Raw genomic sequence first — 57,671 nt, 5'->3', positions numbered from 1 at the left:
GCCAGTTCGCACCTGGCACGAGGCGCCACTCGCCGGCCCGGCGTCCCTCCGGCATCACGAACACCGCCGACGCGGCCGGGACCGACCGGCCCTGCGCATCGGTGCCGGCACGCTCGGCCACCGTGACGTAGCCGGTGGCGGCAACGAAGCGCGCGAACTGCGCGTTCGTCACGTCGTGGCGATCGATCCAGAAGGGCTCGACGGCGGCCTCCTGCGCGGGCGCCTCTTCCGCATAGTGGCGGTCCGAGCCCATCGTGAATCGGCCGCCCGCCAGGTGCACCATGCCGCCGTGCGGATCACCGGCCGCCGGCAGGCCGCCGTAGCCCTCGCAGAGCACCGGGGCGGCGGACCGGGCGGCGGCGGGCGGGTGGCGTTCGGCCGCCGCGACGACCAGCGAGGCCCCGACGGCGGCCGCAGCCACCGCCACGCCGGCCAGTTCGAGCAGGAAGCGAGGCGTAGGGGCGTTCATGGCGTCACTTCGCGCGCGGCTGCTGCGCCGCCTCGAGCGCCAGGTCGTCGTAGTACTTCGCGCCGTTGCTGTAGCCAGGCCGCGTGGCGAGGCCCGGGATCTCCAGCACGCCGTTCTCGGCGACGTAGCGGCGCCAGTCGGCCAGCAACTCGGCCAGCTTGGCCGGCTGCGTCGCCGCCAGGTCGTTCTGCTCCGTGCGGTCCTCGGCCAGGTTGTAGAGCTCCCAGGCGCCCTTGCCCCACGGCGCATTGGCATACACGATCTTCCAGTCGCCCTTGCGCAGCGCCTTGCGGCCGCCCAGTTCCCAGCCGATGGCCTCGCCGGGCGCATAGGCCGACGACACCTTGCCCTGCAGGTAGGCCAGCAGAGAGCGGCCCTTGACCGGCAGCACGCCGGCCGCGGGGTCCTTCGTCGCCGGATGGCTGGCGCCCGCCAGCTCGTACAGCGTCGGCGCGATGTCCATCACGTGGCCCACCTGCGTCCGGCGCTGCGCCACCACGCCCTGCGCCGGGGCCCAGACGATCGCCGGCACGCTGATGCCGCCCTCGTACATGAAGGACTTGTACAGGTTGAACGGCGTCATGCCGACCTGCGCCCAGCCGGGGCCGTACTCGACGAACGAGCCCGGGCGGCCGACGTTGGCCGTGCTGTTGTCCATGGCCTTGTGCACCCATTCGCGGGTGCGGGCCACGTCGTAGACCGAGTTGCCGTCGGCGCCGTTGTCCGACAGGAACACGACCACGGTGTTGTCGAGCTCGCCGGTGCGTTCCAGGTGCGCCAGCACGCGGCCGATCTGACGGTCCATGTTGTCGACCATCGCGGCATACACCGCCATGCGGCGCGCCTCGGACCGCTGCTGCTCGGGCGTCAGCCGCGACCAGCCGGGCCACTGCGAATGGCCGGCGTAGAGCCTGGAATCGGCCGGGATCACGCCGAGCGACTTCTGGCGCTCGAAGCGTTCGGCACGCAACGCGTCGTAGCCCTTCACGTAGCGGTGCTCGTAGCGCGCGATGTCCTCGTCCTTGGCATGCAGCGGCCAGTGCGGTGCGGTGAACGCCAGGTAGGCGAAGAAAGGCTGGCGGCCGTCGCCGCGCGTCTCGTCCAGGTACTGCACGAGGCGGTCGGCAAACGCCTCGGACGAGTAGAAATGCTGGCGCGGCGTGTCCACCGGCTTGCCGTTCTCGCGGTACAGGGCCTTGGGCGGCTTGTCCGGATCGGTGGCGACGATGCCGGACTGGTCGCCGAAGTGGCTCGCGCCGCCCATCGTCATGGCGTACGAACGGTCGAAGCCGCGCGCCGCCGGGCTCTGCTCCTCGGCATTGCCCAGGTGCCACTTGCCGGCCATCACCGTGCGGTAGCCGTGGGCGCGCAGCACCTCGGGGATCGCGGCCACCCGGGTGCTGAGGTAACCCTCATAGCCCGGCTTGCCGCGCTGCTCGGGCAGCATCAGCTCGGCCATGTCGCCGAAGCCGGCGAGGTGGTTGTCGGTGCCCGACATCAGCATCGCCCGCGTCGGCGAGCAGAACGGCGACGCGTAGAAGCTGGTCAGCGTGGCGCCGTGGCGCGCCAGCCGGTCGAGGTGCGGCGTGGCAATCTCGCCGCCATAGGCGCCGAGGTCGGCATAACCCAGGTCGTCGGCCAGGATCAGCAGGATGTTGGGCCTGGCCGCCGGCCTGGCGGCGGCTTCGCCCACGGGGGGCGGCGTCGCGGAACAGGCGGCGAGCGCGATGGCGGCGAGCAGCGCGGACAGGCGCCGCCCTGCACGGTGGTGCATACGGTTCACGGCAGTCTCCTCAGTGGTTCGGTCAGACGAAGCGCATGCCGACTTGCCCCAAGTCCTGGAAGCGCGCCGACACGTGGTCGCCGGCCGCCACGGCGATGGCTTCGGTCATGCCGCCGGTCATCACGAAGCTGCCGGCCGGAAGCTCCTGGCCGCGGGCGCCGAGGTGGTTGGCGAGCATCGCCACCGCGGTCAGCGGATGGCCCAGCACCGCGGCGCCGGCGGCCATCGCGACGATCTGGCCGTTCTTCTCGAGCACGACGCCGAGCGTGCGCAGGTCGAGCCCGTCGACCGCGCGCAAACGCGATCCGACGACGAAGCGCGAGGCCGAGGTGTTGTCGGCGATCACGCTCTTCAGGTCGAACTTGAAGTCGCGGTAGCGGCTGTCGATGATCTCGACCGCGGGCACGACGAAATCGATCGCCGCCAGCACCGCGCCGACATGGCAGCCGGGTCCGCGCAGTGGCGCCTTGGTGACGACGCAGATCTCGGCCTCGACCTTCGGGTGGATCAGTTCGCTCGTGCGGATCTCGCCGCCGTCGGGCCGAGCCATGTAGTCGCTGACGAAGCCGAAGACCGGCGTGTCCACGCCCATCTGCTTCATCTTCGCGAACGAGGTCAGCCCGGCCTTCAGGCCGACGGTGCGCTGGCCGCGCGCTTCCTTGCGGCGGCGGATCTCGTCCTGGATCGCGTAGGCGTCGTCCCAGTCCATGCCGGGGTGTTCGTCGGTGATCTTGGTGACGTCGCGCGCCTGCAGTTCGGCGCTTTCGAGGTGCTCGGCGAGGCCGGCGATGGTCTGGGCATTCAGGTTCATGGGTCGTCCTTGCCGGTCAGATGAAGCGCACCCGGGCATCGCCCAGGCCGCCGACGCTGCAGTGCAGGCTGTCGCCGGCCTTGACCGGCACCAGCGGCGATTGCGAGCCGGACAGGATCACCTCGCCGGCCTTCAGCGCCATGCCGAGCCGGCCGAGCGTGTTCGCGAGCCAGGCCACGGCGTTGACCGGCGAGCCCTGCACGGCCGCGCCGGTGGAGGTGCTGACGATCTCGCCGTTCTTCTCGAGCACCATGCCGGCGAGCGCCAGGTCGAGCTCGCGCGGGTCGCGGCGAGTGCCGCCGAGCACCAGCACGCCACACGAGGCGTTGTCGGCCACGGTGTCCTGGATCCTGATCTTCCAGTCGCGGATGCGCGAGTCGACGATCTCGAAGCACGGCATCACGAAGGCGGTGGCGCGCAGCACGTCGGCCGCCGTCACGCCCGGGCCCACGAGGTCACTCTTCAGCACGAAGGCGACCTCGGCCTCGGCCTTGGGCGCGATCATCGAATCGACGCGGATCGGCTCGCCCTCCTGCACCACCATGCCCGAGAGCAGCTGGCCGAAGTCGGGCTGGTCGACGCCGAGCATGTCCATCACGACCTGGCTCGTCACGCCGATCTTCTTGCCGACCACCGTCTCGCCGGCGTCGAGACGGCGCTGGATCATGCGCAGCTGGATGCGGTAGGCGTCGTCGAGGGTGATCGTCGGCTCGCGTTCGGTCAGCGGCGGAACCGGCGTGCGGGTGAGCAGCGCGTCGTACAGCTCGTCGCCGTACTGCTGGATCTGGGTGTCGTTCATCGATGTCGTCCTCAAAGCTTCACCATGACGTTGCGGAGCTCGGTGTAGAACTCCAGCGAATGCACGCCGCCCTCGCGGCCGATGCCGCTGGCCTTCGATCCGCCGAAGGCGGTGCGCAGGTCGCGCAGGAACCAGCTGTTGATCCAGCACAGCCCGACCTCGACCTCGCGCGCCATGCGGTGCGCGGTGCCGAGGTCCTGTGTCCACACGGTTGTCGCCAGGCCGTAGTCGGTGTCGTTCGCCAGCGCGATGGCCTCGTCGACGGTGTCGAAGGGGGCGATGTGGCAGCAGGGGCCGAAGATCTCCTCGCGCACGACGCTGGCGGTCTCGGGCAGGCCGGTCCAGATCGTCGGCTGCACCCAGCAGCCTTCGGCCAGCGCGCCGGTCATCGCCGGCACGCCGCCGCCGGTGACCACCGTCGCGCCCTCGGCCACGGCTTTTGCGTAGTAGCCCAGCACCTTCTGCTGGTGCTCGCGCGAGATCAGCGGGCCGAGGCCCACGCCGGGCTCTTCCGACGGGCCGATCTTCAGCGACTCGGCCCGGGCCTTCAGCGCCGCGACGAAGCGCTCGAAGATCGGCCGCTGCACGTAGACCCGCTCGGTGCCCAGGCAGACCTGGCCGCAGTTCTCGAACGCGCTGCGCGTGATGCCGGCGACGGCCTTGTCGAAGTCCGCATCGGCGAACACGATGCCGGCGTTCTTGCCGCCGAGCTCGAAGCTGACCGGCCGCACGCCCTTCGCGGCCGCGGCCATGATGGCCTCGCCGGTGCGCGTCTCGCCGGTGAAGGTGATGGCGTCCACATCCGGGTGCTGCGTCAGGAAGGCGCCGGCGGAGTCCGGGCCGAAGCCATGCACGACGTTGTAGACGCCGTCGGGAACGCCGACCGCCTTCATCACCTCGCCGAGCAGCGTGGCGGTGGCGGGCGTCTCTTCCGAGGGCTTCACGACCACGGTGTTGCCGCAGGCCAGCGCCGGGCCCACCTTCCAGGTCATCAGCAGCAGCGGCAGGTTCCACGGGCAGACCACGCCGACCACACCCACCGGCGAGCGCAGCGCGTAGCTCAGCGCGGTGCCGCCGTCGGGCGTCGTCATCTCGAAGCTCTCGGTCGGCACGTTCTTGACGATGTCGGCGAAGACCTTGAAGTTCGCCGCGCCGCGCGGGATGTCGATGTGCGAGGCCAGCGACTTCGGCTTGCCGGTGTCGGCCATCTCGGCGGCGAGGAAGTCGTCGAAGCGGCGGTTGATCTCGTCGGCCACCGCGTGCAGCAGCTCGACGCGGCGGGCCACGCTCATGCGGCCCCACTCGCCCGTCAGCGCCGCGCGGGCGGCGCGCACCGCGGCATTCACCTCGTCGCGGCCGGCCTCGTGCACCAGGCCGATCAGCCGGTTGTCGACCGGCGCGCGGTTCTCGAAGGTCTTGGCCGTGGCGACGAACTCGCCGCCGATGAAGTTGAGGAACTGTTTCATGTCGATCACTTGGGAGAGGAAGACGCCGCCGCCGCGTCGGCCTCGGCGACGAAGTCGCCGACCAGCCGGTTGAAGCGCGCCGCATGCTCGATCTGCGTCCAGTGGCCGCAGTGGCCGAAGACGTGCAGCTGGCTGTTCGGAATCCAGTTCGCCAGGGTCAGCGAATTGGCGAGCGGGATCACGCGGTCCTCGCGGCCGTGCAGCACCAGCGTCTCGTGCGGCAGCGCGCGGATGTCGGCTTCGGCGCTGCACATCGCGTCGACCCATCGCTGGCGCGGCGCGGGGAACATGGCCGAGAACGACTCGTGGAAGCCGGGGCGCACGCTGGCTTCATAGCGCAAGCGCGCGAGCTCGTCGGTGGCCAGCGTCGCGTCGTGCGCGAAGATGTCCAGCAGCGAGCGCATCGCCGCCAGCGACGGCTCGTAGCCCCACACCGCGTCCAGGCCGGGCGTGATCGTGAACGGCACCCCCACCGAGCCCATCAGCACCAGCCGGCGCACGCGTTGCGGATGGCGGATCGCCAGTGCCAGCGCCAGCGCGCCGCCGAAGGAGTTGCCGACCAGGTCGGCGCGCTCGACGTCGAGCGCATCGAGCACGCCCACCGCCTGCGCGACCCAGTGGTCCATCGCGTAGCGATGGCCCGCCGGGCGCTCGCTGAAGCCGAAGCCGGCCATGTCGGGCGCGATGACCCGGGCGCGCTGCGCCAGCACCGGCAGGCTGAGCCGCCAGTTGGCCCAGGCCGAGACGCCGGGGCCCGAGCCGTGGATCATCAGGATCGGCGAGCCCTGGCCGACGTCGTGCAGGTTGGTGCGGATGCCGGCGGCCATCACCGGCCGGCCGATCTCGGGGTTGCTCATGGTCATGCCTTCAGCTTGCTGTCGTGGCCGCGTACTTCAGGTGTAAACCTCGGTGAACGAGGGCACCAGGTCGCCGGTGTGGAAGAAGATCGCGCTGCCCAGGCGCTCTTCGCTCCACGTGGTCACCGGGCGATCGCGCTGTGCCAGGTAGCCCAGGCCGGCGAAGGTCTCGTTGCGGTTGCCGCTGGGGTCGAAGAAGTAGATCGTCTCGCCGCGCGTGATGCCGTGGCGCGTGGGCGCGACGTCGATGCGCGTCTTGGTCTTGGCCATCACGTCGGCGGCCTTCAGCACGTCGTGCCACGAGTCCAGGAAGAACGCGATGTGGTGCAGCCCGCTGGTGGGCCCGCCGACGAAGGCGATGTCGTGCGGCGTGGTCGTGCGCGACATCCAGGTCGCGGCCTGGATGCTGCCGTCGGGGCCGACCATCACCTGCTCGGTGAGGAAGAAGTCCAGCGCCTCGGACATGAAGCGGGTGTTGTCCGCCACCGTGTTGACGCCCTCAGCCGGGTTCATCTCGCACATCAGCAGCAGGTGGTCCAGCCAGTGCGCGCCGGCGCCCTTCAGGCCGTCCGGCCACGGGTCGGGGCAGTGCGTGCCGACCTCGGTGCCGACGTACTCCTTCATCGCGTACAGCCGCATCTCGTGGCCGCTGGGCAGCTTGAACTGCAGCATGCGGCCGGTGGCGGGCAGCGTGCCCTCGGACAGCGTCGTGGTCGGGATGCCCCAGGCCTCGATCTTCTGCTTCAGCGCGTCGAGGTCGGCTTCCTTCTCGACCTTGTAGGCCACGTGGTTCAGCCCGGCGCGGTCCGACGGCGTCAGGATCAGCGAGTACTTGTCCCACTCGTCCCAGCACTTCAGGTAGACGTTGCCGGCCTTGTCGACCATCGTGGTCTTCAGGCCCAGCACGTTCTCGTAGTGCCGCACCGCGGCGTCGATGTCCATCACCCGCAGGCTGGCATGCCCGATTCGCATCACACCCATCATTGGTCTCCTGGTTGGTTCACTGCGTGGATCGGGCGCTCGACCGTGGCGGCGGGCTCCCGTGAAAAAGGTCGTTGAAGACGGCCGGTCACTTCGAGCGTTATCGCGCAGTCCGGCGCGACGCGGCAGGCCAGCGTGACGCCGGCGGCTTCCTCGTCAGCGCTGACGTGCGCGCGGCTCACCGGGCCGAGCGCATGCACCCGGCCCTCGACGATGCGCACCTTGCAGACGCCGCAGCCGCCGTTGACGCAGCCCGCCGGGATGCCGCGCCGGCCCAGCCGCAACATGCCGCGCAGCAGGCTCTCGTCGCTGCCGCAGGCGTAGGTCTCGCCGGTCTGCGCGACGTGCACGCTGACGGTGGGCTTGGTGCCGAAGATCATGGCCGCGGTCCGCTCACAGGCGCTGGAACAACGGGCTGCGCGCGCCCTGCGCATCAGCGGCCGAGAGGAACTTCTCGGTGAAGATGTCGCGTTCGAAGAGCCGCCCCTGCATCAGCGTGGCGATGCAGGCCTCCACCATCGGCGGTGGGCCGCACAGGTAGGCCTGGTGGCCGGCGAACGTGCCGCCGAAGTGGGCCTTGGCCGCCTCGTGCACGAAGCCGCGCGCGCCGTCCCAGTCGCTGCCCTCGGGCTCGTTCGACAGCGCCGGCACGTAGTGGAAGTTGGCATGCCGCGCGGCCAGCGCCCGGAACTCGGCGTGGTAGTACAGCTCGTCGCGCGTGCGCTGCCCGTAGACCAGCGTGATCGGCAGCGTGCAGCCGCCGTCGAGCAGGTCGAGGATCATCGAGCGTGGGCTCGACAGCCCCGAGCCACCAGCCATGAAGACCATCGGCCGCGCGGCCGAAGCGCGCACGAAGAAACGGCCGTAGGGGCCGGCCAGGCGCAGCCGGTCGCCGACCTTCAGCTGCCGGTGCAGGTAGCCAGTGCCCTGGCCGCCTTGCACGATGCGCACGTTGAGCTCGATCTCGCCGCTGCGCTCGACGTCGGCCGGCGCATTGGCGATCGAGAAGGCCCGGCTCTGGCCGAGGCCCGGAATCTCCAGCTGCACGTACTGGCCGGCCTGGAAGCCGATCGGCTTGTCCAGTGCCAGGTGCAGCGCCTTGATCGTCGGCGTCAGGTCGACGATGCGGCGCACGGTGGCGGCGAAGTCGCGCACCGGGATCACCTGCGCGTCGGGCTCGTCCTCGATGTCGGCCTCGATGGTCGCGTCGCACTGCAGCGTCGCGCAGCAGGCCAGCGTCTTGCCCTCGTCGCGCTCGACGTCCATCAGCGCGAAGGGGTTGGCGTGGCCATGGTCCACCTCGCCGTCGCAGACCTGCACCTTGCACGTGCCGCACAGGCCGTGGCCGCAGGCATGCGGGATGTAGATGCCCTGCCGCAGCGCGGCGTCGAGCACGCTCTGGCCTTCTTCCACCTCGATGGTGGCGCCCAGCGGTTCGATGGTCAGTTGGTAGCTCATGGCGCGGCCTGCGGCGGTTCAGCTGAACGAGCCCCGGATGCCGGTGAGGCCCGGCGTGCGGAAGCGGATCACGTCCTTGTGCGTCAGGCCGTTGTCGGCCAGCGACTTCGCCGGGTCCGGCGTCCACGGCCGGCCCGACTTGAACCACTGCACCGTGGCCCAGTCGATACGCGCGAAGTCCGGGTGGGCGCCGTAGACGCCCGGCAGCACCGCGGTGGGCAGCGCGCCGAAGGGCATGTCCGGCGGCAGCGGCAGGCACACCGGCGCGCAGACCATCAGGTGGTCTTCCCAGCCGATGTACAGCAGCGGCGCGGGGAAGTTCTCGCGCACGTCGCGCGCGGGCATCTCGTAGCGGTCGAGGGCGATCACGCTCATGCCTGTTCTCCTTGCGGCGTCTCGCCGCGCCACGCGGCGAAGTTCTTCTGGTCTTCCGAGCCTTCGAAGTCGAAGTTGTCGCGGCCGACCTCGAGCTGGTAGTGCTTCAGCACCGCGAGCAGCGGGTCGAAGCCCTCGGCGGTGGGGTCGGTGCCGGGGTCGAAGCAGTGGCCCTGGTAGATCTGGTGCACCGGCAGCCAGCTCTGCACGAACTTCTCCGGCTCGTCGTCGAAGATGGCCTTGCAGTGGTCGCTGCAGAAGTGGTGCTTGTTGCCGCGCCAGTCGCTCTCGCGGTAGCAGATCTTGGTGGCGTCGCCCGGCTCGGTGAAGAGCATCGGGATCTGGCAGGTGTTGCACAGCATCGGCAGCGTCTTGTTGTAGAAGCGCTGGCCGGCGCGCTGCTGCTCGCGGTAGTGCTCCAGGCGCGGGCGATAGAGCTGGTCGAAGGTCGTCGGGTACTTCTCGGACAGCCAGTCCATCTCCTCGTCGGTGGGCACCCAGGTGTGGAACGGCGCGGCGGCGCTGTAGTTGTAGAAGGTGTTCCAGGCCTGGTGGCTGATGTGGTCCTTGCCTTCGCAGGCGTCCTTCCAGCCCTTGGGCTCGCGGATGCCGTAGCGCGCCAGGTCCTTGAACAGCGCGCCGCCGTTCTGCTCGGCGTACATCTCCCAGGCTTCCTTCCAGCTCATCACGCGCTTGGGCAGCATGTAGTCCTGCATCATGGCCACCAGCGTCAGCAGCCGGTAGCCGCGCCAGAACCACTTGTCGATCCACTTCTGCACGATGGGCACGTTGGCCGGGTCCTGCTCGAGCAGGAACTTGATGCACTCGATGCCCAGCGTCATGTGCCGGCTCTCGTCGCTCTGGGCGCTGAAGCCGAAGGTGACGGTGGACATGTCGCCGTTGTGCGCCGCGCCGCTCATGAAAGGCACGAACAGCAGGTTCGTCAGCACGTACTCGAACGAGAAGCTGACCGCGACCAGGAACTCGAACGGCCCGCCGGTGATCGCGTCCTCGAAGAAGGACTTCGGCACCGACAGGTACCACACGCGGTCGAACCAGTGGCTCGCGTGGTGCATGCCGTTGAAGTACTTGTTGTAGTGCGAGATCGCGTGCGTCTCGGTCTGGTAGTGGCGCAGCTCGTCGATCGACTGCATCTGCGCGGCCACGCGCGCGCCCTCGCCGGTGAACTGGCGGCCCACGTGCGCGAAGCCGCGGTGCGCGTAGTACTCCAGCGGCGTGACGCCCTGGATGAACAGCTTCAGCGCGTTGACGTAGCGGGCATCGCTGATGCCGAGCTGGCCGTTGTTCTGCGCGAAGGCCTCGATCACCGCGTAGAGCTTGCGTTCCTTCTCGCCCTGGTACTTCCAGTAGGCGTCCATCGTCAGGCGGAACGGGTCCTGCCACTGGTCCCAGTCATGGACCTTGATGCCCTCGTACTTGTCGTACGGGAACACCTTGTCCATCGGCTGATAGCTGGTCTCCCAGCCGAGGCCGCGGGTCATCGCGGCATAGCGGTCCTTCAGACCGAGCTTCTTCTTGACGACACGGGTGTCCATGCGTTCGTCTCCTGGTGGGGGATGGGGCTCAGTGCGTCCAGCTCAGCGTGAGCTGGTCGTCGTCTTCGTCGATGTGGCCGCTGAGGGTCACGAGGTTGACGTGCAGCTGCTGCAGGTCGTACGGGCGGCCGGTCTGCGCTTCGATCGTTTCGCGGCGGATCTGCAGGCGGTTCGGCACGTCGATCTTCACGAGGCCGGGCGACAGCGTGACCACGGCCGCGGGGTTGTCGGCGACGATGGCGTCGACCACCGGGCGCGACTCCTCGTTGTGCTGGAAGGCGATGAACACGTTGGACATGGTTGGCTCCTGTGTCTTTGCACGTTGGGCGATCGGTCGACCGGTCAGGCGCTCGCGGCGGGCACACCGGCCTTGCGGCAGCGGTCGGCCAGCAGCGCGGTGGCATCGTCGAGCGCGACCTCGCCGGCATCCCCCAGCGCCAGGCGGGCCACCGGTGCCAGCGCAGCGCGTGCGCGTTCGGTCCAGTCGCGCACCCAGCCGGCGATCAGCGCCTGGTTGGCGGCGCTCTCGGCCGCGGCGGTCTTGACCACCGCGTCGATCCAGCGCGCGCTCTCGTCGTGCCACTCGGGCATGAAGGCCGTCAGCAGGGCCACCGCGGTGCCGCCCTCGGCCGCGATGCGGTCGTCGACGAAGCTGCCGTAGAGCAGCGGGTACAGCAGGCCGTCGAGCACGAGGTTCTGCGCGACGAACAGCTCGAACGGGTCCTGCACCACCAGCAGGTCCTCGACGCAGCGGCGCAGCACCTGCCAGTGCGCATCGCCGAGCCAGTCGGCCTTGCCCTCGTCGAGCACCGCCGGTTCGCCCAGCGCCAGCCCCAGGCGCGTCAGGTACTGCGCGACGCCCAGGTTGTCCATCGCGTGGAACATCGCCGGCGCGGTGAACGGCGTGCCGTAGCCGTAGGCGCAGATCGACGCGTTGTTCATGTTCGCGCCCCAGGCGACGTGGCGCAGCGGCATCAGCACCTGCAGGGCCTTGTGGCGCAGCGGATCGGGGATCTTGTCGGCCATGCCGCGCGACTCGACGAACTGGAAGTTCGCTTCCATCGCCTCCTGCTGGCGGGCGCGGGCCATGGTCCAGCTGGCGTAGTAGTACTGGCGCGGATCCTTCAGCACCGCCCAGTCGGCCAGCACGATGCGGCTGCGCGAGGCGTCGAAGATCTCGTGCGCCGGGTCCCAGGTCGGTCGGTAGTGGAAGTTGGCCGTCGGCTGCGCGCCGAAGGTCGCTTCCTGGTAACGCGAGGCCGGCTTGTCGTCGCCGACGATGCGCGCCACGTGCGCGTAGGTCTGGCGCAGCGGCTGGATCTCGCGGGCCTGCAGGTCGATGTTCATGGGCGTGTCTCCTGGGCGGGTTGTCGTGCGGGGAATTCAGGCGTCGAGCCGCTGCACCCGGTTGGCGGCGCAGAACGCGGCGAAGGCCGGCTCGGGCAGCAGAAGTTCCACCGCGAGCTCGGGCCAGCCGATCGAGAACTCGAAGGCCACGAGGCCGTTGCCGAAGCGCCCGGTGACGCGCACGAAGCGCTGCGTGGTGTCCACGCCGGGCAGCGTGACGGGGGCTGGCGACGGATCGGGGTTGTGGTCGGCTTGCATGGCGATCCACAACGCAGCGTCCGTGCCAGCTTCGGCCGACGACTCCGAAAATCTCGATAAAACTAGGGTAAGCCCTGAGGTTTGGGGCTCGCGACGGCCGTCGCCGCGGGGCGTCGGCCCCCAGTCCCATCAACGCCATGCAGCTGAAGGTGAGGTTTTCATCACTGTGCAGCGGCGCGAATTGATGATTTGATCAACTGCCTGCGCTCGACGAGCGCCAACCATTTATCGATAATCGAATCAAATGGCCGCCACCCCTCCGCCGCCGCTCCCACCCGACGCCGACCTGCGCCGCATGGTCCATTTCTCGGCCGGCGACGGGCGCATCTGGCTCGCCGGCCAGCGCATGCTGCTGGTCCATGCCGCCGCGCTCGGCGCGCTGCGCCGCGAGCTGATGAGCACCATCGGCCGCGAGCAGACGCGCCGGCTGCTGATGCGGGCCGGCTACGCGTCGGGCGAGCGCGATGCGGTGCTGGCGCGCCAGGCGCGGCCCGAGGCCTCGGTGCTGGACATGTTCGCGGTCGGCCCGCAGCTGCACATGCTGGAGGGCGCGGTGCAGGTCACGCCCGAGTCCTGCGAGATCGACGTGCCGGCCGGGCGCTTCCACGGCACCTTCCGCTGGGACCATTCCTGGGAAGTCGAGACGCACGTGCGCGACTTCGGCCCGCAGGACGAGCCGGTGTGCTGGATGCTGCTCGGTTACGCCTCCGGCTATACCAGCGCCTTCATGGGCCGGCCCACGCTGTTCAAGGAGCTGGCCTGCACCGCATGCGGCCAGCCGCACTGCCGCATCGAGGGCCGCGTGCTGGCCGACTGGCCGGATGCCGACGCGCTGGCGCGCGACTACACCACCGACTCGATGATCGTGCGCCTGGAAGACCTGCAGTCGCAGGTCGACACGCTGCGCTCGACGCTGCAGCCGGCCGACGAGCTGGGCCCGCTGGTCGGGCGCTCCAAGGCCTTCGACGCGGCGGCGCGACTGCTGCGCAAGGCCGCGGCCACGCAGGTGACCGTGCTGCTGACCGGCGAGACCGGCGTCGGCAAGGAGCGCTTCGCGCGCGCGCTGCACACGATGAGCCCGCGCGCCGGCAAGCCCTTCGTCGCGGTCAACTGCGCCGCCCTGCCCGCCGACCTGATCGAGAGCGAGCTGTTCGGTGCCGAGAAAGGCGCCTACACCGGCGCGGGTGCGGCGCGCATCGGCCGCTTCGAGCGGGCGGACGGCGGCACGCTGCTGCTCGACGAGCTGGGCGAGCTGCCGCTGCCGGCGCAGGCCAAGCTGCTGCGCGTGCTGCAGCAGGGCGAGATCGAGCGCCTGGGCGGCACGCAGACGCGCAAGGTCGACGTGCGCGTGATCGCCGCGACCAACGTCGACCTGCAGGCGGCGGTGGCGAGCGGCCGCTTCCGCAGCGACCTGATGTACCGGCTCAACGTCTACCCGATCCGCATCCCGCCGCTGCGCGAGCGCGCCGACGACATCGAACCGCTGGCGGTGCACATGCTGGCGCGCTTCTGCGCGCTGCACGGCAAGCGCGTGCCGGGCTTCACCGACCGCGCGCTCGACGCGATGCGCGCGTATCCGTGGCCGGGCAACGTGCGCGAGCTCGAGAACCTGATCGAGCGCGGCGTGATCCTCGCGAGTCCCGACGAGCCGGTCGACGTGCACGAGCTCTTCCCCACGCTGCCCGGCCAGCCGCCGGTGACGCTGAACGCCGCCGGCCAGCTGCAGCGCGGCGCGCCCGACGGCGCGCCGGCCCTCTACGACGAGCTGCTCGCGCGCGGCCTGAGCCTGGATGCGCTGGAAGACGCGCTGATCCAGGAGGCGGTCGAGCGCGCCGGCGGCAACCTGGCCGCGGCGGCGCGCGCGCTGGGCCTGACGCGGCCGCAGCTGAGCTACCGGCTGCAGCGCGTGCGCGAACGCGCGCGGGAGTGAATGGATGGCCAAGCGCGCCTTCCTGCCCCTGCCCGGCCGCGACGACGACGGCGACACCGCTGAAAACGGTTCGCGCACGCTGATCGAGCGCAGCTACGAGCGGCTGCGCGACGACATCGTCGAAGGCCGGCTCGCGCCCGGCGAGAAGCTGCGCGTCGAGCACCTGAAGTCGCGCTACGGCGTCGGCGCCGGCACGCTGCGCGAGGCGATCACCCGGCTGGTCAGCGACGCGCTGGTGGTCGCCGAAGGCCAGCGCGGCTTCCGCGTCGCGCCGATGACGCTGGCCGACCTGGAAGACCTGACGCAGCTGCGCCTGCACATCGAGATCGAGGCGCTGCGCCAATCGATCCGCCATGGCGACGCGGCCTGGCGCGCGGCGCTGCAGCAGGCCTACGACGAGCTGTCGGCCTTCGAGCAGCCGGTGCGGCCCGAGCAGCGCGTGGCCTGGGAGCAGCGCAACGCGCGCTTCCACGAGGCGCTGATCGGCGCCTGCCAGTCCCCGTGGACGGTGAAGGTGCTGCAGATGCTGGGCCGCCACAGCGAACGCTACCGGCGCCAGGCGATCGGGCTGTCGACCAGCGGCCGCGACGTGCACGAGGAGCATCGGCAGATCTTCGAGATGGCGATGTCCGGCCAGGAGGCCCGGGCCGCGCTGGCGCTCGAGGCGCACATCCGCGCGACGCCGGACCACCTGGCCCGGGCGAGCGCACTGGGCGCGGATGGGCTAAGGTAAGGCGCTCACCGCGGCTCGGCGCGGGGCATCGCGCGAGGACCGACCTTGACGCTCACCTTGATCGTCATCTCCTTCAACGGGCAGCCGGCGCAGGCGCCGGCCAGCATGCACTTCGGCGCCGGCGTCGGCACGATCGGCCGCCACCCGGGCAATACGCTGGTGCTGCCGGACCCGGAGCGCAACATCTCGCGCATCCAGGCCGAGGTGATCGGCACGCCGTCCGGCCAGTTCGTCATCCGCAACGTCAGCGCCGCGGTGCAGATGGCCGTCGGCAACGCGATGCTGACCCAGGGCGACAGCGCGGTGCTCGCGCACGACGACCTGATCCGCATCGGGCTGTACGTGCTGCGCGTGGTGCTGATCGACACCGCGGACGGCGAGGCGACGGGCATCGTCGCACCGTCGTCCAGGTCGCCGGACCCCACGCTGGCCGACTGGTTGCCGCCGGTCGAGTCGCCCCCCTGGCCTTCTCCGGACACGCGCCTCGGCACCCTGGACGCCGACGATCCGTTTGCGGACCTGCTGGCACGGCCGCCGGTCGTGCGAGCGCCAGACCCGCTGGACCCGCCTTCGATGGACGACCTCTTCGCTCCGGCGCCCGCCGCGCAGCCCGTTCCGGCAGACCTGCCCCCCGCCGGCCTGACGCGCCTGCCGGACGACTGGGACCCGTTCGGCCTGCCTTCGGCCGCGGCCCCGCCAGCCGCGCCGCAGCCGACCGCGCCGGGCCCGACCGACCCGGGCCCGACGGCGTCAGGCCCGGCCCCCGAACGCGCGGAGATCTCCGCGCTGGTGCCCACCGCCGTCCGGCCCGCGCAGCCCTTGCGCATCGAGGTCTTCCTCGGCCCCGCCGGCACGCTGCTGGCCTTGCTGGACGAACGGGCGGCCGCGCATCCCGATCGCGAAGCCGCCGACGTGCGGCCGCTGTTCACGCCGCTGGCCGCCGGCACGCGCATCGAGCTGACGCTGGAATGCCCGGACGCCCAGCGCATCGCGCCGACCTCGCTGGCGCTGATCTGGCAGGGCCAGACGCTCAGCGTCAACTTCCAGGTCCTGCCGCCGAAGCAGCCCGAGGGGCCGGCGCTGCTGGTCGACGTCAACGTCTTCGTCGAGGGCGTCTGCATCGGCCACCTGCCGATCACGCTGCCGTACGTTCAGGGGGCGCAGGCCGTGCCGGCGGCGGCGCCGGCGAACGGCGTCGCGCAGGTCGGCTTGATGCCGCACCGCCGCGTCTTCATGTCCTATTCCAGCGACGACCGCGCTGCGGTGATCGAAGCCACCCGCGTGCTGCGCCGCTTCGGCATCGAGGCCTTCATGGACCGCCTGTCGCTCGAAGGCGGCGAGGACTGGGAGCCGCGGCTGTACCGCGAGCTCGAGGCCTGCGACGCCTTCATGCTGTTCTGGTCGGCCGCGGCGGCCGAATCGGCCTGGGTGCTGAAGGAGACGCAGTGCGCGCTGTCGCGGCAGCGCACGTCCGCGGACCGGCGGCCGAAGATCGTCACCCACCTGCTGGGTCCGCCGCCGCCGGCCTCGCCGCCGCGTGGACTCGAGGCCCTGCATTTCAACGACCCGATGTACGCGCTGTGGGAGGCCTCCCGGTCCGACGGCCGGCGCGACGTCCGGTGAACGACGCGCGCATGCCCACTGCCCCGCCCGGCCGCCATCCGGCCATCATCCCGAGGAGAACCCGATGCGAATCCGTTCCTGGCTGGTCGGCCTGTCGCTCGTGGCCGGCGCCGTCGGCGCGCTGGCGCAGGACCTCGTGGTCTACCACATCGACGACGCGGCCGCGCAGGGCCTGAAGGGCCTGCGCAACATCCGCAACCACCTCGACACCGACCCGACGGCGAAGATCACCGTCGTCACGCACGCGATGGGCGTCGACCTGCTGTTCGAAAGCGCGAAGGATGCCAACGGCGGCGCCTTCGCCGCGCCGATCTCGGCCCTGGCGGCACGCGGCGTGAAGTTCGAGGTCTGCGAGATCACGCTGAAGAACCGCAATCTCAAGCGCGAGCAGTTCATCCAGGAAGCCGAGTTCACGCCCTCGGGCGTCGTGCGCCTGGCCAAGCTGCAGAAGCAGGGCGCCGCGTACATCAAGCCCTAGCGCCCGGCGCCGCGCAAGCCTCAGCGGCCGGCGTCGGCGGTGCGCGCCGACTGCGCCGCACCCAGGTGCATGCCGCCGTCGAGCAGCAGCAGCTCGCCGGTGGTCGAGCGTGCGCCGGTCAGCAGCCACACCACCGCGTCGGCCACGTCCTCGGCGCTGCTGGCGCGGGCCAGCGGTGCGCTCTGCTCGTAGCGGGCCTTGATCGCATCGAAGCCCTGCTGGCCGAGCCCCTCGACGAACCAGCGCGTCGTGACGAAGCCGGGGCAGACTGCGTTGACGCGTACTTCGGGTGCCAGCGCGCGGGCGAAGTGCAAGGTCATCGCATTGACCGCGCCCTTGGACGCGATGTAGGGCACCGACGAGCCGATGCCCAGCGCGCCGGCGATCGACGAGACGTTGACGATCGCGCCGCGCGCGGCCTTCAGCGCCGGCGCGCAGGCCCGGATCATCTGGAAGCTGCCCATCGCGTTGACGCCGACGATGCGCTGGAAGGTCTCGGCATCGATCGCGTCCCAGTTCGTCGGTCCGGCGAAGCTGGTGATGCCGGCGTTGTTGACCAGGCCGTCGATGCGGCCCCAGCGGTCGAGCGCCGCCTGCGCCAGTGCCCGGCAGTCGGCATCGTCGGCCACGTCGCCGCGCTGCAGCAGCACGTCGGCGCCGGCGGCGCGGCAGGCCGCCGCGCAGGCTTCGGCCTGCTGCACGCTCTTCGAGTAGTTGACGACGACGTCGTGGCCACGCTGCGCGAGCTGCAGCGCGACGGCGGCGCCGACGCCGGTGGCGGCGCCGGTGATCAGGGCGACGGGGCGGCTCATGAGGGTTCTCCGGGTGGTGAAGCCTGCGATCGTGCCAGCGCGCGGCGCGGCGCGCCGATGCCCGGCCGGGATGCGGCTCGCGGGCGACGGGCACATCGCTTGCCCAAGCCGCGACCATGCTGCCGCCTTCTTCCGACGCCTCGGCGTCGGCCATCAGCATCCTGGTGGTCGACGACCTCGAGGATGCCCTCTTCTCGACGAAGGTGCTGCTGGAGCGACCCGGCCTGCAGGTGCTGACCGCCACCTCGGCGTCGACCGCGCTGGCGCTGCTGAAGTGCAACGACGTCGCGCTGGCGCTGGTGGACGTGCAGATGCCCGGTGTCAGCGGCTTCGCGCTGGCCGAGGCGATGCGCGCCGACCCGCCGCTGCGCACGGTGCCCATCATCTTCATGACCGGCAGCGTGTTCGATGCCGGCCGTGCCTTCAGCGGCTACGAAGCCGGGGCCGTCGATTTCCTGGTCAAGCCGGTGGAGCCGCGGGTGCTCGAGAGCAAGGTGGGCGTCTTCGTGGAACTGCACCGCCATCGCCGCGAGCTGCGCGAGCGCAACGCCGAGCTGGAGCGGCTGCTGCGCATCAACGAGAAGATGGCCGCCGAGCTGCGCCAGGCCCACGGCAAGGCCGTGCAGACGGCCTTGACCGACGAGCTGACCGGCGTTCCGAACCGCCGCCACATCCTGCAGCTCGCCGAGAGCGCGCTGACCGATCACCGCCGGCAGTCGCAGCCGGTCACGCTGGGCATCCTCGATCTCGACCACTTCAAGCGCATCAACGACACCTACGGGCACAGCACCGGCGATGCGGTGCTGCGCCGCTTCAGCCAGCACTGCACCGAGCAACTGCGCGCGGAGCATGCGCTGGGCCGGCTCGGCGGCGAGGAGTTCCTGCTGCTGATGCCGGCGACGACCGTCGACGAGGCCCGCCAGGCGGTCGAGCGCGTGCGGCGCACCCTGCCGCCGCACGAAGGCGTGCGCTTCACGTTCTCGGCCGGCCTGGTCGAGGCCCGGCCGGGCGAGGCCGTCGCCGAGGCCATCGAGCGCGCCGACCAGGCGCTGTACCACGCGAAGAACCTGGGCCGCGACCGCACCGCGATCAACCCGTCCTGAGCGCGGGCGGGGCCCCGCGGGCGGCCGAACAGGGCCCGGCGAGCCCCTCGAACGAGGGGGCTTGCGCCCGCTGCGCAGGTCGAAATGAGGAAAACTGCCTCTGCCCGGTCATGCTTCTGACGGATAGTCCGCTCCGCCTCGATACGAACAACGGGAGAAGCGGCTTGAACAGGATCGAAACGCTGGCCAACGGCGACGTGCAGCTGGTGACGAAGCTCGACAACGGGCATCTGCAGTCGCGCCGCTTCCGCATGCACTTCGGCCATGTGGTCGAGGTGCAGGCCGACGACAAGGTCCGCCGCGTCGGTCCGGAGCTGACGTTCCGCGGTCCGTCGCTGATGGTGCGGCACTCGCTGCTCGAAACCATCGCCGATGCCTCCGGCGCGATGACGCGGCCGCCGCGCGCCGCCGCCCCCGACCGCGAACGCGCCGGCGAACGGCAGCTCGACGCCGTGCACTGACACCGCCGCGCCGGTCCACCCCGGCAGCCCGCGCGCCTTCGGCCGCGCCGCCTTTCACGGCGGCGCGGCCGTTTTGCGTGCGGCGCCCCCTTGGCGCAACAAGCGAAGTCGGCAAAAATGGCAAGTCAATCGCCGATTGTTCCCGCCCTCGCGAAACCGGTGGCGCCGGCACACTGGCGTACCGTCCCGCCGGTGCGCCCGCGTCGACCGGCCCGTAGCGGCCTCGCCGCGGCCCGCGCTGTCACGACGACGACGCACAGGAGACCCCCGCAGTCATGGAGAAAGTCCGCCCCTCGGCAGCGCAGTGTGCGGGCCTGCTGGCCGTCGCGCTGGGCCTGGTCGGCGGGCTGCCCTGGGTGTTGCCGCCGGCCGCCTTCGGCTGGTGGCCGCTGGGCTCGACGGAAGACCGGCCGCTCACCGCCGCGCTGTTCGTGATCGCCGGCCTCGGCCTGCTGGCCGCGGCCCGCGGGGCCGATGGCCACACGACGCGCACCATGCGCCGCGGCCAGACCGTCGCCATCGCGCTGCTGCTGCTGCTGCCGGCCGCTTCGCTCGCCGCGTCCGTCGCCTGCGCGCTGCTCGGCATCGACCTGACACTGGCCGGCGCCGCCGCGACACCCCAGCGGGCCTTCGCCGGCTGGCTGCCGATCACCGCCGGCCTGGCCTTCGCCGCCACCGGCGCCGGCTTCGCGGCGCTGCGCAGCCGGCGCTTCGAGCGTCATCGCCGCGCCTTCCTGGTCCTGCTCGCCGCGGTGGCGCTGATCGCCCTCACCGGCGTGCTCGGCCACTTCCTGGGCATCGAGCAGCTCTACGACATCGGCTGGCTGATCCGCCTGTCGCCGGCGACGGCGCTCGGCCTCGGCGCGCTGGCGATCGGGCTGTGGACGCTGTACGAGCGCACGCTGCGCCTGGACGCCGAAGCCCTGGACATCGGCGAGCGCCGCATCCACCGGCGCGCGCTGGTGGTCGTCAGCCTGGTCGCGCTGCTCGGCGGCGCCGCCGGCTTCACCGCGATGCGCGCGACCTTCGAGCAGTCGGTGGCGCAGAACCAGCAACTGCTGGCGTCGACGACGGCGACCTCGCTGGCCAACGCACTCGACCTGCAGCTGTGGCTGTCCCGCACGGTGGCCACGCGCCCGACCGTGCAGCTGACGATGGCGACGCTGAACGCCCAGCCCGACGATCCGGTCGCGCAGCGCACGCTGCAGCGCATCGCCGACAGCTTCCGCACCGACGAGCTCAGCAGCGCGCAGTTCGTCAGCGTCGACGGCCGCCTGCTGGCCAGCGCGGGCGCCAGCGTGAAGGCCGGCGTCGAGCTGAACCATGCCTTGCGCCGCGTCGGACAGCCGCCCGCGGTGCTGGCCTTCCACCGCGGCTACCTGCTGCTGGCCGAATACGACGTGGTCCACGACGGCCGCAAGGTCGGCCGCGTGCTGACGGAGCAGCGCCTGCCGCTGTTCGACCGCCTGCTCGAGGAGCTGCGTGCGTCGAGCCCGACCTCCGACGCCGTGATCTGCAGCCGGCTCGACAAGACAGTGCGCTGCGGTGCGACGAAGTTCCGCAAGCAGCCCTTCGAGCGTCCGTTGTTCGACAGCGCGGGTCAGCCGACCTTGCCGGTGGTGCGCGCGCTGCTCGGCACACAGGGCGTGGTGTTCGCGAAGGACCCGCGCGGCGTCGACTCGATCTCCGCCTACGCGCCGATCAGGGACTACGGCCTCGGCCTGGGCGTGCGCAACGACGTGCGCACGCTGATGCTGCCGATGAAGGACCGGCTGAACCTGCTGCTGATCGCCCTGGCGGCGCTGGTCGGGCTGGCGGTGGTGGCGCTGCGCACGCAGGTGCGGCCGCTGGTGCACCGGCTGGCGCGCAGCGAGCGCCACGTCCAGGCGGTCGTCGAGCAACAGTCGACGCTGATCGAGCAGAGCCGTGCCGAGGTCGCCGAGCGCCAGCTCGCCGAAGTGGCGCTGGCGCGCCACCGGGCGCTGCTGGAGAGCACCGGCAGCCTGGCCGGCGTCGGCGGCTGGGCGCTGGACCTGGCGACGCAGCGGCTGGAATGGACCGCGCAGCTGCGCCGCATCCACGAGGTCGACGAGGCCTACCAGCCGACGCTGCAGGGCGCCTTGCAGTTCTACGAGCCGCAGGCGCAGCTGGTGGTGCTGACGGCCATCGACAACGCGATCGCCACCGGTGCGCCCTGGAACCTGGAGCTGGCGTTCGTCACCGCGCGCGGGCGCCGGCTATGGGTGCGCACGCAGGGCCAGGCCGAGCTCGACGGTGAACGCGTGGTGCGGCTGGTCGGTGCGCTGCAGGACATCACCGAGCGCAAGACCTTGCAGATCCGCCTCGCCGAGAGCGAGCGCTTCGTGCGCAAGATCACCGACAACGTGCCGGTGCGCCTGGCCTACGGCGACCGCGAGGGCCGCTACCGCTTCGTCAACCAGGCGCACTGCCAGCGCTTCGGCCTGCGCCGTGACCAGATCATCGGCCACACGCGCGACGAGCTGATGGTCGGCCGCACCAGCGAGAACGTCGATGGCCGCGTCGCCGCGGTGCTCGCGGGCACCGAGCAGCGCTTCGAGTTCGAGGAGATGGTCGACGGCCGCCTGGTGCGCATCGAGAGCCGGCTGCTGCCGGACATCGACGAGACCGGCGATGTGCGCGGCTTCTACGCGATCGGCGTCGACGTCACCGAGCGCAGCGCGGCCGAACTCGAGCAGCGCCGCCAGGCCGCGACGCTGCGCTCGGTCACCGAGGCCATCCCGGCGCTGGTGGCGGTGGTCGGCGCCGACGGCCGCTACCGCTTCGTCAACAGCGCGTTCGAGCGCTGGAGCGGCCGCCCGCGCGAGGCGCTGATCGGCTGCACGATGGCGCAGGTGCTGGGCCCGCGCGAGCATGAGCGCAGCCTGCCGTGGATCGAACGCGCGCTGGCCGGCGAGACGGTGAGCTTCGAGAAGGAGTTCGGTCCGCACGACGCGGTGCAGCACCTGTCGATCAGCTACATCCCGCTGATCGTCGAGAACGGCGAGGTCGACGGCTTCGTCGCGGTGGCCTTCGACATCACCCAGCACAAGCAGGAGGAAGGCCGCCTGCTCGAGCTGGCCGAGCGCGATCCGCTGACCGGGCTGATGAACCGCGCCGGTTTCGAGCGCTTCACCGAGACGCGCCTGGCGCAGGCCCGGCCGGGCCACATGCTGGCGCTGATCTACGTCGACCTCGACCACTTCAAGCCGGTCAACGACCGGCACGGCCACGCGGTGGGCGACGTGCTGCTGCAGCAGTTCGCGCAGCGCATGAGCGCCGTGGTGCGGCCCAGCGACGCGGTGGCGCGGCTCGGCGGCGACGAGTTCGCGATCGCGCTGATCGGCGTGCGCGAGCGCCGCCATGCTGAAGCGGTGGCCGCCAAGCTGATCGCCGCGGCGAGCGCGCCGTTCGAGGTCGACGGCCTGCAGCTGCGCATCGGCGCCAGCGCCGGCGTGGCCTTCGCCGGCGATGCCGGATTCGACCTGCGCCAGCTGATCGCCGAAGCGGACGCGCGGCTGTACGAGGCCAAGGCCGCGGGACGGGGCCGGCACGTCGGCGCCACCTGAACTGCCGCGACGAGCCGGCCGCGGCGCAGTCAGGACGAAGCGCGGTCGAGCAGCGCGCGCAGCCCGCTGTGGCGCCGCGTCAGGCGCTGCACCGCGGCATCGACCAGCGCCGGCTGCGGCGCGGCCAGCGTGAAAGCCTCGCGCGCGCGCGTGATCGCGGTGTACAGCAGCTCGCGCGTCAGCACCGGCGAATCGTCGGCCGGCAGCACCAGCAGCACGTGCGCGAACTCCGAGCCCTGGCTCTTGTGCACCGTCAGCGCGAAGGCCGTCTCCACATCGGGCAGCCGGCCGGCCGACACCGAGCGCAGCACCTCGCCGTCGAGCAGGTACACGCGCAGCGCGGCGCCCTCGCCGGCGCCGCTGCCCGGCGGCCGCAACACGAGGCCGATGTCGCCGTTGAAGATGCCGAGCGCGGCATCGTTGCGCGTGACCATCACCGGCCGGCCTTCGTACCACTCGCCGCGGCGGGTCTTCAACAGCCCGGCCTCCACCAGCGCCTGCTCGATCGCCGCGTTGACGGCCTGCACGCCCTGCGGTCCTTCGCGCACGGCGCAGAGCACGCGGAAGGATACGAAGGTGCGAAGCAGGTTGCGGGCCCAGTCGTCGAACGCGGCCGGATCGTCGGGCCGGTCCGCCAACAGGCGAAAGCAGCGGCCATAGCCGTCGTGGCGGTCGCGCCCGGCGAGGGCCAGGTGCTGCACGCGACGCAGGTCGGGCGCCTCCGCCAGTGTGGCCACCACCCGGCCGGCATCGTCGGCCAGCAGCCGGCGCGCGGCCGCCGCATCGCCGCGGTTCACCGCCTGGGCCAGCGCGCCGATCGCTCCGCCGAAACGGCGGCTGGTGCGCAGCATCGCCGTCTGCTGCGCCAGCGGCGCGCCGGCGCCGCGAAACTCCGGCGGCAACGTCAGCCCGCCGACCGCCGACAGCCACTGCACGCTGGCGTCGTCGTAGCCGCCCGCGTCGGCGCCCTCGCAGAGGTCGCCCAGCACCGCGCCGGTCTCCACCGACTCCAGCTGGTCCTTGTCGCCCAGCAGCACCAGGCGGGCCCGCGGCGGCAGCGCATCGAGCAGCAGCGCCATCATCTCCAGGTTCACCATCGACGCCTCGTCGACGAACAGCAGGTCGACGTCCAGCGGGCGCGCGGCATCGTGCTGCGGGCGGCGCGCGTCCGGCCGCACGCCGAGCAGCGCATGCAGCGTGCGCGCGGGGCCCGGCGCGGCGAGCGGATCGTGGCCGAAGACCTCGCGGTCGATCGCCGTGCGCAGCGTCTGCAGCGCGGCGTCGATCGACTGCCGCAGGCGCGCCGCCGCCTTGCCGGTCGGCGCCGCCAGCGCCACGCGCAGCGGCTGCGGGCCGCGGTGCAGCGCCTGCAGCAGCACCAGCAGGCGGGCCGCGGTGAAGGTCTTGCCGGTGCCCGGGCCGCCGGTGACCAGCAGCAGCCGGCCGCGCAGCGCCAGCACGCAGGCGAGCTTCTGCCAGTCGAACGGCGCATCGGCGGCCGCGGCCTTCGCCGCGCGGCCGCGCGGCGCCGCCGGGGGCGGGAACAGGCGGTCGAGCCACAGCCGGGCGGCGGCGGCATCGACATCGTCGGCCGGCGCCGGCGCGGTGCGCGCGCGCACCTGCGCGGCGACCGCCGATTCGCAGTGCCAGTAGCGCCGCAGGTAGAGCCGGCCGTCGCACCACACCAGCGGCGTGCTGCCCGCGGTGTGCGATGGCGCGATCTCGATCAGCGGACTGGCCGACCAGGCGGTCGCGGCCTCGGCGGTGGGCGGCAGCAGGCCGCGTACTTCATCCGTCATCTCGGGCGGCCAGCCGGACAGGACCGGCAGCTCGTCGAGCAGTTCGTCCAGCTTCACGCAGCTGTGGCGTCGGCCTTCGAAATGGGCGGCCAGCGCGCCGGCCAGCAGCAGGCTCGCCGGCGCCGCCGGGTCCAGCGTGTGCAGCAGCCGCGCGAAGGCCAGGTCAAGCGCGCGCAGGTGGCCGGCTTCGCGCCACGCCCGCAAGCGCTGCAGGAGCAGGGCGTGTTCAGACATCGGCGCCCTCCCCGGCCGGCGCGGCAAGCAGCGCCTGCAAGGCCTGCAGCAGCGCGAGCGGCGGCGACACAAGGTGGCAGCCCGCCGCCGGGCCACCGATGCCGCGCAGGAACAGGTACAGCGCGCCGCCGAGCTGCCGCGCCGGGTCGTAGCGCGCCCCGAGCCGCCGCTGCAGCAGCCGGTGCAGCGCCAGCAGGTACAGCACCGCCTGCACGTCGTAGCGGTGCTGCAGCATCGCGGCCTGCATCGCCGCGTCGGTGTAGTCGGCATCGCGTCCGCCGAGCGCATTGGACTTGTAGTCCAGTACCCAGTAGCGGCCGGCGTGTTCGAACACCAGGTCGGCGAAGCCCATCAGCAGGCCGTGCAGGCGGCGCGGCGTCAGCGCCGGACGCGCCAGGCCGGGCGCGACGTGCTCGCGGCAGAGCCGGTCCAGCTGCTGCGCGTCGAGGCCGTCGCCGGGCAGCCAGAACTCCATCTCTGGCAGCACGCGGCCATCGAGCGCGCGCAGCGCCGCGCCGTCCGGCGGCGCCAGCGGCGGCAGCGGCGTGGCGACCACGCGTTGCAGCCACGCCACCACGTCGTCGGCCCGGTGGCGCCAGCCCTGGCGTTCGCAGCGGCGATGTAGCGCTTGCTGCAGCGCGGGCGAATCGAGCGCGAAGCCTTCGCCGGCCAGCCATTCGAGCTGCGTGTGCAGGAAGTTGCCGGCGAAGGCGCCGCGCGGAAAGCGGTGCCAGGGGCGATCGGCCCGCACGAGGGCCGTTGCCGCCCCATCGCCGGGCACTCCGCCGGATGCTACGCCGGGCGCTCCACCGGGCGGTCCCCCGGCCGCTTCGTCCTCGTCGTCATCGTCGCGCCACGTGCGCGCCTGCAGGTCGTCCAGCACCGCGGTGGCGCCGCGCGCGGCCTGGCGCACCAGCGTCGTGTAGCTGCTGATCGACCAGCTGCGTTCGAAGCGACCGTCGTAGCCGCGCGGCGGCGGCAGTTCGGCCGCCGGCGCGTCGCCCGCCCACGGCGTGCGCGGCACGCGGGTGTCGCTGTCGACGGTCGTGACCACGATGCCCTCGCCGCCCGCGGCCAGCGCCTGCAGCGCGGCCACCGCGTCCTCGGGATTCACCGCCCGGTCGCCGGACAGCAGGTAGCCCAGCGCGCTGCGCGGCCACAGCAGCGTGCTGCTGCCCTTGCGCTCGACCAGCATCGCCGCGCCCACCCACAGCGCATGGCGCGCCCGCGTCAACGCGACGTAGAGCAAGCGCAGGTCCTCCTGCAGCCGTTCGCGCTCCTGCTGACGCTCGTCGTCCTCGTCCGGCGCCAGCTCGAGGCGGCGGGCGCCGGTATCGACGTCGCGCCGCACCACCCAGTCCGGCCTGGCGAACGGGCGGCCGGCGACCGCAGTGGCAAAGGGCAGGAACACCAGCGGGTACTCCAGCCCCTTGGACTTGTGCACGGTGACCACCTGCACCAGGTCGGCATCGCTCTCCAGCCGCAGCACCTGGTCCTCCGCTGGCGTGCGGTCGCCGCGCGCGGCCTCGATCTGGCCGGCGAGCCAGCGCACCAGCGCCGGTTCGCCGTCGACCTGCATGCTGGCCGCCTGCAGCAGCTCGGCCAGGTGCAGCAGGTTGGTCATGCGCCGTTCGCCCTCGTCGTCACCGGAGGCCAGCAGGCGCTGCGGCAGTTCGAACAGGTGCAGCGCGCGGCGCAGCATCGCCAGCACGCCCTGGCCCTGCCACACGGCATGCAGCTCGCGCAGGTGCTCGGCCTGTTCGTCGAACGCCGCGTCGTCGTTCGCCAGCGCCAGCAGCTCGGGCAGCGAGCGCGCGAGCAGCCGCGTCGCGAGTGCCGCGCGCGCCAGCCGCACGTTGCGCGGCGCGGCGACAGCCTGCAGCAGCCGCAGCAGGTCGGCTGCTTCGGCGCGCTGGTAGACGCTGTCCTTGTCCGACAGGTAGACCGACGCCACGCGGCGCCGGCGCAGCGCACGCTGCACGCATTCGGCCTCGACGCCGGTGCGCACCAGCACCGCGATGTCGCCGGGGCGCAGGCGCTCGAACTCCCTATCGGCGCACGCGAAGCCGGCGCCGGCATCGCCGAGCAGCTGCACGATGCGTTCGGCGCACAGCGCCGCGAAGTGGTCGCGGCTGTCGCTCGCGGTGGCCGGCGCCGGGGCGACGACGAACTGCAGCGCGTCGATCGTCGTCCTGGTCGGCCGGCCGCCCCGCTGCAGCACCTCGGCGCGGCCGGCCGCATCGACCGGGATGAACGGCAGCTCGGTCGGCTCGTTCGCCGCGCCGTGCTCGCGAAAGCCGAAGGCGCCGGCGCCGGGTCGCGCCTCGGCCTGCATGAACAGCCGGTTGACCGCGGCCACCAGCGCCCGGGTCGAGCGGCGGTTGGTGTCCAGCACATGGTGGCGCGGCGCGGTCGCGCGGCGCGCCTTCAGGTAGCTGTGGATGTCGGCGCCGCGAAAGCCGTAGATCGACTGCTTCGGGTCGCCGATCAGCAGCAGCACGCGCGAGGGCTCGTTGTCGGCGATGCGGTAGACGCGGTCGAAGATGCTGAGCTGGCGCGGCGACGTGTCCTGGAACTCGTCGATCAGCGCCGCCGGGTACTGCGCGACGATGCGCTCGCGCAGCTGGCGCGCGCGTTCGCCGCGGCGCGGCTCGTCGAGCGCATCGTCCAGGCGCTGCAGCATGTCGGCATAGCCGAAGCGCCCGGCCTGGGCCTTCAGCTGCTGCAGGCGCGCGCGCACGCCGGCGATCGCATGGCCGCGCAACGCGGCCCGGGCGTCGGGCAGCGCGCCGAGGTCGGCCTTCAGCCGCTCGAGGCGATCGAAGCCTTCGGGCAGGTCGTTCAAGCGCGTGCCGGCGATCTCCTCCAGCGCCGGGCGCGTCAGCCGCTCCCAGCCCTTGCCGAGCTCCGGCGGCGCCGTCTCGTCGCTAACGGACCATGTACGCAGCAGGTCGAGCCAGCGCCTGCCGTGCGCCGTGCTCAAGCGACCCGGCGGAATGACCTTGCTGGACCACCGCGGTTCGAGCCAGTCGCGCATCTGGTCGGCGCGCGCCGCCCAGCCGGCCTTCAGCGCGGCGAGTTGCGCACGCCGGCCCGCGGCAGCTGCTTCGCGGCACTGCGCCAGCGTGCCCTCGCCCACCGCCGGGTCCAACGGCAGCTCCAGCAGCGGCCGCACCGCTTCGACCAGCCGGTCCACGGAGGGCCACAGGGCCAGCACGTCGTCGAGCGCCTCTTCGTCCAGCGGGTAGACCTGCTGCCGCCACCAGTCGCGCGCGGCCTCGGCGAGCATCATGGTCTCGTTGGGCTGCAGCTCCTCGTCGAACAGGCAGCCGCTGTCGAAGGCGTGTTCGCGCAGCATGCGCTGGCACCACGCGTCGATGGTGTGCACCGCCGCGTCGTCCATCGCCTCGGCCGCCTGCGCGAGCCGCCACGCGGCCTGCGTGCGGGCTTCGCCGTCGGGATGGTCGGCCAGCAGCCGCGGCAGGAAGCGATCGTCCGGATGCGGGTTCCGTTCGCCGCGGAAGCAGGCGGCGGCCTCGACCAGGCGCGCACGGATGCGGTCGGACAGCTCGCGCGTCGCGGCCTTGGTGAAGGTCATCACCAGGATCTGCCCCGGGTCCAGCGGGCGGCCGAGACCCGCCTCGCCGGCGCCATGGCCGAGCACCAGCCGCAGGTACAGCGCGGCGATGGTCCAGGTCTTGCCCGTGCCGGCGCTCGCCTCGACGAGGCGGCTACCGCGCAAAGGCAGCGTCAGCGGGTCGAGCGCCGCGGGGGCGATCGGCTCAGTCGTCGCCATCGTCGTCCTCGCCGTCGAGTGCATCCGGCAGCACCGTCAGCTGCACGCCATCACCGGCGAGCCAGTCGCGGAACGCGTCGTACAGCCGGTGCGTCGCGGCCTCGAAGCCCGGATCGCCTGCCAGCGATTCGTAGTCGGGGTAGAGGCGCGCCAGGCAGTCCTCGGCGCCTTCGCCGCGAGCGCCGCGGGCGCTCTGGTAGGCGGCCTTCGCTTTCGTCGGATCGTCCAGCCACCGCAAGCCGGTGAGCACCGCGGTCGGCAGCGGTGCGTCGGCCTGCTGCTGGTCGCGCCAGGCCGCCATCAGCCCGAGCAGGGTCGCTCGCGCGCTGTCCGCAGCGTCGGCCAGCCGCAGCTGCAGGCGCACGTCGCTGCCGATCAGCACGATGCGGATCGGCTCGCCGTCCGCCGCAGCGGCCAGCAGCAGCAGCCAGGGCTGCACCAGCTTGTCGGCCCGCGGTTTCGGGGGCGCCTTGGCGGTGGACTTGCCGGCCAGCTTGCCCGCGCGCAGATCGAGCCAGGTGGCGGGTTCGTCATTCGCGGCGGCCGCTCGCAGGCCGTCCAGCCACTGCTCCAGGCGCAGGTTCGGCAGCGTGCGATCCGCGAGGCGCAACGGCCGCTTGTCGACCGGCCGCGGCAGCGCCTGCAGCGCCTCATGCCACTGCACCAGCATCGGCTGCAGCGTGCGCCGCAGGCGCTCGTTCGCCGCGCGGCCAGGTGCGGCCAGCGGCAGCCGACCCTCGCGCGCCAGCCGCGCCACCTGGGCCGCGACCCGCGCATCGAGCGGCGACGCATCGCCGTCGCCGGCGCGACGGGCCTCGTGCAGCACGTCGTCGATCTGCTGCCAGCGTTCGAGCCCGCCGGACTCGAAGGGCTCGTCGTCCTCGGCACTCGCCTCGGGCTCGTCGAACACCACCTGCAGCCGGCGGCGGAAGAAGGCCTTTACCGGGTTGCGCAGGAAGCGCGCAAGCTCGTCGATCGTTAGCACCTGTTCGTCGCCGGCGTCGTTGGCCGACGGTGGTGCCGCCATCGCCCGGTCGGAAGCGGCCGGCGCCGCGTGCGCGGCGCGCCACTCGCTCGCATAGGTGAACAAGCCGCGCCCGCCGTCGGCGTCGAAGTACGCCCGGCTGAAGGGCTGCAGCGGATGTTCGGTGGTGCGCGCGTCGAGCACGCCCGGGCCCCAGCCGGCGACGAGGTAGTCGCGCAGCTGCGCGACCAGCACCGACGGCGGCTGCGGCTGGTTGTCGCGCTGGCTGCGCCCGGCCCAGCTGAGGTACAGCACGCGGCGCGCCGACAGCAGCGCATCGAGCATCAGCTGGCGGTCGTCGTCGCGGCGCGAGCGGTCGCCGGGTCGCGCCAGTCGCGGCAGGCCCATCAGGTCGAAGTCGCTGCGCGGGCTGCGGCGCGGGTAGTCGCCGTCGTTCATGCCGAGCAGGCACACCACCTCGAAGGGGATCGCGCGCAGCGGCAGCAGCGTGCAGAAGGTGACGCCGCCGCTGCGGAAGCGCTGCGACAGGCCGGGCTCGTCGACCGCCTCCAGCCACGCCTCGCGCACCACCGCCAGGCCGACCGGCTCGTCGAAGGCGGCGGCCTCGCAGGCCTGCAGCCAGCCGGCGAGCGCGTCGTCGAGCGCGGCGAGCGTCGCGCGCTCGACGTCGTCGGCCGCCTCGAACAGCCGCGGCAGCAGCGCGCGCAGGCGCTCGCCCCAGTCGGCGGGCGTGCGCGGCGACGCGGCGTCGCGCCACCAGTCCTGCAGCGTCTCGAGCAGCTCGGCCAGCATGCCGACGAGGTCCGCCGACAGCCCCGACACCACGCCGCAGGGCTCGATGCCGGCGAAGCCGCCGCGCTCGGCTGGCAGGTCGCCGGTCGCGTAGCCCAGCAGCATGCGCCGCAGCCCGAAGGCCCAGCTGTTGGTGTCGCCGCAGGCCTCGAGCCCGAGCGCCGCGCGCTGCGCCTCGTCCAGTCCCCAGCGCACGCCGGCGTGCGCGATCCAGCCGGACAGCAAGGGCAGGTCGTCGTCGTGCAGCCGGTGGCGGCGCGCCACCGCCGGCACTTCGAGCAGCCCGAGCAACTCGGTGGCGGTGAAGCGCTGCGACGGCGCGCGCAGCAACGACTCCAGCGTGACCAGCAGCGGGTTGTGGCGGCGCTCGCGCAGGTCGGCGATGCCCCACGGGATGTACCGCGCATCGCCACGTCCGTGCTGGCCGAAGACCGAGCGGATCGCCGGCGCGAAGGCATCGATGTCCGGCACCATCACGACGATCTCGCGCGGCGCGACGGCTAAGCCGCCGGGCGGCCGGGCCAGCAGCTCGAGCAACTGGTCGTGCAGGATCTCGACCTCGCGCTGCGCGCTGTGCGCGAGGTGGAAGACGATGGAGCGGTCGTCGGCCGCCGGCGTCACCGGCGCGAGCTCGGCGTGTTCCGACAGCGGCACGAGATCGCGGATGCGGGCCTGCACCTGCTGCAGCAGCGGGGCCGGCGGTTCATCGCCGGCGCCGGTGCCGCCTTCGTCGAACAGGTCGATGCGCGGCAGCGCGAAGCGTGACCGCGCGGCTTCGGCATCGTCGAAGGCATCGAGCTGGCGCACGAAGTCGCGGCTCTGCCGGCCCCACGCCGCGAGCAGCGGATGGCCCTGCGCGTGCAGCTGCGCCAGTGGCAGCGCCGCCAGGTCGCGGCCGCCGCGCCAGGCATGGCGGTGGCGCGCGGCACGCAGCAGCTCGCGGCCTTCGATCAGGTCGGCCCAGTGGTAGCGGCAAGGATTGGGCACGGCCAGCAGCACCTGGCTGTGGCGGGCCAGCGCGGACAGCGCCTGCAGCATCGGCTGCGGCACGTGCGTGGTGCCGAACAGCACGAGCCGGCGCGGCACGCGCTGCGCGAAGCGGGCGTCGGGGGCTTCGAGCGCGGCGAGGTAGCGCCGGTGCAGCAGCGGCCGCGCGGCCGCGCGGCCGGCGTCGTCGAGGGTGGCGAGCAGCGCGCGCCACAGCGCCGGCTGCCAGGCCTGGTCCTCGGGCACCGGCAGTGCCGGTCCGACCGCCGGGCGCAGCACGTCGTCGCCGCGCGCCCAGTCGTCCAGCCAGTCGCTGCGGTAGACCTGGTACTGGTCGAAGAGGTCCGCCAGCCGCGTCGCCAGCTGCAGCCGGCGCGCGGCGTCGGCGCCCGCGTCGTGACCGAGGAAGGCCGCCACCGGCGCGAAGACCGGCTCGTGCTGCAGCTGCGGCAGCAGGCTCATCAGGCGCCAGACCAGCGGCTGCTTGTCCAGCGGCGACTGCGGCGGCACCGCGTCGCGCCCCAGCACCGCCCGGTAGCTGCGCCACAGGAAGCGCGCCGGCAGCTCGACGCGCGAGGCCGCGCAGATGCCGTGCGCGCCGGCCAGCGTCATCTTGAGCCACTCGGCCATGCCGTTGCTCTGCACGAGCAGCGTCTCTTCCTCGAGCGGCGCCAGCGGATGCCGGCCGAGCCAGCCGGTCACCGCGGCCGCGAGATCCTCCAGCCGGTTGCCGTGCAGCACCAGCAGGCCCGTCTGCAGCGGTTCGTCATCGGCCCCAGCGGCCGGCACCATCGTCTCTGTCACCGGCATAGCATGACAGAAACGCCGGCGCGCCCGCCCGCGCTGCCACCCACCCGGCGGCAGCGCTGGCGAGGGCGCGCGGCCTCAGCCGAGCTGCTTCAGCGCCGGGCTGCGCAGCACGCTGGCCATCGGCGGCAGCTCGGCCACCAGGCGCAGCAGGTCTTCCATGCGCCGCACGCCGAGCTTCGCGCGCAGCGAAGCCACCTGCGTGCGCAGGGTCGAGATCTTCACGCCGCGCTCGCGGGCGACACCGCCGACGCCGCGCCCGTTGAGCAGCCCGACCAGCACGCCGCGCTCGGCATGCGTCAGCGCATGCAGCTTGCCGAGCATTTCGACGGCCAGCTCCGGCGCCGGCTGCCGCCGCCCCAGCAGCACCAGCGCCCAGGCCTGCGAGCCGGCACCCAGCGGCATCACCGACACCATCAGCGTCTGTTCGCGGTCGCGCAGCGGCACCAGCTGGCGGCGATGGGCGTGGATCGCCGCGCGCAGCGCCGCGTGCCACTGCGCCAGCGCGGCGCTGCCGGGCAGCGACACCTGCCCGTTCGGATCCAGTGCCAGCAGGCCGCCGCGGGCCAGCTCACGGCGCGCGCAGTCGTTCGCCAGCGAGACGTGGCCGGTTTCGTCGCAGACGATGATCCCGGTGTCGAGCTCCTCCAGCAGGTCGGCGATCAGGCCGCCGTCGAGCCGCGCCGGCCGGTTCGTGGCGCGCACCGGCGCCGCATCGACCAGGGCCGCCAGCCCGGCCGCGAAATGCAGTCCTCCGCCCGACCGGTCCACGGACGTGTCGGCATGCAGTGCAGTCATCGTGATCTCTCCTTCAAGTTGTGCATGCACTGTCTGCCGATCCCGGGCCATAGTCCTTGGCGCGGCGCTAAGCCGCTCTAAATGTTGCTAAGGCAGCCAGCTTCAGGAGGGATGCGGATGGCCACGGCCTCGAAGCCCTGGGGGAACGTCGCGGCCCCGCCGCCGCGCCACGCTTTCCACGTCGAATGGGTGATCGATCCGTTCACCGGTGAACCGGCAATCGGCATGGTCCGCCACCCTCCGGTGCGCTACCGGCCGACACCGGCGCAGCGCGCAGCCCTGAGGCCACGCTCGAACGCGCTGTGGCAGGACATCGGCCGGCGCTACCTGCGCGAGTTGGCCGCCGCGTTGGATCTGAAGGCGGGCGACGCCGGCTGGCTGCACCCGGACGTCTGGAAGGCCCTCCAGGCCCGCACCCCGCACCGGCGGCCGCCGGGTTTCGGCTGGCTGGACATCCTGTGGACGCGACCGGTCTCGACCCGGCGCACGACGCTGCCTGCCAACGCCAGCCCGCTGGCTTCCTTCTGGGTCGACATGCCGGCGCAGCACCCGCGCTCCGGCGTGCTGGTGCTGCTGGCCGGCAGTGCCTGCCAGCCTCATAGGCTGCAGCTCGGAAGCGACATCGGCCTGCGCATCGCGATCGACGTGCGCGCGGACGAACTGCTGATCCGCGGCGTGACGCTGTCGGGCCTGAGCGGGCCGCGTGCGGTGCAGGCGATCCCGGCGTGGGCGCAGTCGGAGGACGCCTTGTTCGCGCAGGTGGAAGCGATGCGCCAGCCGATCGAGCGCGCGCTGGACTGCGGACAGGCGCGCATCAACAACCTCGAGCTGACCCGCGAGGGCCCCGCGTCCGGCCGCCTGCGCGCGACCGGACATGCGCTGCGCTGGCGCCAGACCGGAGCCCCGCCCGGCGCCGGCCCGAACCGCGCAGCGGTGCACGACTTCTGCGTCGACCTCGAAGCCCATCCGGCCGCGCCGGGCTGGCGCGTCGTGCAGGTCGGCCGCAATGACTTCATCGGCAGCGCGGCCCGGGCGACCTGGTTCGAGCAGCCCGTCTTCGTGGCCGACCCGGCCTCGCTCGGACCGGCCCGTTCGCTGCGCGACCGCCGGCCCACCCGGTCCGAGGCGGCCCTGGACCAGCATCGCCGCCGGGTCCGCTTCGATCTTCAGCAGGGCGCCGCGCTGCAGTTCATCGATGGCGATCCCGTGTTCGAGACGCGGGGTGCCCGGCCGCGTCCCGGCGGCGCGCCGACGGTGGACGTCAACCCGCGCGGCGTGGTCAGGATCGCACGCCAGGGTCCGCCCGATCCGGGCCAGGGGCCGGTGCTGATGTCGGACACCGCCGGCTCCGTCGAGACGCATGCGCGCGCGTCGGAGCTGTTCGCCCGCCTGATGGCCTACGGGATGGCACCCGGGTTCTACTTCCGCTTCGCGCGGCTGCCGCTGGTGCAGCGCGCGCGACCGGCGATGCGCTGGGCGCCCCAGGGCGAGTTGCCGAACGCCGAGGTCCGCCCCTTCGTCGGCGACGCCACCGCCGACGCCGGCAAGGCAGGGCCGAAGGACCGCATCCAGCTGCTGGTGAAGTACGGCTCGGCGGACCCGCTGCACCGGCGCCGCCTGCCCTCGCCGGCCGACAAGCGCCGCAGCAGCGCGCAGTTCCTCAGCGTGGCCAGCGATCCGCGCTGGGCCTGGCACGAGTTCGGCCACGTGCTGAACTTCGCCAGCACCGGCGAACTGGAGTTTCCCTTTGCGCACAGTGCCGGCGATGCATTGGCGGCCATCGCGGGCGACCCGTTGTCGCTGCTCGCGGCCGACGACCCCGAGGCGCCCGTGCGTTTCGCGACCTTCCCGTGGATCCAGGTCCCCGGCCGCAACCACGGCCGCTCCGCTGCCGGCGGCTACTGCTGGTGCGGCCGGCGCAACCGCCTGCGGCTGGCCTTCGACGGGCCGCTGGAGCGTTATCGCCATGGCTACTACCAGGAGCAACTGCTGTCCTCGTCGCTGTTCCGGCTCTACCGTTGCCTGGGCGGCGATACGCGCCAGGCGCACGGTGGCGATGACCTGGCCGATGCGCTGATGCGGCTGGAGGCGTCCGACTACTGCATCTACCTGGTGATGCGCGCAATCTCGATGCTGGGTCCGGACAGCATCGCGCCGGCGCGCAGCGCGGACCAGTTCGTCAGCGCGTTGATCGACGCCGACGCCAGCACCGGCGACTGGCAGGTCGAGGCCGCGTGGCCCTTCGACCTCGACCAGCTGATCGCGTCCGGCCGGTTCTCCCGCTCGGCCGGAGCGGCCGGCGACCGCTCGATGCGCCGGCGCGGCGGACGCGTGCACAAGGTGATCCGCTGGGCCTTCGAGCGGCAGGGGTTGTACGCGACCGACGATCCGCGCGAGATCGCCGACCGGCCGGGCGACCCGCCGCCGGTCGACGTGTACATCGCCGATCGACGGCAGGCCGGCCCGGACGCTCACGAAGGCGGTTATTCACCGGTGCCGCTTCGCGTCGACGCGGACGCCGACGACGGCGCGGCCCTCGCCATGCACTGGCTGGCCGATCCCGCGGCCTGCGAACGGGACAGTCGGCACCTGAAGGTCCGGATCGCCAACCGCGGCCACGAGAGCGCCGAAGGCATCACCGTGCGTGCCTGGTGGTGCGCGCGCGGTCCGGCATTCGCATGGCGTGCGCTGCCGCTGTCCGGCGCGTCGGTCGAAACGCTCGCGGGCCGGGCCGCCGCGTGGGCCAGCCTGCAGCTCGACGAGGCGCTGGCGCCGGAGGGCTGGCTGTTGATCGCTGCCGATGCGCCGGCCGATCCGGCGAACCTGGATGCCGAACCACCGACCGAGCCGGCGGCGCTGCTCGAACTGGTGGCCCACGACAACAACCTGGCGCTCTTCCGGCTGTAGCCGCCGACCCGCCGGCGCGCTCGCCGCGCCGGGGCGGGTCGGGGCCACAGGCTCAGGCCTTCGCCGGGGCCTTGCGGGCTGCCCCGTTGCGCGGTACGCCACCGGCGGCGAGGGGCGCGACCGGCGCATTCACCGCTGTCGTCGGCGCACCTTCGAACACCGGCCACTCGGCCCGGGCATGATGCAGCACCTTGCGCAGGCTAGGCAGCACGATGGGGTTCGCGCTGTCGTCGTTGATGCAGGCATCCCACACCAGTGCCGCCAGCACCCGGCCGGCCGCGCTGTCGCTGCGGTAGTGCAGGCCCAGCCGCTCGCGGCCGCGCGCGATGCGCCAGGCCAGCCACAGCAGCGGCGAGCGCTGGTCGTCGCCATACCCCTTGGCGGCCGGCGTGGCGCCGGCCTTTGCGCCGGCATGGCGCGGCGCGCTGTCGAGGAAGTCACCCAGGCAGGGCCGACGCCCCTTGCCGGCGTCCGGCTCGAAGATCCCGAACCGGTCGGCGATGCCGTCCACCGACAGCAGGAACAGCGTGGTCAGGTGCATCACCGTCGAGTGCCCGCTCGGGAAGGCCGGGTGCTGCGGCGGACCCCAGGGCGGCAGCAGGCCGGGGCACAGGAAGGACGGCCGCACGCGCCGGTAGCTGGCCTTGTATTGCATCTTCACCAGGTTGCCGATGGCCGACGCGCAGTTCATCAGCTCCATCGTCCATGGCCGGGCCGCCGGATCGAAGCCCATCAGGTGCACGAAGTACGGCGTGGCCTGTCCCGACTGCACGCGGGCCTCCTCGAGGTAGCGTGCGCGGTCGTCGCACATCAGGTCGACGAGTTCGTTCAGCTCGGTGGCCACCACGCCCGGATCGTTCGTCCAGTCGAGCAGGTGCGGCTGGCCCGCGAAGCGCGCGTGCAGCGGGCTGCCGCCGGCGAGGCCGAGGTCCGGCCGCGGCGCCAGCCACTGCGGGTGCTGCGCGGCGAACTCGCGCGCCGCCATCACCGCCGGGGCGGCCAGGTTGAGGTCCTGCAGCCACTCGGTCAGCCGCGGATCGAAGGGCAGTGCCCAGAATCGCAGCCCGGGATCCCAGTCGCCCGGCTGCCACTCGAGGCGCGTCGCCAGGTCCTGCTGGCGCAGCCGCAGCTCGGTCGGAAACGGCGGCCACCCGTCCCCATGCGCGAAGTCGAGGATCCAGGGCAGCGGCCCGAGCGCCGCCGGTGTCGCGTACTCGAAGCGCGCGACCGGGCCGTAGCCGCCGAGGAAGCCCGTTCCGCTGGCGCCGCCGGCACCGGTGCCGTTGCCGGCGAGCACGACGCCCGGCGCCATCGGCGCCACCGCGCCGCCGCCCGGCATCGCCGCGTAGTTCGGGCTGCCCTGGGCAGCGTAGTTGGGCGCAGCATAGGCGGCGTAGTTCGGCGCCGACGTGGCCGCGTAGTTCGGCGCCGAGTACGCCGCGTAGTTCGGCCCGCCGTACGCCGCGTAGTTGGGCGCACCGTAGGCGGCGTAGTTCGGGCCGGCATAGGCGGTGTAGTTCGGCGACGAGTACGCCGAGTAGTTGGGCCCGCCGATGAACGACAGGTTGTCCGCGTTCCAGACCATGGCACTCCTCCTTGAAGATGGGCGTGGGACGGGTCCTGGCCGCGGGCTGCGCGCCGTCCCTTCTAGTCGGGCAGCCCGGCGTGGCGCAGGCCCTGAAGCAGGTCGTCGAGGTAGGGCTGCTGCATGGGGGACCAGCGGCCGAACGCAGCGACGGAAAAGTCCGGTGTCTCGGCCAGCAGGGCCTGCGCGAGCTCGCGCGCCTCGGCCAGTTCGCCGATGCGCACGAGCGCCGCGATCTGCACCCGGCGCGCGCCGTTGAACCGCGGGTTCAGCCGCAGCGCCTTGCCCAGCCAGCCGGCCGCCTCGTCGTAGCGGCGGCCGACGAAGCAGGCGCCGCCGCAGATCGTCAGGTGCCAGAACATGTGCTGGTCGAACGGGCTCAGGCGCATCGCGCGCTGCACGCGCTCCATCGATTCGTCGCAGCGCCCCATGTAGGACAGCGTCGCGGCGCTGCGCGCCCACGCGGCCGCGCAGCTCGGGTTGATGGCCAGCGCCTGCTCGTACATCTCGAGCGCCTGCTGGTAGCGCCGCTCCTGCAGCGTCGTCACGTAGCCGGCGACCGACAGCGCCCAGGCGTCCCGGCCGTCGAGGCGCACCGCGCGCATCGCATGCTCGAGCGCCAGCGCACCTTCGCTGCGATCGCTGGTCAGGCCCTCGCCGACACGCAGCGTGTACCACCACGCCAGATGGGCGTGCGCCTGCGCATAGCCGGGATCGAGCGCGATCGCGTGCTTGAGCATGTCGCCGGCGGTGTCGAACTCGGCGCTGCCAAGCTGGTACAGGCCGGCGAGCGCGCGCAGCACGCAGTCATAGGCGCCATAGTGCTCGGTGGGGCGGTGGCGCACGCGCGCGACCTCCTCGTCCTGGACCTGCGGCGCCACCGCCGCCGCAACGCTGGCCGCGATCTCCGCCTGGAATCCGAAGAGATCGTCGGTGCTGCCATCGAATCGTTCGTGCCACAGCACGCGCTGGTCCGGCGCGTAGACCAGGCTGACGTTGAGGCGCACCTGGGCCCCGGAGCGGCGCAGGCCGCCGATCACGAGGTAGCGCACGCCGAGCTCGTCGGCCACCGCGGTGAGGTCGACCTCGTTGCCGCGGAAGCGCAGCGTCGAGCTGTGGGCGATGACGAACAGCGCCCGGTTGAGCGACAGCGTGGCGATGATCTCCTCGGTGAAGCCGTCGCCGAAATAGGCCTCGCCGACGGCGCCGCTGGCATCGAAGGGCAGCACGGCGATCGACGCGACACGCGCCAGCGGCGCGCGCGGCGCGTCGCCCCGCACCGCCGCGCGGCTGCCGGCGTCGATGCGGAACACCTGCACCGGCCGCTGCAGGCGCGGCATCAGGCGCTCGCCGCGCGGGTCGAACACCGCGTCGAGCTTGTGCATGACGAAGTCGCGCACCTTCTGCGTCGTCAGGACTTCGTCGTGTGCGGCGATGTGCTGGAGGTCGGCTGCCACATTGACACCATCGCCGACGAGTTTGCCGTCGTCGACGATCACGTCATCCACAGCGATGCCGATGCGCATGTGCACCGAAGCGCTTTCGGCGGCATCGGGCGTGGCGCGCCATTCGGTCAGCAGGACCTGCAGCTGCAGCGACCACGCGACGGCCTCGACCACGCTGCCGAACTCGATCTGCACGCGTTCGGCCGTCAGCTCGATCAGCCGGCCGCCGAAGCGCGGCACGCTGCGCTCGATCAGATCCTGGCGGATGCGCCGCCAGGTGTTCGCCGCGCGCATCGGGTCGCGGGCCACCAGGCGGGGCCAGCCGACCACGTCGGCCTGCACAATGGCCGCCAGCCGTCGTTCCAGGCGGCCGGCGGCCACGTCCGGCGCCGGGACCGGCGGCGGCCGCTGCAGATCGGTGCGTGCGGCGCCGGTGCCTGCGAGCGCCAGCCGATAACCGCGCCCGGTGACGGTGACGATGGCATCGTGGCCGAGCAGCCGGCGCAGCGTCGAGATCTGCACCGTGAGGTTGTTTTCCTCGACGACGATGCCGGGCCAGCCGAGGTCCAGCAGTTCGGCCTTGCTGACCACGCGGTCGGACCGTTCGGCCAATGCCAGCAACACGTCGAAGGCCCGTGCCCCCAGCGCGACCGGCGTGCCGTCGACGATCAGCTTGCGCTCGGCCACGCGGATCTCGACGCTGCCCAACGTCATCACCTGGGTCACGGTGCGGCTTCCTCCCTTGCAACGATCGGCGCTGACCGTTGTGGCCATGTGTAGCACTTTTCAATTCTTCTTCCTACCGCTTGAGGATGCCGACGGGGCTCGTCGGGCCCTACGGTGTTGCAAGGACGACACCACGCGCCGCGACGGCGGCCGAGCGGAGACGGAGGCGGGCGGATGACTCAGGAGACTTCGATGCGCGCGGCCCCGGCGGCGACCCTGACCACGCTGACCGAGGTGCTGGCGCTGGGACGATTGCTGAGCCTGTACGGCCGGCGCATCTCCGACGTCGCGCCGCGCGGCGACCTCGGCCTCGGGCTCGATCCCGAGGGACCGGTGGGCTTCGCGCTGATCCGCGCCTATCGGCGCCATGCCGGTGTCGTGGTGCTGCCGGAGCCGCTGGTGCTCAGCGTGTTCGGGGACGGGCAGCCGCCCGACGGCGACGATGCCGACGCGCAGCCCGGGGAGCGCATCTGGACCGCGGCGGCCGCCGACCGCGCGATGCGGCTGCAGCTGCAGCAAGGCTCGCTGGCGGCCTTGCTCGGAATCTGAGCGTCGTCATCCACCGGGCTGTTGACCTGCACCCCGGTCCATCGGGTGCGCCCCCCGCGAGCATGGGGGATGTGGCAGCCGGGCGCGTGCTAGCCTCGCGCGACATCAAACGAGGGAAGCGGTCGCCGGCACGGCGGCCGCCAGGGGAGGAACGGCGATGGTGCCAGCCAGCCGTGACGCGACGCTGCACGCCTGGCTGCGGCAGGGCGACTGGGCGCGACTGCAGTCGCATTTCGATGGACATGCACCGGCCACGGCGGCCGAACACGCCGCGCACGCGCTGCTGCTGACGCGCAGCGAACGCACGCGCGAGCGCGACGCCCGCATCGTCGCCGACTGGCGCCAGGCCTGCCGGCTGCAGCCCGACAACCTGCTGCACACGGTCAACCTGACACAGGCGCTGCTCGACGCCGGCCAGGTGGACGAGGCCGCCGCGCTGGCCGCGCGTATCGCGCGGCAGGCGCCGCAGTCGCTGCCCGCCGTCGAGAAGCTGTGCCTCGCGCTGCATGCGCAGAGCCGGTGGACCGATGCCGGGCGGGCCGCCGAACACGCCACCTCGCTGGCCGAGGCGCGCCAGCTGCCGCTGCCCGACGCCGTGCGCAGCGTGTGCGAAGCGCTTGCCGGCCGCTGGTGGGAACCGATCACCATCGGCGGCGCCCTGCTGCGGCTGCCGCAGGCCACCGACCTGCCCTTCCTGCGCGCGGCCTTCAACGATGCCGCGTTCATGCCGCGCTTCCACCGCTACCAGCGCGGCGACGAACCCGCCCTGCATGAGTTCATCGGCCGCGCCCAGCGCCCACCGCGCGAGACGCGGCGGCGCGACTGGATCGTGGTCGATCGCGCCGGGCGTGCGGCCGGCCTGGTCTCGATCGTCGACATCGACGCGATCAACCGCCGCGGCGAGCTGCTGGTCGGCGTGCCCGGCGGCGAGCGTCGCGAAGGCGGGGAAGCGCTGGCGCTGAAGGCCTCGCTGGCCGCGGTGGCCTTCGCCTTCGAGCGGCTGCGGCTCGACAAGCTGGTGAGCTACGTCTACGGCGACAACCCGGTCGCGCAGGCCAACACGCTGCACCTGGGCTTCGCCAGCGAAGGCCTGCTGCGCGGCCACATCGCCGACGGCGACCGGCGCCTCGACCTGCACGTCAACGGCCTGCTGCGGCCCGAATTCGAGGCCGACGCCCGGCTGCAGCGCCTGCGGCGGCGCTGGCAGGCGCACGCCCGCTGAGGCCGGCCCTGTCGCCACACGTTTCGAACACATCACTGGAGGGAGATCATGCAGACAACGAACACCACGAACGCGGCCACCGCGACCACCACGCCCGAGGACGACTTCCCGTGGTCGACACGCACCCAGGCCGTCGTGGCGGTCGACGGCGCGGCGACGACCGGCACCATCGAGACGGCCGGCGACGGCGACATGTTCCAGGTGCAGCTGCAGGCCGGGGTGACCTATGCATTCACGCTGTCGCGCAGCGACGGCACGCTCGATCCCCTGCTGACGCTGTTCAACCCCTCGGGCAACCCCTTGGCCAGCGACGAGGACGGCGGCTCGAAGAACGGCGGTGCCCGGCTGGTCTACACGCCGACGGCGGGCGGCACCTACTTCCTCGGTGCCGCCGACGAGGGCAGCGCGACCGGTGGGTACACGCTCGCGGCGCACGCGCTACCGGCGCCGGTGCTCGTGCAGGCCGTGCCGGCCGACGACAGCACCGACGTGGCGGTGTCGAGCAACCTGCAACTCCACTTCTCCGACAACGTGCAGGCCGGCACCGGCTCGATCGTGCTGCACAAGGCCGATGGCAGCGTGGTCCACAGCTTCGCGGTGGGCAGCGATCCGGGTGTGACGTTCGCGGGCAGCACCGTCACGATCGATCCACCGAGTGACCTCGCGCTGTCGCAGGACTACTACCTCACGATCGACGCGGGTGCGCTGGTCGGGAGCAACGGCGTGGCGTATGCCGGGCTGAGCACGGCAACTGCGCTCAACTTCAGGACCACGTCTTCGCAGGACGACGACTACCCGACTTCTGCGCCCGGCGCCGTGGCGACGGACGGCACACCCAGCACCGGCCGCATCGAGGTCCCCGGCGACAGCGACGCGTTCGCCGTGCAGCTGCAGGCGGGCCATGCCTACAGCTTCGCGCTGGCCCGCACGTCGGGCGCCCTCGACGTGATGCTAAGCGTTGTCGGCCCGGGTGGCGCGGTCGAAGCCAGCGACCACGACAGCGGCGGCTCGAAAACCGGAGACGCCCGCATCCTCAATTTCATCCCATCGTCGACCGGCACCTATTACGTGAAGGCCGCGGACGAATCCTCCGCCACGGGCACTTACGCGCTGGCTGCGCTCCACCACGGCATCCCGACGCCGGACGACCACAGCAACGGCTTCGAAGGCGCGACCGGCCTCGCCGTCGGCGGTCAGGCGGTGGCCGGCCGCATCGAGCTGGCGGAAGACAACGACATGTTCAAGGTCGCGCTCATCGCCGGCACGACCTACAACTTCACCCTGGTGCGCAACGACGACGGCGGCCTGAGCTCGCCCTACCTGAACCTCTACCAGCCCGATGGCACCTGGGGCGGGTACAGCTACGCACGCGACGAACCGACGATCACGCTGAACTACACCGCGACGGTCAGCGGCGAACACTACCTGAACGCGTCCGGCCTCGACCTCAGCACCGGCGGTTACGAGGTCAGCGTCGCGATCGACGGTACGCCGCTGGTAGCGCCGACCCTGACTTCCGCCTCGCCGAGCGACGACGCCAGCTATGTGTCGCTCGACTCGGCGTTCCATCTGACGTTCTCCCATCCCGTGAAGCCGGGCCAGGGGTCGATCGTGATCCGCCATGCCGACGGCACGGTCGATCAGACGATTGATGTCGCCGACTTCACGCAGGTCCAGTTCGACAACCGGACGATGGTGCTGAACCCGGCCGGCGACCTGGCCAGGGGCCGCGGCTACTACATCGAGATCGACGCCGGCGCCATCCTCAGCACGCAAGGCCTCGCGTTCGCCGGCCTCAGCGGTCCGACGGCCTACAACTTCACCACCGTGCCGCCGCCCGATGACTACCCCTGGTCCACCGACACGACCGGCGTCGTGACCGTCGGCGGCGTCGCCAGCTCCGGCCAGATCGAGACGAGCCATGACGGCGACATGTTCGCCGTCCAGTTGGAGGCCGGCCACAGCTATGTCTTCCGTCTCGACAGCGACGGCAGCCCCGGCGGCCTCGATCCGAGCCTGACGCTGTTGAACCCCTCCGGCAAGGCCATCCTCACCGACGACGACTCGGGCAGTTCCGCGGGCAGCGCCCGCATCGCCTTCAACGCATCGACAACCGCCACCTACTACCTCGGCGTGCAGGACGAAGCCTGGGGCATCGGTGGCTACAAGCTGACGGCCATCGACGCACCGCCGCCGACGCTTGCTGGCACCAGCCCCGCCGACAACGCGACTGGCGTGGCGGTCGATGCCAACCTGCAGCTGCAGTTCTCGCAGCCGGTGGCCGCCGGCCAGGGCGACATCCTGATCCGCGATGCCGGCAACGGCATGGTGCGCGTGATTCCGGTCGCCGACACGACCCAGGTGCACTTCGACGGCAACACCGTCACCATCGATCCACAGATCGATCTCGAGCCCGGACGACCCTACTTCGTCGAGATCTACGCCGGCACGATCGTCGGCAGCAACGGGGCGCCGTTCGCCGGCGTGACTGGCGGCAGCGCGTTCAACTTCGTGACCGCCAGCCCGCCGGATGACTTCCCGTGGTCGACCAGCACGGCGGGTCATGTCACCGTCGGCGGCCCGGCCACGCACGGCCGCATCGAAGCGGCGGACGATGCGGATATGTTCGGGATCGAGCTGCAGGCGGGGGTGGCCTACAGCATCGCCGCGCAACGCGACGCGAGCCAGCCCGGCGCTCTTGAGCCCCGGCTCGTGCTGCTGACCTCCACCGGCGAGGTGCTGCGCGACGTGCATGGCTGGGGCGGCGTCGACGATCCGGACGCGCAGCTGTACTTCACGCCGGCGACGAGCGGCACCTACTACGTCGGGGTTATGGACGAAGGCCGCGGTACCGGCTCGTACCAGGTATCTGCGACCACCGACGTGCCGCTCGTCTACGGCCACTACCCGGAGAACGGCGCGATCGACGTTAACCCCTCCACGCCCATCAGCTTCAGCGTCACCAAGCCGTTCAGTCTCGGCCAGGGCACGGTACTCATCCGCGACAGCAGCGGCGCCGTCCGCTTCTCCATCCCTACCGGCGACTGGAACCAGATTTCCGCCAACGGCTACGCCCTCTACATCAATCCCAGCTTCGACTTCGAGCTGGGGCAGACGTATACCGTTGACCTGCCGCCCGGCTTGCTGCTGGATGCCAACGGCCAACCGCATCCCGGCCTGGAGGCTCCCGTCGAGCTGACATTCACGACGCAGCCGCTGCAGCCGGACGACTGGCCGAACTCGCCGGGCGGGGCCGCGCAGATCGCCATCGGCGGCACGCGCTCGGGACAGTTCGATTACTACGGCGACCACGACATGTTCCGCGCCGACTTGGTTGCCGGCCGCACCTACGAATTCGCGTTGAAGGCAGTCGATCCGACGAGCGGGCTGCTCACCTACCTGGCGCTGCTCGACGCCAGCGGCCATGCGTTGCCCGTGCACGCCGACACGATTCCTGGAACAGCCGCGACTTTCCGCATCGGCTTCACGGCGCCGTCCAGCGGCACCTACTACCTCGACGCGATGCTGTCCGGCAACCTCGGCGCCTACCAGCTGTCCGCAGCGGCTGTAACCGACGACTTCCTCGCCGCCACCGGCACCAGCGGCAGACTGACCATGAACGGCGCGGCCACGAGCGGCCAGGTCCAATCGTCCGCCGACGTCGACTGGTTCAAGGTGTCGCTCACCGCGGGACGCATGGTCCACGTCGACCTGTCCGGCGCCGACGGCCCGCTCGATACGAACCTGTTTCTGTTCAACGACGCCGGCGCGCAGATCACCGGCACGTATCAGACGTCGGGCCTGGCGGGAGGCGCGACGCGCCTGACCTTCATCGCACCGACGACCGGCACTTACTACGTGCAAGCCGGCACCGACAACGGCGAGACGGGGCGCTACCAGGTGCGCGCGAGTTTCGCGACCGACTCGGTCCCGGCGTCGACGACCACCAATGCCGTCGTCAACGTCCCCGACGGCCCGCGCCTGGGCACCCTCGAGTTCGCCGGGGATGTCGACTACTACAAGGTCGACCTCGCCGCCGGCGTTAGCTACGACTTCAAGCTGACGACCACCGAAGGACTCTGGCTGAGCAATCTGCACCTCGGGCTCTACAGCCCGACCAAGGCGCAGCTGGTGGCAACCGACGGCGGCTCGAAGGCCGACCCGCAGTTCAGCTACACGCCGACCGTGAGCGGGACGTACTACCTGCGTGCCAGCGACGCCGGTGGCAACCTGGGCAGCTACCTGATCGATGTCGGTCACACCGACGTCGCGCCCCCCGCGCTGGTCTCGCTCTATCCGCAGAGCGGCGCAACGGTGTCCCGCACCGGTGCCTTCGTCCTGCGCTTCGACGAACCAGTGTTCGCCGGCAGCGGCAGCATCGTGCTGCGCAATTCGGCGGGCGCGATCATCGGGAGCTTCGAAACGTCCGACTACCCGCACCTTTCATTCGTCGGAAGCACGCTGTACATCACCCCCGGCCTCGAGCTCGCAGCCGCCACCGAGTACTTCATCGACATCCCGGCCGGTGCCGTGCGCGACGCCGCCGGACAGGCCTTTGCCGGCCTGACCGGTGCCACCGCCTACCGCTTCACCACGGCTTCCGACGACTTCGATGAACGCGGCCCGAACATCGGCACCTTGGTGCTCGGTGCCGCCCCGCTGCAGGGCCACCTCGAAGTCGGCGACGACCGGGATCGCTTCGGGCTCGAAGTCACCGCCGGCCAGTCGATCCGATTGCGCGTGCCCGGCACAGCGCCCGGGGTCTACTTCGAGCTGTTCGCGCCAGACGGCACGACCGCATTCGGCGGCGGTGGATGGGCGACGTTCAAGGCCGCGACGAGCGGGACCTACCACGTCGTTGTGTTTGGTGACAACCCGGCGGACTACACGATCGCCGCCGAGATCGACTACACCGAATGGGCGGCCACCGCATCGTTGGCGGGCGGCGAGCGCGACAACGAGGTCGCGCTCACCGGCCAGCCCGCCCTCGACTTCACGGGCTACGACGCCCCCTGACCGCCCCAACCGGGGAAGCTTCACGGCTTCCCCGGGTACCCTGCTCACCCTCAGGACCATTCAGCCGATAACGAGATCCAGGGCGGTCCGTCCGCCTCGAACACGACCCCGGGAGAACTCTCACCCATGGCAATCGCCAACTGGACGCTGGCCCAGGTGCTGGCCCAGCTGAACACCGGCTACAAGTGGTCGGGCAGCACCATCACCTACTCGTTCCCCACCAGCGCGAGCGGCATGTTCTCGCAGGGCGAAGGCGCGGGCTTCCGCGCCGTCAACAGCTCGCAGCAGCAGATGCTGGCGCTGGCGCTGACGACCTGGGACGAGCTGATCGCGCCGACGATCGCGCAGGGCAGCGGCTCGACCAACATCGAGTTCGGCTACACCAGCACCGACATCGGCTACGCGCACGCCTACTTCCCGACGATCGGCAGCGTCTGGTTCAACGTCACCGAGCCCGACCTCGTCGCGCCCGTGCTCGGCGGCTACGGCTTCGACACCTTCCTGCACGAGATCGGCCACGCGCTCGGGCTCGACCACATGGGCGACTACAACGGCGAGGGCAACTGGTCGCCGTCGTCGTACCAGGACAGCGAGGTGCTGTCGGTGATGTCGTACTTCGGTCCGCGCAACGTCTCGCCGCTGTATTCGCCCGACGTGATGCAGGCCGACTGGACCGACGCCAACAACCAGGCCTGGTCGCCGCAGACGCCGATGCTCAACGACATCATGGCGATCCAGGCGATCTACGGTGCGTCGACGACGACGCGCACCGGCGCCACCGTCTACGGCTTCAACAGCAACATCACCGGCACGCTGGGCGCGATCTACGACTTCACGCGCAACGCCCACCCCGTGCTGACGATCTTCGACTCGGGCGGCCAGGACACGCTGAACTTCAGCGGCTGGAGCACGCCCAGCGTGATCGACCTGCGCGGCGGCGGCTTCTCGTCGGCCAACAACATGACGAACAACGTCGCGATCGCCTACGACACGGTGATCGAGGACGGCGTCGGCGGCGGCGGCAACGACACCATCACCGGCAACGCGGCGTCGAACCAGCTGACCGGTGGTGCCGGCAACGACACGATCAACGGTCTCGGCGGCGACGACGTGCTCATCGGCGGGCCCGGCAACGACACTCTCGACGGCGGCGACGGCAGCGCGGACACCGCGGTGTTCGACGGCGTCGCCTCGGCCTACGCCATCACGGTGGCCGGGGGCATCGTCACGCTGGTCGGTCCCAGCGGCACCGACCGCGTGAGCAATGTCGAGCGCTTCCGCTTCGCCGACATCACGCGCACCTTGACCGACCTGATGCCCAACGCGGACACGACAGCGCCGCAGCTGCAGTCGCTGAGCCCGGCCGATGGCGCCGCGTCGGTGACCGTCGGCGCCAACCTCGTGCTCGGCTTCAACGAGGCGGTGCGTGCCGGCAGCGGCACGATCAACGTCTACGAGGCCGACGGCACGCTGTGGCGCAGCATCGCCGCCAGCGACACGCTGCAGCTGCGGTTCAACGGCAGCACCGTGACGATCGATCCGGCCGCCAACCTGCCGGCGTCGCGCAGCTTCTACGTCACCGTGTCGGCCGGCGCGCTGGCCGACCTTGCGGGCAACCCGTTCGCCGGCTGGAGCGACGCCACGCGCTGGAACTTCGGCACCTCGTCGGTCGACGCCAGCGCACCGCGCATCGTCGCGACCAGCCCGGACGACGAAGGTAGCAAGGTGGCGGTCAATGCCACGCTGGTGATCGACTTCGACGAGCCCGTGCTCGCCGGCACCGGCAACATCGTGATCCAGCGCGGCAGCGAGGCCCCGATCACGATCGCGGTGAACGATGCCACGCAGGTGAGCATCGACGGCAGCCGGGTGAGCATCGACCCGAAGACCGCGTTCGCCGCAGGTGCGGCCTACACGGTGGCGATCGATGCCGGCGCCTTCAAGGACGCGGCCGGCAATGCCTTCGCCGGCCTCACGGCCGCCAGCGGCGCCTGGAACTTCAGCACCGCGGCACCGATCGCCGGCGACGACTTCCCGATGAGCGTCGACACCAGCGGCGTGCTGCGCACCAGCGGCAACTTCGTCGGCGCCCGCATCGATGCGTCCGACGACGCCGACATGTTCAAGGTCGAACTGGTCGCCGGCACCCTGTACCGCTTCGACATGCTGGCCGGCAGCGCGGCGCTAGATCCCTACCTCGTGCTCTACGGCCCGCAGCCCGAGCTTGACCTGCTGGCCTACGACAACGACGGCGGCAGCGGCGACGACGCGCAGCTGTTCTACACGCCCAGCGTGAGCGGCACCTACTACGTCGCCGCGTCGGACAACGGCGGCATCACCGGCAGCTACAGCATCTCCGCCAGCAAGCCGGTCGACGACTATCCGGCCTCGACCGCCACCAACGGCCTGCTGTCGACCAGCGGCGCCTACAGCTTCGGCGTCATCACCGCGCCGACCGACAGCGACATGTTCGCGGTGCAGCTGTCGTCGAACGCGCACTACACCATCCGGCTCGAGCGCATCACCAACGGCCTCGTCGATCCCTACCTCGTGCTGTTCGACGGCCAGGGTGGCGTGCTGGCGTTCGACGACGACAGCGGCGGCGACGGCAACGCGCAGCTCACGTTCGTGCCGAGTGTCTCCGGCACGCACTACGTGATGGCCGCCGACTACGACACCGGCATGGGTGGTTACCGCGTCAAGGCCGAGATGCGGCCGCTGGTGCGCGGCAGCGCGGCCGACGACGTGCTCGCCGGCAGCGCGGGCAACGACTTCGTCGACGGCGGCGACGGCATCGACCGGCTGGTATGCGGCGGTGCCCGCGCCTCGTATGCGCTCGAGGCCGCCGACGATGGCGGCTGGACGCTGGCAGACAGCCGCGGCCTCGAGGGCCGCGACCTGCTGCACGAGGTCGAGCGCCTGCAGTTCGCCGACGGCTCGCTGGCGCTGGACCTCGACGGTCGCGCCGGCGAGGTCGCCCGCCTGCTGGGCGCGGTCTTCGGGCCGGCCTCCGTGCACAACGCGGCCTATGTCGGCATCGGCCTGGAGCTGCTCGACGGCGGCATGGCCAGCGAAGCGCTGGTGCAGCTGGCACTCGATGCCCGCCTCGGCGCCGGTGCCGGCCACGCGGCGGTGGTCGAGCTGCTCTATGCCAACCTGACCGGTTCGGCCCCCCCGGCCGAGGTGCGCGCGCAGTACGTCGCCCTGCTCGACGAGGGCAGCTTCACCCCGGTCACGCTGACGCAGCTGGCCGCCGACCTGGACCTGAACCTGGCGAACATCGGCTTCAGCGGCCTGTCGGCGACCGGCCTGGCCTACGGCTGACCGGCCGCGCGGGCGCCGCGGCGCTCAGGCGATGCAGGTGCGGTTCTTCCCGGTGCGCTTGGCCTCGTACAGCGCCTCGTCGGCGCGCTCGAGTGCCAGCTCCAGCGCCTCGCCGGCGCGGTAGGCGGTGACGCCGGCCGAGAAGGTCACGAAAACCTCGCGGCCGTCGTGCATGAAGAGGCTGGCGCTCAACTGGCGCTGGAGCCGCGTCAGCACCTGCTGCGCTTCGTCGACCGGCATCGCCGTGAGCAGCACGACGAACTCCTCGCCGCCGAAGCGCGCGATGTGATCGACCGGCCGCAGCCATTCCTTGACCCGCGTCGCCAACGACTTCAACGCCACGTCGCCGGCGGCATGGCCGAGCGTGTCGTTGAGCTTCTTGAAGTTGTCGATGTCGATCAGGCCGACCGCGAACGCCGGGCCGCCGCGGTCGATGCGCGCACGCTCGGCCTCGAACACCTGCTGCAGTCCGCGGCGGTTGGCGACCTGCGTCAGCACGTCGGTGGACACCTCGTCCGAGAGGCGACGCAGCTCGCCTTCGAGCTTCAGCACCTGCGCCTCGAGCTCGCTGGCGCGCGAATGTTCGTCGGCCATGCGCTGGCGCGCGCCGGCGATCACCTCGTGCACCGCGCGCGATTCGCCGACCAGCTCGCGCACCACGTCGGCCAGGCTTTCGATCGAATCGGCGCGTTCGATGACGTCGGCATAACCGACCACCTTGTCGTTGAAGCGGCCGGTGACCTGGCCCAGCTCGCCGATCTCGCTGAGCATGTGCGTGATCATCGCCTTCAGCGCGTCGCGCGCCTTCTCGCGCTCGCTGCGCATCGAGCGCTGGCGCTCGCGTGTATCGGCCAGCAGCTCGCGCGCGGCGCGCACCGCGCGAGCCCCGGCGTCGCCTTCGAGCCGCGAGCGCAGGCTCTGGCTCTGCCCGCGGGCCCAGCTCTCGTCCTCGGACAGCTCGGTGAGGCTGTCGGTGAGCGAGCGGCACAGCGCCATCAGTTCATCGACGAGGTGGTGGCGGTGCGCGAACAGCCGCCGCACGCGCTGGCAGACCTCGACCACGCCTTCGGCGACGGCCACCGTCGCGCCTTCGCTACGGATGCGCTGCGCCCAGGCGCCGAGTTCGTCGGCCAGCTCGGCCGCGCGCGGCTGCTCGGGCGGCAGGCCCGAGCGCAACGCCCCTTCGAGCGCCTCGACGATGCGCGGCTGGTGGTCGATCGGGGCGGGCGCCGGCGCGCTCGCCGTGGCCGGCGCCGCCGCCCGTTCGGCCAGCTCGATCGGCGTGCCCGCCTCGGGGGCCGGTCCGTCGGCAGCGCCCTCCTGCACCTCGACCGAAACATCGGCCGCGTCGGTCTCCCAGGAATGGATCAGCTGCTTCAGGCGTTGCTGCAGCCGCTGGGCGTCGCGGCGGCTGCCGTCGAGCACGCGCTGCAGGCTGTCCTTCTTGCGCGCCGGCGTCCACTGCTTGCTGCCGCGCTCCAGCGCGCGCGCCAGCCGTTCGACCAGCGTGGCCCAGGCCTGGCCCTGGGCCACGTTCGGGTCGCCGCTGCGGTCGAGGATGCGCAGCGCTTCGTCGAAGCGGCTGTCGTCCAGCGCCGCGAGCACCTCGCCTCGCAGGCCGGCGTCGTCGCTGGCGCGCGCCAGCAGCCGTTCGAGCAACGGGCGCGCCTTCGCCGGCAAAGAGGCCGTGTCGGCCGCGGGCGGCGCTTCGCCGGCTTCCTCCGCATAACAGCGGGCGTAGTTGGCCGGCGTCGGCTCCAGCTTCGACAGGGCCAGGCGGCGCAGCGCGCCCTTGGCGTATTGCGCGGGGGTCGTCATCGCGTCACCTGGATACTGCGTCTGGCGGTGTCGCGCGTGAAGCGGGCCTGCAGTCTCAGGTTCTCAGCCCCGCTGAACGATGACCGTCGGGCGTGCGGTCGCCGCCCGCCTGCGCGATCCACGGCGCCTTGCGCGGCAGCACGGTCTGCTGCAGCCACTTCTCGATGTCGTCCGGCGGGATCGGCCGGCTGAACAGGAAGCCCTGCATCACGCCGCAGCCCAGGCGGTGCAGCACTTCCATCTGGCGCAGGTTCTCGACGCCCTCGGCGACGACGCGCAGGCCCAGCGAACGCGCCAGCGCGATGATCGCGGTGACCACCGCCGAGCTCTGCGGCGTGATGCCGAGCTCGCGCACGAAGCTGCGGTCGATCTTCAGCTCGGAGATCGGCAGCGTGGTCAGGTAGGCCAGCGACGAGTAGCCGGTGCCGAAATCGTCGATCGAGATTTCGACGCCGATCTCGTTCAGCCGGTGCAGCGACGGGATCACGTTCTGCAGGTCCTTCATCAGGCCCGTCTCGGTGATCTCGAGCTGGATCGAGCGGTGCGGCACGCCGTAGGTCGACACCGACTGGTGGATGTGCTCGACGAGGTCCGAACGTTCGAACAGCCGGTTCGGCAGGTTCACCGCGATCGAATCGCAGAAGCCGAAGCTCACGCTCCAGGCCTTGGCCTGCCGCGCGGCTTCGCGCAGCGCCCATTCGGACAGCGGCACGATCAGGCCGGTTTCTTCGGCCAGCGGGATGAAGTCGCCCGGCGGCACCAGCGTATTGCCGCGCTGCCAGCGCATCAGCGCCTCGGCGCCGACCATGCGGGCCGAGCGCACATCGATCTTCGGCTGGTAGTGCAGCACCAGCTCGTTGCGCTCGATCGCCTTGTGCAGCGCGCTTTCGAGCTCCAGCTTCTCGCGGCCGCGGCCGGCCAGCATCGGGCTGTACACCGCCGACGAGTTGCGCCCCGCCGACTTGGCCGAGTACATCGCGACGTCGGAGTTGCGCATCATGTCGGCCACCGACAGGCCGTCGCGCGGGTAGATCGCGATGCCGACGGACGCGGTGACGAAACACTCCTGGCCGCCGACGAAGATCGGCTCGCGCATCGCATCGAGGATGCGCTGCGAGACGCGCTCGGCATCGCTGTCGTCGGTAACCTCGGGCAGCAGCGCGACGAATTCGTCGCCGCCGAGGCGGCCGACCGCTTCGAGCGTGCGGTGCGAACGCGAGCCGACCGATTCGAGCGCGCCTTCCATCACCTGGTCGGAATGGCGCACGCAACCGCGCAGGCGGCGCGCCACTTCCACCAGCAGCTCGTCGCCGCTGGCATGGCCCAGCGTGTCGTTGATGACCTTGAAGCGGTCCAGGTCGATCAGCAGCAGCGCCGCCTGGTGGCCGAGGCGCCGCGCGTGATCGAGCGCGCGCTCGGTGCGCCAGATCAGCTGGCGCCGGTTCGGCAGGCCGGTCAGCGCATCGAAGTTCGCCAAGTGGCGGATGCGGTCCTCGGCGACGCGGCGGTCGGTCACGTCCTGCACGATGCCGGTGTAGCCGACCGAGTGGCCGTGCTCGTTGAACTCGGGCTCGGCCTCGACGTGCACGATGCGCTGGCGGCCGTCCAGCAGCGTGACCGGCACGTCGATCGCCAGCACGGAGGCGTAGGTCAGCACCTCGTGCAGCACCCGCGCCATGCCGCGGCGCTCGGGCGCCGGAACCATGCGCAACAGCCGCCGCAGGGAGACCTTCTCCTGCGGCATGAAGCCGAACACGCGAAGACCCTCGGGCGCCAGCACCAGGCCGCCGGATGAACCGCCGCTCGGGCGGCGCCAGTCGAAGCTGCCCATGCGCGCCAGGTCCTGCGCGCGCGCCAGCTTGGTCTTGCTGCGTTCGAGTTCCTGGCGCGTGCGCGAGCTGCGCAGCAGGTAGCGCAGGCGGCCGGCCAGCAGGCTCCATTGCGGCGACTTGACGAAGAAGTCGGTGGCGCCGGCCTGGTAGGCGCGGGTGATCGACGCGTCGTCGTCGAGGCCGGTCAGCATCAGCACCGGCATGTTCTCGAAGCCGGCGAAGGTGCGCAGCTCGCGGCAGGTGTCGAAGCCGTCGAGCCCCGGCATCATCGCGTCGAGCACGATGATGTCCGGCGTCCAGTCGGTCAGCAGCGCCAGCGCGCGCTCGCCGGAGCCGGCCTCGGTGATCTCGAAGCCGCGCTCGCGCAGCGCGACCGCGGTCAGCATCAGGTTGACCTCGTCATCGTCGACCAGCAACACCTTGGGGCGCTCGAGCGAGTCGTCGGTGTCGAAGGCGTGCGGCAGGGTCATGAACTCGGCGGCTTGGGAAACGGCGATCGGTCAGCTGGCCAGCATGGCCTGCACGGCCCGGTCGACGCGGCGAGCTTCGGCCTGAAGCTCGTCGACCAGCGCCGGCACGGCATCGTGCTGACCTTCGCGAACGGCCTGCTCGACCGCTGAACAGAGCCGCGACAGCTCCAGCGCGCCGATGCTGGCCGACGAGGATTTTAGGGTGTGGGCCGCGAGGCGGACCCCGGCGTGATCGCCGCTGCCGCGGGCATCGCTCATCTGGCGCATCAGCTTGCCGAGCGAACCCTGGTAGGTGGCCAGCACCCGCTGCACGAGGCGGTTGGCGCCGGTCGGGTCGAGTGTGGTCAGGCCCGCGAGGGCCTGCGCATCCAGCACGGTCACGGTGTCCGGGCCCGTATTCGGAGCAGCTTGGGTCATGAGTCTTGTGCGACGGGCGGGTTGGTCGCGCCACAACCCGCTGGCGCTGCCTGCCGCAGGGGGTCAAGGATGGTGGAGCGGGCCCGGCGCGTCAAGCCGGTAACAGCGTGCGAGTGCACTTCGTCGCTCGCGCGCAGCGCGACGCGCCGATCGCTTCGGGAATAGTTCATTGTTCAGACCGTGCCGCGCAACGGACGCCCTCCCCGTCGCGGCCCCTCATCCTCCGGTGATTCCCCGAGGTTTCGGCCGCCGGCGGCGCGACTTGAGCCTGTTGCCCGATGCCTACAATGACCGCCATGCCGCGCCCCAGCGAAGCACGCGAACCCGCCCGCAGGCCCCTGCCGGTGTTGCCGCTGGTCCTGGCGGGCGCCGCCATCGTCGCCGCGCTGCTGGCGATGCAGCCCACCGCCGGCGGGCTGTTCGCGGTGCTGGCGCTGCTGCTCACCGCCGCCGCCTGCGCGCTGGCCGGCGCCGAATGGGCGCGCCAGGTGCAGACCGCGCGGCTGCACGACGCGCGCCAGTCGCAGCAACTGCTGCTGCAGCTGAGCGACGCCTGGGTGTGGCAGACCGATGCCGAGCACCGGCTGGTGCGCCTGCAGCCTCCACAGGGCGCGCCGGCGTCGTCCTGGGCCGGCGGCTCGTTCAGCGGCGAGCCGCTGTGGGACCGATTCGACGACGGCCAGGGTGCGCTGCGTGCGCGGCTGCAGGCGCAGGCGCCGCTGCCGGAGATCCGCGTGCAGCAGGCCAACGGCGGCAGCCAGGGCAACGGCGCGCCCGGCCGCGCGTGGGTGCTGCGCGGCCAGCCCCGCTTCGACCACCGCGGCGTCTTCACCGGCTACCTGGGCTTCGCGCAGCCCACCGACAGCACCGAGCTGGCCGCCGCCGAGCGGCAGGCCTTCGAGGCGCTGCTGCGCGACGCTCCGGTGCCGCTGTGCCTGATGCGCCGGACCCCGGGCGGCGAGCCGCTGCTGCAGCGCCTGAACCCGGCCGCGCGCCGGCTGCTCGAGCTCGGCGAAGGCCCGGTCGACGGCCTGCCGCTCGGGCACGTGCTCGACGCGCTGCCGGATCGCCTGCGCCAGGCCCTGCCCGGCCTGGCCCCGGGCCAGAGCACCGAGCACGAGGGCTGGATCGCCTGGCTGGTCGAGCTCGGCACGGGCGCCGGCGGCCAGCAGCAGCTGCTCCTGGCGATCGTGCCGGGCGCGCCGCTGGCATCGCCGGCCGCCGTCGACACCACCACCGCGTCGCTGGCCGCCGAGCACGCGTCCTTCAGCTACACCGTCTCGCACGACCTGCGCGCGCCGATCCGCGTCGTCGAGGGCTTCGCGCGCATCCTCAAGGAGGATTACGGGCGCGCGCTCGACCGCATCGGCAACGACCACCTCGACCGCGTGCTGAGCGCCGCGGCGCGCATGAACAGCATGATCGACGCGTTGCTGTCGCTGTCGCAGCTGTCGACGCAGCCGCTGCAGCGCCAGCCGGTGAACCTGTCGCAGCTGGCGCAGTACGTGGTCGAGGACCTGCGCCGCACCGCGCCCGAACGCGAGGTGTCGCTGCACATCGCGCCCGACCTGGTGACGCAGGGCGACCCGACGCTGCTGCGCATGGCGCTGGAGAACCTGCTGGGCAACGCCTGGAAATACTCGGCCAAGGCGCCGCATGCCGAGATCGCATTCGAGTGCGTCGAGCAGGCCGGCCAGCCGGCCTTCGTCGTGCGCGACAACGGCGCCGGCTTCGACATGCGCTTCGCCGACCGCCTGTTCGGCGTCTTCCAGCGCCTGCATTCGAGCGGTGATTTCCAGGGCACCGGCGTCGGGCTGGCGTCGGCGCGGCGCATCATCCGGCGCCACGGCGGCGAGATCTGGGCCGAATCGGAAGTCGGCCGGGGTGCCCGCTTCTACTTCACGCTGAAGAGCTGATCACTGCCCCCGGGCGAGCAGCTCGACCGCCTCGACGAGGCGCTCGGCCTGGTCCACCACGCTGCGGCCGTCCTCGGCGGCGAGCTTCTGCAGCCGCTCGTAGGCCGCGCCGCGCTGCAGCGAATACCGATGCATCAGCACGCCGACGGCCAGCGCCACCGTGTCGGCCACCGCGTCGCCGATCGCATCATTCATCGCCTGCTGCGGCCGCGGCGCGGCCGCGGCGGCGGCGCGTGCACCGAGGTTAGCGAAGGCCGCCTCGACGGTCGGCACGATCTGGCCGATGTCCAGCGGCTTCACGAGGTAGGCCACCGCGCCGAGCTCGCGCACCTGGCGCACGGTCTCGTCGTCGGCGAAGGCCGACAGGAACATGAACGGCGTGTGCAGGTACTCGCGCAGGTAGGCGGCGACGTCGAAGCCGCTCTTGCCTTCCATGCGGATGTCCAGCAGCGCGAGGTCGGGCTTGTGCTGGCGCGCCAGCAGGATCGCGTCGTCGCCGTTGTCCGCGTCGATCACGTCGTAGCCGGCCTGCGACAGCCCGTGCGACACCGTGGCCAGCACCAGCCGGTCGTCGTCGACCACGAGAATCTTGCCCTTGTCGGCCATCATTTGCTGCTCGTTGCGCTGCAAGCGTGGCGAACATTGTCGCCGAACGGCCCCGCGCGCCGGCTACAAGCCGCTACAGCGGCTCGAGCAGCTTGACGCTCGGCGGCACCAGCACCACGCAGGCCTGCACCTCGGCACCGACCTGCAGCAGCGACAGCGTCGCCGTGCGTCGCGGCAGCAGCGCGCGCACCAGGCCCAGGCCCGACACCCCCGGCGCCACCTGCGCCAGGCTGAAACCCTGGCGCAGCTGGCCCGGGTTGACGATGGTGATCGTGACGCGCGCCTCCTCGCAGCGCAGCACGCAGCGCACCTCGCCGGGCGTGCTGTGCTTGATCGCGTTGGTCAGCAGCTCGTTGACCGTCAGCGCGATCGGGATCGATTCGGCTTCGGGCAGCGCAAAGCGGTGCGCCGATTCGCCGTCGACCTCGACGCGGATCGGCCGCCCGAAGGTGCGCTGCACCGACGCGGTGATGGCCTCGAGCAGCGGCTTGATGCGCAGCGGCCCCGACACGCCGACCTGCAGCCCGTGCACCTGCGCGATCGCCTGCACCTGGCCCACCGCCTCGCTGATCAGCGCCGCCACCTCGGGCCGGCGCACCGCCGTCTGCTGCAGCAGCCCGGCGACGCCCTGCAGGTTGTTCTTGATGCGGTGGTGGACTTCCTTGACCAGCATCTCCCGTTGGGCGACGGCCGCCTCATAACGCGCCTGTTCAGCGGCCCGCTGCTCGGTGACGTCGCTGGCCACCAGCAGCA

40 protein-coding genes and 1 pseudogene (2 of these 41 only partly in view) are annotated in these 57,671 nt (G+C 71.8%); 14 read left to right on the top strand and 27 right to left on the bottom strand.

Annotated elements, in window-relative coordinates:
* The 14 genes in view from P1K89_RS30075 to P1K89_RS30010 are tightly spaced (at most 44 nt apart) and all read right to left on the bottom strand, a layout consistent with a single transcriptional unit that may run on beyond the window.
* Positions 1-469 carry the start of a formylglycine-generating enzyme family protein gene (locus tag P1K89_RS30075; protein WP_284620239.1) on the bottom strand. It extends 533 nt beyond the left edge of the window, so 469 of the gene's 1,002 nt are visible here — the first part of the coding sequence; it begins with the start codon at positions 467-469; its stop codon lies off the left edge, out of view.
* A 4-nt stretch (positions 470-473) separates the two neighbouring features.
* The gene (locus P1K89_RS30070) at positions 474-2,243 is read right to left on the bottom strand and encodes an arylsulfatase (RefSeq protein ID WP_284620262.1); all 1,770 of its coding nucleotides are present in this window, start codon (positions 2,241-2,243) and stop codon (positions 474-476) included.
* Positions 2,244-2,274: 31 nt separating this feature from the next.
* The gene (gene dmpH, locus P1K89_RS30065; RefSeq protein WP_284620238.1) at positions 2,275-3,063 is read right to left on the bottom strand and encodes a 2-oxo-3-hexenedioate decarboxylase; all 789 of its coding nucleotides are present in this window, start codon (positions 3,061-3,063) and stop codon (positions 2,275-2,277) included.
* Positions 3,064-3,079: 16 nt separating this feature from the next.
* Entirely contained in the window at positions 3,080-3,862 is a 783-nt protein-coding gene (dmpE, locus tag P1K89_RS30060; protein WP_284620237.1) for a 2-oxopent-4-enoate hydratase, read from the bottom strand.
* Between the two features lie 11 nt (positions 3,863-3,873).
* On the bottom strand, positions 3,874-5,328 hold the full coding sequence (locus tag P1K89_RS30055; protein WP_284620236.1) for a 2-hydroxymuconic semialdehyde dehydrogenase: 1,455 nt from the start codon (positions 5,326-5,328) through the stop codon (positions 3,874-3,876).
* 5 nt (positions 5,329-5,333) lie between these two features.
* Entirely contained in the window at positions 5,334-6,191 is an 858-nt protein-coding gene (locus tag P1K89_RS30050; RefSeq protein ID WP_284620235.1) for an alpha/beta fold hydrolase, read from the bottom strand.
* 30 nt (positions 6,192-6,221) lie between these two features.
* On the bottom strand, positions 6,222-7,166 hold the full coding sequence (locus tag P1K89_RS30045) for a catechol 2,3-dioxygenase (RefSeq protein WP_284620234.1): 945 nt from the start codon (positions 7,164-7,166) through the stop codon (positions 6,222-6,224).
* Positions 7,166-7,546: a 2Fe-2S iron-sulfur cluster-binding protein gene (locus tag P1K89_RS30040; protein ID WP_284620233.1), complete on the bottom strand. Its 381-nt coding sequence runs from the start codon at positions 7,544-7,546 to the stop codon at positions 7,166-7,168. Before P1K89_RS30040 ends, P1K89_RS30045 begins: the two co-directional genes overlap by 1 nt.
* Before the next feature lie 13 nt (positions 7,547-7,559).
* Positions 7,560-8,624 (bottom strand): NADH:ubiquinone reductase (Na(+)-transporting) subunit F, encoded by a 1,065-nt coding sequence (locus tag P1K89_RS30035; RefSeq protein ID WP_284620232.1) that lies wholly within the window; start codon positions 8,622-8,624, stop codon positions 7,560-7,562.
* Between the two features lie 18 nt (positions 8,625-8,642).
* Positions 8,643-8,999, bottom strand: coding sequence for a phenol hydroxylase subunit P4 (locus P1K89_RS30030; RefSeq protein WP_284620231.1), 357 nt, complete (start codon positions 8,997-8,999; stop codon positions 8,643-8,645).
* Positions 8,996-10,555, bottom strand: a complete 1,560-nt coding sequence (locus tag P1K89_RS30025; RefSeq protein WP_284620230.1) for an aromatic/alkene/methane monooxygenase hydroxylase/oxygenase subunit alpha — start codon at positions 10,553-10,555, stop codon at positions 8,996-8,998. The genes P1K89_RS30030 and P1K89_RS30025 overlap by 4 nt, the downstream gene beginning before the upstream one ends.
* Before the next feature lie 28 nt (positions 10,556-10,583).
* Complete coding sequence (locus P1K89_RS30020) at positions 10,584-10,853, bottom strand: MmoB/DmpM family protein (protein WP_284620229.1); 270 nt, start codon at positions 10,851-10,853, stop codon at positions 10,584-10,586.
* A gap of 44 nt (positions 10,854-10,897) precedes the next feature.
* On the bottom strand, positions 10,898-11,902 hold the full coding sequence (locus tag P1K89_RS30015; protein WP_284620228.1) for a ferritin family protein: 1,005 nt from the start codon (positions 11,900-11,902) through the stop codon (positions 10,898-10,900).
* A 36-nt stretch (positions 11,903-11,938) separates the two neighbouring features.
* Complete coding sequence (locus P1K89_RS30010) at positions 11,939-12,160, bottom strand: phenol hydroxylase subunit (RefSeq protein WP_284620227.1); 222 nt, start codon at positions 12,158-12,160, stop codon at positions 11,939-11,941.
* Between the two features lie 244 nt (positions 12,161-12,404).
* Here P1K89_RS30010 and P1K89_RS30005 point away from each other — a divergent pair, with 244 nt between their 5' ends.
* The 4 genes from P1K89_RS30005 (at position 12,405) to P1K89_RS29990 (ending at position 16,924) form a co-directional block, all read left to right on the top strand.
* On the top strand, positions 12,405-14,090 hold the full coding sequence (locus P1K89_RS30005; RefSeq protein WP_284620226.1) for a sigma-54-dependent Fis family transcriptional regulator: 1,686 nt from the start codon (positions 12,405-12,407) through the stop codon (positions 14,088-14,090).
* Positions 14,091-14,094: 4 nt separating this feature from the next.
* Positions 14,095-14,823, top strand: a complete 729-nt coding sequence (locus P1K89_RS30000; RefSeq protein WP_284620225.1) for a GntR family transcriptional regulator — start codon at positions 14,095-14,097, stop codon at positions 14,821-14,823.
* Positions 14,824-14,868: 45 nt separating this feature from the next.
* Positions 14,869-16,446 carry a TIR domain-containing protein gene (locus tag P1K89_RS29995; RefSeq protein ID WP_284620224.1) on the top strand — a complete coding sequence of 526 codons (1,578 nt, stop codon included), beginning with the start codon at positions 14,869-14,871 and terminating at the stop codon, positions 16,444-16,446.
* A gap of 64 nt (positions 16,447-16,510) precedes the next feature.
* A complete protein-coding gene (locus P1K89_RS29990) occupies positions 16,511-16,924 on the top strand; it encodes a DsrE family protein (RefSeq protein WP_284620223.1) in 414 nt (137 codons plus the stop codon).
* A 20-nt stretch (positions 16,925-16,944) separates the two neighbouring features.
* On the opposite strand, the gene P1K89_RS29985 is transcribed toward P1K89_RS29990, so the two are convergent.
* Complete coding sequence (locus tag P1K89_RS29985) at positions 16,945-17,736, bottom strand: SDR family NAD(P)-dependent oxidoreductase (protein WP_284620222.1); 792 nt, start codon at positions 17,734-17,736, stop codon at positions 16,945-16,947.
* Between the two features lie 116 nt (positions 17,737-17,852).
* Here P1K89_RS29985 and P1K89_RS29980 point away from each other — a divergent pair, with 116 nt between their 5' ends.
* The 3 genes from P1K89_RS29980 (at position 17,853) to P1K89_RS29970 (ending at position 22,887) form a co-directional block, all read left to right on the top strand.
* Positions 17,853-18,839: a GGDEF domain-containing response regulator gene (locus tag P1K89_RS29980; protein ID WP_284620221.1), complete on the top strand. Its 987-nt coding sequence runs from the start codon at positions 17,853-17,855 to the stop codon at positions 18,837-18,839.
* Between the two features lie 164 nt (positions 18,840-19,003).
* The gene (locus P1K89_RS29975) at positions 19,004-19,300 is read left to right on the top strand and encodes a hypothetical protein (protein ID WP_284620220.1); all 297 of its coding nucleotides are present in this window, start codon (positions 19,004-19,006) and stop codon (positions 19,298-19,300) included.
* Positions 19,301-19,575: 275 nt separating this feature from the next.
* Entirely contained in the window at positions 19,576-22,887 is a 3,312-nt protein-coding gene (locus tag P1K89_RS29970; protein ID WP_284620219.1) for a sensor domain-containing diguanylate cyclase, read from the top strand.
* A 29-nt stretch (positions 22,888-22,916) separates the two neighbouring features.
* On the opposite strand, the gene recD is transcribed toward P1K89_RS29970, so the two are convergent.
* The 4 genes from recD to P1K89_RS29950 form a co-directional block, all read right to left on the bottom strand.
* Positions 22,917-24,920 carry an exodeoxyribonuclease V subunit alpha gene (recD, locus tag P1K89_RS29965; RefSeq protein WP_284620218.1) on the bottom strand — a complete coding sequence of 668 codons (2,004 nt, stop codon included), beginning with the start codon at positions 24,918-24,920 and terminating at the stop codon, positions 22,917-22,919.
* Complete coding sequence (recB, locus tag P1K89_RS29960) at positions 24,913-28,716, bottom strand: exodeoxyribonuclease V subunit beta (protein ID WP_284620217.1); 3,804 nt, start codon at positions 28,714-28,716, stop codon at positions 24,913-24,915. The genes recD and recB overlap by 8 nt, the downstream gene beginning before the upstream one ends.
* Entirely contained in the window at positions 28,703-32,284 is a 3,582-nt protein-coding gene (recC, locus tag P1K89_RS29955; RefSeq protein WP_284620216.1) for an exodeoxyribonuclease V subunit gamma, read from the bottom strand. Before recC ends, recB begins: the two co-directional genes overlap by 14 nt.
* A gap of 81 nt (positions 32,285-32,365) precedes the next feature.
* Entirely contained in the window at positions 32,366-33,085 is a 720-nt protein-coding gene (locus tag P1K89_RS29950; RefSeq protein WP_284620215.1) for a helix-turn-helix transcriptional regulator, read from the bottom strand.
* Between the two features lie 117 nt (positions 33,086-33,202).
* On the opposite strand from P1K89_RS29950, the gene P1K89_RS29945 reads away from it, so the two are divergent.
* The gene (locus P1K89_RS29945) at positions 33,203-35,992 is read left to right on the top strand and encodes a hypothetical protein (RefSeq protein ID WP_284620214.1); all 2,790 of its coding nucleotides are present in this window, start codon (positions 33,203-33,205) and stop codon (positions 35,990-35,992) included.
* 52 nt (positions 35,993-36,044) lie between these two features.
* Here P1K89_RS29945 and P1K89_RS29940 read toward each other — a convergent pair whose 3' ends face one another.
* Positions 36,045-37,577 (bottom strand): hypothetical protein, encoded by a 1,533-nt coding sequence (locus P1K89_RS29940; protein WP_284620213.1) that lies wholly within the window; start codon positions 37,575-37,577, stop codon positions 36,045-36,047.
* Positions 37,578-37,639: 62 nt separating this feature from the next.
* Complete coding sequence (locus tag P1K89_RS29935; RefSeq protein WP_284620212.1) at positions 37,640-39,748, bottom strand: tetratricopeptide repeat protein; 2,109 nt, start codon at positions 39,746-39,748, stop codon at positions 37,640-37,642.
* A 192-nt stretch (positions 39,749-39,940) separates the two neighbouring features.
* Between P1K89_RS29935 and P1K89_RS29930 the strand changes: the two genes are divergently transcribed.
* Together P1K89_RS29930 and P1K89_RS29925 are read left to right on the top strand one after the other, a co-directional pair.
* The gene (locus tag P1K89_RS29930; RefSeq protein WP_284620211.1) at positions 39,941-40,297 is read left to right on the top strand and encodes a hypothetical protein; all 357 of its coding nucleotides are present in this window, start codon (positions 39,941-39,943) and stop codon (positions 40,295-40,297) included.
* 157 nt (positions 40,298-40,454) lie between these two features.
* Positions 40,455-41,519: a GNAT family N-acetyltransferase gene (locus tag P1K89_RS29925; RefSeq protein ID WP_284620210.1), complete on the top strand. Its 1,065-nt coding sequence runs from the start codon at positions 40,455-40,457 to the stop codon at positions 41,517-41,519.
* 32 nt (positions 41,520-41,551) lie between these two features.
* Here the strand turns inward: P1K89_RS29925 and P1K89_RS29920 are convergent, their stop codons facing one another.
* Positions 41,552-41,713 carry a hypothetical protein gene (locus tag P1K89_RS29920; RefSeq protein ID WP_284620209.1) on the bottom strand — a complete coding sequence of 54 codons (162 nt, stop codon included), beginning with the start codon at positions 41,711-41,713 and terminating at the stop codon, positions 41,552-41,554.
* Here P1K89_RS29920 and P1K89_RS33320 point away from each other — a divergent pair.
* The 3 genes and pseudogenes from P1K89_RS33320 to P1K89_RS29910 all read left to right on the top strand — a co-directional run.
* A pseudogene (locus tag P1K89_RS33320) lies at positions 41,712-41,846 on the top strand (hypothetical protein); the annotation flags it as partial. The gene P1K89_RS29920 and the pseudogene P1K89_RS33320 sit on opposite strands and share 2 nt — an antisense overlap.
* Before the next feature lie 123 nt (positions 41,847-41,969).
* Positions 41,970-46,535, top strand: a complete 4,566-nt coding sequence (locus P1K89_RS29915) for an Ig-like domain-containing protein (RefSeq protein ID WP_284620208.1) — start codon at positions 41,970-41,972, stop codon at positions 46,533-46,535.
* Positions 46,536-46,661: 126 nt separating this feature from the next.
* Positions 46,662-49,859, top strand: a complete 3,198-nt coding sequence (locus tag P1K89_RS29910) for an Ig-like domain-containing protein (protein ID WP_284620207.1) — start codon at positions 46,662-46,664, stop codon at positions 49,857-49,859.
* A 24-nt stretch (positions 49,860-49,883) separates the two neighbouring features.
* Here the strand turns inward: P1K89_RS29910 and P1K89_RS29905 are convergent, their stop codons facing one another.
* Genes P1K89_RS29905 through P1K89_RS29895 form a run of 3 tightly spaced genes read right to left on the bottom strand, consistent with a single transcriptional unit; the run spans position 49,884 to position 54,360 of the window.
* Positions 49,884-51,677 carry a GGDEF domain-containing protein gene (locus tag P1K89_RS29905; RefSeq protein ID WP_284620206.1) on the bottom strand — a complete coding sequence of 598 codons (1,794 nt, stop codon included), beginning with the start codon at positions 51,675-51,677 and terminating at the stop codon, positions 49,884-49,886.
* Between the two features lie 55 nt (positions 51,678-51,732).
* Positions 51,733-53,979: a putative bifunctional diguanylate cyclase/phosphodiesterase gene (locus P1K89_RS29900; protein ID WP_284620205.1), complete on the bottom strand. Its 2,247-nt coding sequence runs from the start codon at positions 53,977-53,979 to the stop codon at positions 51,733-51,735.
* 30 nt (positions 53,980-54,009) lie between these two features.
* Entirely contained in the window at positions 54,010-54,360 is a 351-nt protein-coding gene (locus P1K89_RS29895; RefSeq protein ID WP_284620204.1) for an Hpt domain-containing protein, read from the bottom strand.
* Between the two features lie 332 nt (positions 54,361-54,692).
* On the opposite strand from P1K89_RS29895, the gene P1K89_RS29890 reads away from it, so the two are divergent.
* Complete coding sequence (locus P1K89_RS29890; protein WP_284620203.1) at positions 54,693-56,312, top strand: sensor histidine kinase; 1,620 nt, start codon at positions 54,693-54,695, stop codon at positions 56,310-56,312.
* Here the strand turns inward: P1K89_RS29890 and P1K89_RS29885 are convergent, their stop codons facing one another.
* Entirely contained in the window at positions 56,313-56,918 is a 606-nt protein-coding gene (locus P1K89_RS29885; protein ID WP_439898057.1) for a response regulator, read from the bottom strand.
* Positions 56,919-56,991: 73 nt separating this feature from the next.
* Positions 56,992-57,671, bottom strand: partial view of a PAS domain S-box protein gene (locus P1K89_RS29880; RefSeq protein ID WP_284620201.1) — the 3' portion only. 2,959 nt of this gene lie beyond the right edge of the window; only the last 680 of its 3,639 coding nucleotides appear in the window; its start codon lies beyond the right edge, outside the window; it ends in the stop codon at positions 56,992-56,994.

The sequence above is a fragment of the Aquabacterium humicola genome, from assembly GCF_030167915.1.
GTDB lineage: Bacteria > Pseudomonadota > Gammaproteobacteria > Burkholderiales > Burkholderiaceae_C > Pseudaquabacterium > Pseudaquabacterium humicola.
Note: the sequence above shows the minus strand (reverse complement) of the source record. Positions and strands in the feature narration are given on the sequence as shown.

Excerpts from the sequence above, each read along its gene's own strand:
- P1K89_RS29885 (WP_439898057.1), bottom strand. The coding sequence starts at position 56,918 with ATGGCCGACAAGGGCAAGATTCTCGTGGTCGACGACGACCGGCTGGTG.
- P1K89_RS29910 (WP_284620207.1), top strand. The coding sequence starts at position 46,662 with ATGGCAATCGCCAACTGGACGCTGGCCCAGGTGCTGGCCCAGCTGAAC.
- P1K89_RS30050 (WP_284620235.1), bottom strand. The coding sequence starts at position 6,191 with ATGACCATGAGCAACCCCGAGATCGGCCGGCCGGTGATGGCCGCCGGC.
- P1K89_RS29940 (WP_284620213.1), bottom strand. The coding sequence starts at position 37,577 with ATGGTCTGGAACGCGGACAACCTGTCGTTCATCGGCGGGCCCAACTAC.
- P1K89_RS29980 (WP_284620221.1), top strand. The coding sequence starts at position 17,853 with ATGCTGCCGCCTTCTTCCGACGCCTCGGCGTCGGCCATCAGCATCCTG.
- recB (WP_284620217.1), bottom strand. The coding sequence starts at position 28,716 with ATGGCGACGACTGAGCCGATCGCCCCCGCGGCGCTCGACCCGCTGACG.
- dmpH (WP_284620238.1), bottom strand. The coding sequence starts at position 3,063 with ATGAACCTGAATGCCCAGACCATCGCCGGCCTCGCCGAGCACCTCGAA.
- P1K89_RS30055 (WP_284620236.1), bottom strand. The coding sequence starts at position 5,328 with ATGAAACAGTTCCTCAACTTCATCGGCGGCGAGTTCGTCGCCACGGCC.
- P1K89_RS29905 (WP_284620206.1), bottom strand. The coding sequence starts at position 51,677 with ATGACGACCCCCGCGCAATACGCCAAGGGCGCGCTGCGCCGCCTGGCC.
- P1K89_RS30040 (WP_284620233.1), bottom strand. The coding sequence starts at position 7,546 with ATGATCTTCGGCACCAAGCCCACCGTCAGCGTGCACGTCGCGCAGACC.
- P1K89_RS30000 (WP_284620225.1), top strand. The coding sequence starts at position 14,095 with ATGGCCAAGCGCGCCTTCCTGCCCCTGCCCGGCCGCGACGACGACGGC.
- P1K89_RS30030 (WP_284620231.1), bottom strand. The coding sequence starts at position 8,999 with ATGAGCGTGATCGCCCTCGACCGCTACGAGATGCCCGCGCGCGACGTG.
- P1K89_RS30045 (WP_284620234.1), bottom strand. The coding sequence starts at position 7,166 with ATGGGTGTGATGCGAATCGGGCATGCCAGCCTGCGGGTGATGGACATC.
- P1K89_RS30035 (WP_284620232.1), bottom strand. The coding sequence starts at position 8,624 with ATGAGCTACCAACTGACCATCGAACCGCTGGGCGCCACCATCGAGGTG.
- P1K89_RS29900 (WP_284620205.1), bottom strand. The coding sequence starts at position 53,979 with ATGACCCTGCCGCACGCCTTCGACACCGACGACTCGCTCGAGCGCCCC.
- P1K89_RS30020 (WP_284620229.1), bottom strand. The coding sequence starts at position 10,853 with ATGTCCAACGTGTTCATCGCCTTCCAGCACAACGAGGAGTCGCGCCCG.
- P1K89_RS29890 (WP_284620203.1), top strand. The coding sequence starts at position 54,693 with ATGCCGCGCCCCAGCGAAGCACGCGAACCCGCCCGCAGGCCCCTGCCG.
- P1K89_RS30070 (WP_284620262.1), bottom strand. The coding sequence starts at position 2,243 with ATGCACCACCGTGCAGGGCGGCGCCTGTCCGCGCTGCTCGCCGCCATC.
- P1K89_RS29920 (WP_284620209.1), bottom strand. The coding sequence starts at position 41,713 with ATGTCGCCGTCGCCGGCCGTCTCGATGGTGCCGGTCGTCGCCGCGCCG.
- P1K89_RS29985 (WP_284620222.1), bottom strand. The coding sequence starts at position 17,736 with ATGAGCCGCCCCGTCGCCCTGATCACCGGCGCCGCCACCGGCGTCGGC.
- P1K89_RS29950 (WP_284620215.1), bottom strand. The coding sequence starts at position 33,085 with ATGACTGCACTGCATGCCGACACGTCCGTGGACCGGTCGGGCGGAGGA.
- dmpE (WP_284620237.1), bottom strand. The coding sequence starts at position 3,862 with ATGAACGACACCCAGATCCAGCAGTACGGCGACGAGCTGTACGACGCG.
- P1K89_RS30025 (WP_284620230.1), bottom strand. The coding sequence starts at position 10,555 with ATGGACACCCGTGTCGTCAAGAAGAAGCTCGGTCTGAAGGACCGCTAT.
- P1K89_RS29930 (WP_284620211.1), top strand. The coding sequence starts at position 39,941 with ATGCGCGCGGCCCCGGCGGCGACCCTGACCACGCTGACCGAGGTGCTG.
- recD (WP_284620218.1), bottom strand. The coding sequence starts at position 24,920 with ATGTCTGAACACGCCCTGCTCCTGCAGCGCTTGCGGGCGTGGCGCGAA.
- P1K89_RS30005 (WP_284620226.1), top strand. The coding sequence starts at position 12,405 with ATGGCCGCCACCCCTCCGCCGCCGCTCCCACCCGACGCCGACCTGCGC.
- P1K89_RS30010 (WP_284620227.1), bottom strand. The coding sequence starts at position 12,160 with ATGCAAGCCGACCACAACCCCGATCCGTCGCCAGCCCCCGTCACGCTG.
- P1K89_RS29925 (WP_284620210.1), top strand. The coding sequence starts at position 40,455 with ATGGTGCCAGCCAGCCGTGACGCGACGCTGCACGCCTGGCTGCGGCAG.
- P1K89_RS29970 (WP_284620219.1), top strand. The coding sequence starts at position 19,576 with ATGGAGAAAGTCCGCCCCTCGGCAGCGCAGTGTGCGGGCCTGCTGGCC.
- P1K89_RS29990 (WP_284620223.1), top strand. The coding sequence starts at position 16,511 with ATGCGAATCCGTTCCTGGCTGGTCGGCCTGTCGCTCGTGGCCGGCGCC.
- P1K89_RS30015 (WP_284620228.1), bottom strand. The coding sequence starts at position 11,902 with ATGAACATCGACCTGCAGGCCCGCGAGATCCAGCCGCTGCGCCAGACC.
- P1K89_RS29945 (WP_284620214.1), top strand. The coding sequence starts at position 33,203 with ATGGCCACGGCCTCGAAGCCCTGGGGGAACGTCGCGGCCCCGCCGCCG.